The sequence below is a fragment of the Gilliamella apis genome (assembly GCF_002142155.1).
Taxonomy (GTDB): domain Bacteria; phylum Pseudomonadota; class Gammaproteobacteria; order Enterobacterales; family Orbaceae; genus Gilliamella; species Gilliamella apis.
Genome location: NZ_NASD01000003.1, coordinates 57,170 through 114,840, shown reverse-complemented (window position 1 = coordinate 114,840; position 57,671 = coordinate 57,170). Strand labels below are relative to the sequence as shown.

The following is a 57,671-nucleotide window of genomic DNA, read 5'->3' as shown; positions in this document are numbered from 1 at the left end:
AAAAAGCGTAATTGATTCCCCGGTTTTCATTCTTAATACTCGAATAAGGTGATTGAAAGCATTATCATCTAAAGTGATCAAACTATTTTGATTAATTGTGTAAGGCTGAAAAATTCGCGTCATATAAACTATTATTTACTATTATTTGCAATAAATTATAGCGTAATTTATTAAGATTCGGTAATCTCTATTTTAAACAATATCTATATCTGGAATAGAATATGACCTTATCAATTAAAGATAGAGTATTCATTGAATCACTAACGGTTTATACCACAATCGGTGTTTATGATTGGGAAAAAACGATTAAACAAAAGTTAGTTCTTGATCTCGAAATGGCATGGGATAATCAACCTGCTGGACAAAGTGATGATGTGAAATTTTGTTTAGACTATTTTGTTGTGTCGCAATCAATAACGTCATTTATTGAACAAAATAAATTTGAATTGATTGAAACCGTAGCAGAACGTGTTGCAATGTTAGTCATTGAGAAATTCTCGGTACAATGGTTAAAAATAAAAGTGTCAAAACCTGATGCTATTGCTAATGCTGGTAACGTTGCGGTATTAATAGAACGCAGAGCCAAATAACTACAATTAGATATCCCTTAATGAGTAAAGCGAACAAAATAATATGTGATCAGTCACATCATAAAAAGAAAGGTTTTGATAATACTGAACCTTTTTCAATTAAATTAACTGATGCTTTGCGTTGGCGACTGCAACGTAAAGTGTTACCGCCGAAAGGCGGATATCAAGCATTCATCCAAAATTGGCTTAGCTCAATTGATATTAGCTTAAGCGGTGATAGAGTTTGGTGGATCGGACATTCTACTACCCTGATAAAGCTTGATGAACAATGGATATTAACCGATCCAGTGTTTTCTAACCGGGTTTCGCCGGTGCAATTTATTGGGCCAAAACGACGAACAAAACCAGCAATTACCATTGATAAATTACCTCCAATTAATGTAGTGGTAATCTCTCATAGCCATTATGATCATCTTGATTTTAATAGTATTCGCCAACTTATCATGCGGTATCCGCAACTTACTATTCTGGTTCCCTTAGGACTTAAAAGTAAATTATTAAAATGGGGGGCCAAGCAAGTTATTGAGTTAGATTGGTGGCAGTCAACTAATGTTAATGGAATTACCTTTACCTCTACACCGGCAAAGCATTGGAGTAATCGGGGAGCGTTTGATGTGAATAAAGCATTATGGTGTGGATGGGTTATGCAGACAGATATTGATAAACCATTATCAACTAAAACGGTCTACTTTATGGGGGATACCGGTTATTGCGCAAGTTTAAAGAAAATTGCTGATAAATTTAAGCAGATAGATCTTGCTTTGATACCAATTGGTGCTTATGCACCACGTTGGTTTATGCAATCGCAGCATATAGATCCACAACAAGCTGTAAAACTTTATGATGAATTAAATTGTCAGTCAGCCATTGCGATCCATTGGGGAGCTTTTGAATTGGCAGATGAACCATTAGATGAGCCACCAACATTATTAAACTCATTAAAGGGAGATAGATCTTTTCATATATTAAAAATAGGTGATAGCTTAGCTATCAATCAGCTTAATAATGAACTAAAATAATTAACAATAATAATTTAAACCACATTTTGATATTTGCGAGGGAAATATGATGAAATCAGTAATTATTGCATTAACTTGTCTAACGTTTAGTTTAGCTTTAACTGCTTGTGGCGGTAAAAATGATGAAGGTAAACAATATCATTGGTCAAAAGCTCATGGCGTTCTTGAAGATTGCCGTGGAGTAATGAATAAATCAGAGCAATGTCAAAAAAATTCTAATAATCAACAATATTTATTTCAAATTGATAGGTATTAACTTATATGAGTGCTTGGCTTATTTATGCATTATTATCGGCGATTACTGCAGCTTGTGTGGCAATCCTCGGTAAAATTGGTTTACAACATCTTGATGCTAATACTGCGACAGCAATTAGAGCTATAGTTATGGCTATTTTTCTAGTTGGTGTAGTTGTTGTTCAAGGAAAACTGAATTTAATTAATACTTTTTTTAATGATAAAAAAGCATTACTTATTATTGCATTGAGTGGCGTAGCTGGCGCATTATCGTGGCTATTTTACTTTATGGCAATAAAAGAAGGTAAAGTATCACAAGTCGCCCCAATTGATAAACTTAGTGTCGTTTTTGCGGTAATTTTTGCAACTATTATATTTGGCGAAAAAATTTCATTTCTTTCGGCTATAGGCGTTGCCATGATAGCTGCTGGGGCGGTATTGGTTGCACTATTTTAATAGTGTATTAAACGGTTCAACAGTTACCCATTCACCTTTAGTTACATTGCCTCTATCTTTTTCAAGCAAGATAAAGCAGTTAGCATGATTAAACGATTGTGTGAGATGGGAGCCTTGTTGCCCAGTTGAAACAACCTCCAACTCACCATTAGTTGAAATTTGCAATACACCACGTTGAAAATCTAATCTACCGATACTTTTTTTCAGATTTGCTGCTGTTTTTACTTTAAATGATAACTCAGCTTCGGTTAAATTTTGTCCAGAAAGGGCTAAAATTAATGGTTGAACTAATTGATAAAAAGTGACAAGAGATGAAACTGGATTACCCGGTAATCCGCAAAATAACGCATTACCTATATTGCCAAAGGCAAACGGTTTTCCAGGTTTTATGGCAATTTTCCAGAAGTTAACTTTACCCAGTTCTTCTAGTGCCATTTTAGTATAATCAGCATCCCCGACTGAAACACCACCACTACTAATCACTAAATCAGCCTGTTTAGATGCGATTTCGAGTGTTTGCTTAATTTTGCTCGGATCATCGACAATTATCCCTAAATCAATTATTTCACAGTTTAATTTGCTCAATAATAATTTGAGGGTGAATCGGTTACTATCATAAATAGCACTATTATTTGCTAATCGGCTACCAATTTCAGTTAATTCATTACCGGTGGAAAATATTGCAACTTTTAACTTTTGATAGACAGTTAACTCTGCAATCCCAAGTGTTGCTAAACTTGATAAAGTCGGAATAGTTAACCGAGTGCCTTTTTCGACAATAACTGCACCTTGTCTAGCATCTTCACCTATATAACGAATATTACTAGCTGGTTTTATTTGCTGTAAAAATTTAATTCCTGATTCAGTTTGTTCTGTCTCTTCTTGCATCACAACAGCACTAGCTTCGTTAGGAACCGGTGCACCAGTCATAATTCGTAAGCAACTACCTTTAGGCCAATTTAGTGATGAAATATCGTCACCTGCATAAATTACTCCTGCTAACGGTAATAACTTCGATTGATTGATATCAGATAATCTTAGCGCATAACCATCCATCGCCGAATTATTAAAGCTAGGTACATTAATTGGAGAAATAACCGGTTCAGCAGTGATTCGATCTAAGGCATCAAATAATGCTACTTTTTCTCCAGTCGGTTTATGATTATTTGTTGCTTCAAGTATATTTTTTTGGGCTTGTTCAAAGGTTAATAACATAAATGAAGCTCCTTGTAATCGATTTTCCGTGGTGTTAGACAAGTAGTTAATTGAGAGCAGATAATCTATTGAGTTATATAAATATATGATAATGATGCCGCAATATACGGCATCAACAAAGATTAAACATTAAATAAGAAATTCATAATATCGCCATCTTGCACGATATAATCTTTCCCTTCAGAGCGCATTTTACCTGCTTCTTTAGCACCTTGTTCACCACCATATTTAATGAAGTCATCAAAAGCAATGGTTTGTGCTCGAATAAAGCCTTTTTCAAAATCGGTATGAATTTTACCGGCAGCTTGCGGCGCAGTATCTCCAACAGAAATTGTCCATGCCCGAACTTCTTTAACACCAGCAGTAAAATAAGTTTGCAGATTAAGTAAACTATAACCGGCACGAATTACTCTATTTAGGCCAGGTTCAGTTAAACCAAGGTCTTGCATAAATTCATCGCGATCAGCGTCATCGAGTTCCGCAAGTTCAGCTTCAATTGCGGCACAGACAGGTACAACGACAGCTTTTTCTTGCTCAGCAATGGCTTTGACTTTTTCTAAATATGGATTGTTTTCAAAACCATCTTCATTAACATTAGCAATATACATTGTTGGTTTTAGGGTTAAAAAGCTTAGATATTTAATTGCATCTAACTCTTCTTTACTAAAATCGAGTAGTAATAGTTTTTTACCTTGTTCAAGATGAGGTAAACACTTATCTAAGATTTCCAGTTCGTACTTGGCGTCTTTATCGCCACCTTTAGCACGTTTTTGTAAACGGGTAATGGCTCTTTCACAAGCCTCAAGATCAGCTAACGCAAGTTCAGTATTAATGATTTCAATATCTTCCGCCGGATCGATTTTACCTGCAACGTGCACAATATTTTCATTTTCAAAACAACGAACAACGTGACCAATCGCTTCTGTTTCACGAATATTGGCTAAAAATTGATTACCTAGTCCTTCACCTTTAGATGCACCTTTAACTAGCCCCGCAATATCAACAAATTCCATTGTGGTTGGTAAGGTGCGTTGTGGTTTAACTATTTCCGCCAATTGATCTAAACGCGGATCAGGCATTGGCACTACACCTGTGTTTGGTTCAATCGTACAAAACGGAAAGTTAGCAGCCTCTATTCCAGCTTTGGTTAGTGCATTAAAAAGCGTTGATTTGCCTACATTTGGTAGTCCGACAATACCACATTTAAATCCCATACTGTTTATTACCTTGTGTTATAAAAATCTTAAAAATAGGGGGCAATTATATACTAAATTAGGCTAATTATGCTAATGTTGATACTGTTCTAAAATATTCAACAAAACTAGCGTGTTAAGTTTTGGAACTGAAAATTTGCTATTCTTATCTTTATAATTAACTATTAATTAACTGTTTGTCTAATTTTCCAATGATAAGCCGATTTGATACAATTGGTTTTTCTTCAGTCCATACATCTCTGCAGTAATTGCTGCTGCTTTTTTTAATGGTAACTCTTTAACTAATAATTTTAAGGTAGTCATGACTTTGACATCAATAGCATTATCAGTTTTGCTATGTCCTTCAACGATTAGAACAAATTCGCCTTTTTGACGAGTACTATCTTCTTGTAACCAGCGAATTAACTCATTTACCGGATAGCTGACAATGGTTTCCCATGTTTTAGTGAGTTCTTTGGCCAGAACAATATGTTTATCGCTACCCCAAACCGTCTGCATATCTTTTAAGGTATCTAAAAGTCGATGGGTAGATTCATAAAAAATCATTGTTCGACTCTCTTCGCATAAAGTAGACAAATAATCTTGGCGTGCTTTGGTTTTTGCCGGTAAAAAGCCCTCATAACAGAATTTGTCTGAAGGTAATCCAGCTACTGATAATGCGGCTATAGCCGCACATGCACCAGGGATGGGAACGACATTAATATTATTTTCTCGACAGGCTTTGACTAAGTGATAACCAGGATCATTTATCAGCGGTGTTCCTGCATCTGATATTAATGCAATTGATAACCCGGATTTTAATTTTTCGATCAAAACGTGTGCTTTTTCTTGTTCATTGTGATCGTGTAAAGCAAAAAGTTTAGCTTTAATACCTAAATGTTGTAATAGTAGTCCACTGTGTCTAGTATCTTCAGCCGCAATAAGATCAACACTTTTGAGTGTATTAATGGCTCTTAGGGTAATATCATCTAAATTGCCAATGGGTGTTGCAACAATATATAAAGTCATTCTATTTTGATCACTGTAAATTTTGTAGTAAGGCATTAAATATACTATACCAAACCTTGTTTTATTGTATATACTCATTATCATGAAATTAGTATTAATCATTATCGGCCAAAAATATGGCTGAAATGCTTTTTTGTGCTAATGATATTTATTCGGTCGTATAATCGGTTAGTTAGAATACGATAGTTATTTGGAAATACTGCGAATAATTAGCCATCAAATGAGATGAATTTATAGCTTTTACTCAAGAATTGTACATTTTTGCCAGTGATTTTATTGATTTACTTTACAAGTAATTAATATAATAGCTTTTTGTTGTAAAAACGATAAAATGTGCATAACAAAATAATATAAATTAATGAAAGGTGTTATTGTGAAAAAAATTCTCACATTAAGTTGTTTAAGTTTGATGATCTCCGCATGTACACAAACTAATCCAGCTGAAATTGAAGATATTTCTAACTCTTCCAGTCGTTCTAGCTCGTCGGTATATTCAAAACCACCGACAAATATTTCTACTGGTTCACGTTCTTCGTCACAAATTTATTCATCATCAACACCAGCATCTCACTCGACAGTAACATCCAATAGCAATAGAGATAGTCAAAGTGTGGTTACCTCTAATGAGCGCATTGTTTATAATCGTAACTACAATGATATTCCTAAAGGTGGTTATCAAGGCGATACCTATACTGTTAAACGAGGTGATACACTTTTTTATATTGCGTGGGTAACGGGTAATGATTATCGTGCCTTGGCTGCTAAAAATAACATTAAAGAACCATTCGCGGTAAATGTTGGTCAAGTGTTAGATGTCAGTGGTGGTACAACGGTGGTTGAAACTAAAAAAACCACTTCTACAGCGCAAGTTGTTGCAGCTGGTAATTATGGTTCAGCGACTAATACCACTACCAAAACTAAACCAGTTGTAACCACAGTTACAACAACTACAACCACAACCTCGGGTAAAGATAAACCAACCAATACGATTCAAACTACCGAAACGGTAACTGAACCTGTTGATACCACAGCCACAGAGCCAACCAAGTTACCAACCACATCTAACGTAGCTAATATTGTATGGCAATGGCCTGCACAAGGTAAAATCATTGAAAAATTTTCTAATGCTAGCAAAGGGATTGATATTTCAGGTACTTTAGGTACCAAAGTCGTTGCCGCTGCTAACGGTCGAGTGGTTTATTCAGGGAATGCCTTACCGGGCTATGGTAATTTAATTATTATAAAACATAACGATGACTATTTAACCGCGTATGCACATAACCAAACTATTTTAGTTAAAGAACAACAAAATGTTCGTGCTGGTGAACAAATTGCAACGATGGGAGCAACAGGAACTTCATCAGTAAGATTACATTTTGAAATTCGTTATAAAGCACAATCAGTCGATCCATTAAAATACTTATCAACAAATTAATCAGTATTTTAAAGTGATATAGAGGCTTATAACCAATTAATAAGTAATAACACACTAATTAATCATGTGTTTTAGTGCAAACCAAATTGATTTAACCATTTTATTTTACGTAACTAAGGAGTTATATTCATGGCAGTAAAAAAATTAGTTCTTATTCGTCACGGAGAAAGCGTGTGGAATCAAGAAAACCGTTTTTGTGGTTGGACTGATGTTGATTTATCTGACAAAGGTAATAAAGAAGCTGCAGAAGCAGGTCAATTGCTAAAACAAGAAGGTTTCGAATTTGATTATGCATATACTTCTGTTTTAAAACGTGCAATTCACACATTATGGCACGTTTTAGATGCAGTTGATCAAGCATGGTTACCGGTTGAAAAAAGCTGGAAATTAAATGAACGTCATTATGGTGCGCTACAAGGTCTAAATAAAGCTGAAACTGCTGCTAAATATGGTGATGAGCAAGTTAAATTATGGCGTCGTGGTTTTGCAATTACTCCTCCAGCACTTGAAAAATCAGATGAGCGTTTCCCTGGTCATGATTCACGTTATAGCAAATTACCTGAATCAGAATTACCTTTAACTGAAAGCTTAGCTTTAACGATTAAACGTGTACTTCCTTATTGGGAATCAACTATTGCTCCACGTGTTGCTAAAGGTGAACGTGTAATTATCGCAGCTCACGGTAACTCACTTCGTGCGCTAGTTAAACATTTAGATAACATCAGTGATGATGATATTATCGATCTAAACATCCCAACTGGTGTACCATTAGTTTATGAATTCGATGACAACATGAAAGTTGTTAAACACTATTACTTAGGTAATGCTGATGAAATCGCCGCTAAACAAGCAGCGGTAGCTAACCAAGGTAAAGCAAAATAGTATTAATCAATCAAAAAGGTAAGTAGAATAACTTACCTTTTATTTCCTAATATAGGAAATAAATATTTAACTTTTTGAGACGCTGATTTTGTCAAAAATTTATTATATTTATGGCGTAATGAACGCTGGAAAATCTACCGAATTACTGCAAATCGACCATAATTACTTAAGTAATAATATGCAAACACTATTGCTTAAATCTTCGGTCGATACTCGAGATTCTGCTGTTGAGATCGTATCTCGACTTGGCTTACGTAAAAAAGCATTACAACTTGACGATAACACAGTGGATGGCATAATTGAGCATATCAAACAAAATAATTACGCATGTATTTTAATTGATGAAAGTCAGTTTTTATCATCTAATACCATCTGGAAATTATCTGATGTTTGTGATGAATATGGTGTTCCTATGATGTTTTTTGGATTAAAAACAGACTATATGGGGCATTTATTTGAAGGTTCGAAAACCTTATTAGAAATTGCTGACAATTATAGGGAACTTAAAACTGTTTGTTGGTGTGGCAAAAAAGCTACCATGATCCTTTTAGAAGGTGAAAATGGGCAAATAGTCAAATTTGGAAATTCTATACATCTTGGTGACAGTGAGTATCATTCTGTTTGTCGAAAACACTGGAAAGCAGGACAAGTAAGACCAAATCATTAAATTTACTTGTGCATTTTTATAGATATTATACTATCGGAAAATAATACTCATATTATGATGTGCAAAAATATAAATTATTATAAGGAATTAATCTCATGAAAATTAAACATACATCATTAGCTATTTTACTCGGCTTAGTTTCATATTCCGCCAGTGCAAAAGATTTTTTAGTCACTGATGATGAAAAAAGCCTTCAAAAAGGCAATTGGTATATTACAAACAAAGATGTTAGTCCTGATGCACCTCCTTTTACTGTTCAAAATCTAATTCTCAAAGGTGGTAAACAAGAAGGTTCTGAACTATTAACTGTTAAAAGTGAAGGCTTAACGATTAGCTTAAGTCCAACACGTGGTTTAGGTATCGTAAAAGTTGAAGGAGATGGGATTCGTTTAGGTTGGGATTCACCAGTTAAAGAGGTTGTTAATCCTAAATATATGAATTTAGAAAGCCGTGGTGGTCTTGGTTGGCTAGATGGCTTTAACGAAATGATGGTTCGCTGTGGCTTTGAATGGACCGGTCACGCTGTACAAGCTGATGGTATGATGTATACACTTCATGGTCGTGCACAAAATACTCCTGTATCGAAATTATATGTTGAAGTTGAAGATCAAGCTCCTTATACGATTACTATCAAAGGGCTAATTAAAGAAAATACTTTCAAAAAGAGCAATTTTGAAACTTGGGTTGCTATCCAACATGTTCCTGGTAGCAAAGAATTTACCGTACATGACATCCTAACTAATTTGAGCGATTATGATCGTGATTATCAAATTATTTATCACAGTAATTTTGGTACGCCAATTTTAGAAGAAGGAGCTAAATTTGTTGCTCCAGTTAAAGAAATCTCACCTTTCAATGAATACGCTGCAACTGGTCTTAAAAATTGGCAAACTTATCTAGGACCAACTAAAGACTTTGATGAAATGGTGTATAACATTTTCCCTTATTCAGATGCAAATAATCAAACTCAAGTTATGTTGACCAACAATGCAAGTGATAAAGGGGTTGGGATTGCTTTTAATACTCAACAATTACCTGTGCTAACACTATGGAAAAATACTGATACAGTTAAACAAGGTTATGTGACTGGTATTGAACCAGGAACAAGTTTTGCTTATCCAGTTACAATTGAACGTGAACAAAAACGCGTACGTAAATTAGAAGCCGGAAAAAGCACAGAATTTGTTTTAACTTATAGCCTATTGTCAAACAAAGAAGACGTAGCAAACTATGATGCTAAAATAAAAGCCATCCAAGGAAGTCAAAAAACCAAAGTTGTTGAAGAACCTATGGCAAAAGAGTAAGTCATTCATAAATACCGCTAACATTTTGGTTAGCGGTATTCACTTCTCTCTATCTGAAAAGATATTTTAACCATCCCATCGATTTATAATATTGTTATCTAGACTATGTTATTTTAAGCTACACTAATCAACAAGCGTTTAGATTCAATTAAATAACAGGAATAAATATGGCTGCGAAAAGGATAGTAATTGGCATAAGTGGTGCTACAGGCTTTGCTTATGGAATTAAAGCTTTAGAACTATTAAAACCAATGGATATTCAAACTCATTTAGTGGTATCAAAAGCGGCAAAAATCACCGGTCATTATGAACATTCGCAATCACAATTAACTCAATTGCAATCGTTAGCAGATGTTGTATATGCGATCGATAATATTGGCGCTGCAATTGCGAGTGGCTCATTTAAAACCATGGGAATGTTAGTTGCACCATGTTCAATGCGAACACTTTCAGCTATAGCAAATAGTTTATCAGATAATTTACTTACTCGAGCGGCAGATGTGGTATTGAAAGAGCGGCGTCGATTAGTTTTAATGACGCGAGAAGCGCCATTACATTTAGGTCATATTAAAAATATGGAAGCGGTGACTTTAATGGGAGGAATTATTTTTCCGCCAGTTCCTGCGTTATATCAACACATTGAAAGTGTGGATGATATTATTACCCATAGTGTTGCTAGAGCGCTTGATCTGTTTGATATTAATGTACCTTGTTTACCTCGCTGGGGTGAAGATATGCATCTTAATCAAAAACCTGAATAAACAGTAATATCATGAAAAAAAGCGAGTCTAAAATCGCGCAATTTATCCAGCAACAACATGTAGTAAATTTATGTGCGATATTAGCTAATAACCAGCCATGGGCATGTAATGCATTCTATGTATTTGATAAAGAGAACTGGTGTATATATTTCTTATCAGAATTAAAAACCAAACATGCACAAGCAATGCTACACAATCCAAATGTTGCCGGTACTATAAGTGTTAATCCAAAATCGATAACCAAAATTCAAGGTATTCAATTTAGCGCTATAGCTGAACAACTCATTGATAATAAAGCTAGCAATGCTTATAAGCTTTATTATTCCGCCTTTCCTTTTGCAAGAGTCATGAAAGCGCCGATTTGGTCACTACAATTACAAGAAATTAAGATGACCAATAATCTACTTGGTTTTGCACATAAAAGCTATTGGCAACGAGACGCAAAACTGAAAGATCACTAATTTGATAAATGGAATGTTAGGTTTTAGTCTAATCATTATCTAATCACAAACTAAAACCCGATAATAACTTAAATTGAAACTGAATGATCACAGTTTAGGTGGTATATTTTCCTCATATTCAGTATCTCCACCGCAAATTGTATCCCAATTGGCTTTTGAACCAGTATAAATGTGTATACGCTTTTCAGCATTAATTGGCTCATTAATCAATCCAATACGTAATCGGTAAGTACTATTATCATTATCGCGACTAGAAAATAGATGTGAACCACAATTACTACAAAAATGACGGTTGACGCCTAAGCTAGAAAAAACCTTTATATTTTCTTCCCCTTTGATAAAAGTTAAATCTTCCTTGTTAATGAGTGCGGCAGAATTAAACGCTGAACTAGTTTGTTTACGACAACGTGAACAGTGACAAAAAACAATCGCTTTGATATCACTATTTAGTTGATAGACAATTTCGCCACATAAGCAGTTACCTGTCATCATGATTAATTTCCTTATATTATTTATATCTGTATTATTACCACATTTTACATGCAAATTTAAAATAAGCTATAGATAGCTAAATGATCAGCATAATTCAACAAAAGCACAAAAAATTTGAGGAAAGGGGTTTTTAAAGCCCAAAAATCCCCCTAAAGTTTCTTCGAAATAGGTTTTAAAACTAAAATTAGCTTGCTATAAACATAAGAGTTTATTTTGGCAAATAAGTTTGGTGTATTTAATTTAGCGACATTCGCAACGTGCTGACAACTGAGAGAGGTTAGCATGGCAAACAGGGATGTTTGCCAAGGCGGTGCTTTGTCAGGAACAAATCACAGCCGGTGCGTTAACAGCGAACGAAGGCGGAAGGTAGTCACATCGTGACCACTTGCGTGGTCGCCGCGGGAGATTGTAAAGAGGGTTCGCGGCAACCCTCTTAACTCGGACGTAATCACCGTATAGAAATAACCACAAAACAACAAACGTCCGAAACTCAAACAACCAAAAAAATTGAGGAACGGGGTTTTTAAAGCCAAAATCCATCCAATAAATTGCTAACGTTAGTTATAACATCAGCTATTACTGATAATAAACGTTTATTTTTATAAATTAGTTTAGTGCTTCTTATTTAGCGACATTCGCAATGTGCTGACAACTGAGTGAGGTTAGCATGGCAAACAGGGATGTTTGGCAAGGCGGTGCTTTGTCAGGAACAAATCACAGCCGGTGCGTTAAGAGCGAACGAAGGCGGAAGGCAGTCACATAGTGACCACTTGCGTGGTCGCCGCGGGAGATTGTAAAGAGGGTTGGCGCCAACCCTCTTAACTCGGACGTAATCACCGTATAGAAACAACCGCAAAACAACAAACGTCCGAAACTAAAACAACCAAAAAAAATTTGAGGAAAGGGGTTTTTGAAGCCAAAATCCCGCCAATAAATCGCTAACGTTAGTTATAACATCAGCTAGTTCCAATAATAAAAGTTTATTTTGGCAAATAAGTTTAGTGCTTCCTATTTAGCGACATTGGCAATGTGCTGACAACTGAGAGAGGTTAGCATGGCAAACATGGATGTTTGCCAAGGAGCGTTAAGACCGAACGCAGGCGGAAGGCAGTCACATCGTGACCACTTGCGTGGTCGCCGCGGGAGATTGTAAAGAGGGTTGGCGCCAACCCTCTTAACTCGGACGTATTCACCGTATAGAAATAACCACAAAACAACAAAACGTCCGAAACTCAGCGAACCCAAAAAATTGACGAACGGGGTTTTTAAAGCCAAAATCCCCCTAAAGTTTCCCCGAAATCGGTTTTAAGCAAGTAATTAAGACATAATATTACATTCACCTTTACAAAAGTTAACAATAAAACCGCCAAAAAAAGTTGCATGGTTTTTTGCAATCACTATACTTTTATAGCATATTTATACGAATGGATAAATTTTGTGCCATTAGGCTTAAAATTTTAAATAAATCATAAAATTGGATTGACAAGGACATCTGATATGGATTATAATTTTCAACACACAACACACAACACACAACCTGCCCAACCTATAATTTCACCTCTCTAAAGTTAAGCTCATATCGTTTATTATTTCACAGTAGTTTATTATTTCGACAATTTCCAAAATTTCTTAGTTTAGCCTGTTTATCTCGGCCGATGGTTTTGGTATTAACCGTAGTTGTTTTACAGTCTATCTCTTTTGCTAATTATGCATTAACCACAAAAACGACCAATATTATTTATGGCTCAGCCCCATATTTAACCTTTGATGGTGGTCGTACCCGGATAACCAATACCGAAGCGCTACTCGGGATATCCCTTTCTGATGGTAGAAGATTTACTCCCACAACCAATAATTCCAGTTCAACTAATCCTATCGCTTTACCTGTTACTGGTCAGAGTTTTGCAGATATTGGCATGTTAGTACCGACGGATACTAATTCTATTGCATTAAGTTCACTTATTGGCACACCGTATAATTATTGGGGTGATGATGATGGCGATGGTCAGGGTACTAATGATATAACCGCTACCGGTAGTTTAAGTTTATCTATTGTCAATAGATGGAATCTACCTGTTGCCCGTAATGAAGTGCTTGATATTTGTGGAGGAGCGCCATATAAATTAACCTTATCTAATAGTGGAGGTACATTAAAAACACGTTATGGGGTGCCTAATGAAAGTCGTTTTACGGCAGGTTATGCCACTTATTATATTAATCCTAAGGAAACGACGCCAAAGATTTGTGGTGCAAGACCTGGTTCCGTGTGGACTGATAGAGGTCTTTCTGCTGCCGTTTGGGACTGGACGTATGGTTTTCTACCACAGTCAGTTACACCATCGTCTTATGGTTTAAACTTCCCGACTACTGGTGCTCATAATTTGTTTTTTTGGTTACATATTGGTGGTGTTGGTCGGTCCTTATCTTGGGCGCCGGTTAAGCATAGTGGTATTACGGCGACGATGACCGATGAACTTATCTTATCTGATGGACGCCAATACGTTCGAGTCATCCTAACGGGTCCTGTTGCTACAGAATCGCAATGGCAATCAGAAAATCCACGTAGAATTGACAAACCATCTTTACCGCAGACATTTGAGTTAGTCGGTCGTGATAGCAGTGGTAATGCGGTGGTCAAATATGGATTTGTGTTAAAGCAGTGGTTTGTTAATCGTGGTAGTTATGTAAGTACCTCTTCTAGTGTGGAATCTTGGTGTAATAAGATTGGATACCGTCTTCCAAAGGTCAGGGATTTAACTAATGCGACTTGTCAACCAAGAAGGGGGGAGAGTCAAGATGTGTGTCAAGGTGTAGAAAGTGCAACGCCTTCGTCACCTGATAATAAGGTCCGTCGTCACATTGGTACAGGATTGTTATCGGAATGGGGGTCGATGTTCGATTACACGTACACTGGTGCTAACTTCTTCAAAGGTTACTTTTGGGCGACAGCTGATTACAATTTTGTAATTACCCAGGGTTCTGATCTAAGTGGTGACAATGCCACTGGTATTATTTGGTTCTTGCCGACGTTGAATAAAAGCTTCCGCGGACTTTGTGTCTATCCTTAGCTATTATTTCTTAGTTCTTAGGTATTGAAGCTGAGGATAAGAAAAATAATGTTAGGACATTAAACAATCATTGCCCTGCCAAGGCAATGGCATTGACGTTAACGAAGTGGGTGTTAAAAAACGATTTTGTAGTGCGACATTCGCAATGTGCTGACAACTGAGAGAGGTTAGCATGGCAAACAGGGATGTTTGGCAAGGCGGTGCTTTGTCAGGAACAAATCACAGCCGGTGCGTTAAAAGCGAACGAAGGCGGAAGGCAGTCACATCGTGACCACTTGCGTAGTCGCCGCGGGAGATTGTAAAGAGGGTTCGCGGCAACCCTCTTAACTCGGACGTAATCACCGTATAGAAATAACCACAAAACAACAAACGTCCGAAACTCAAACAACCAAAAAAATTTGAGGAACAGGGTTTTTAAAGCCTAAAAATCCCCCTAAAGTTTCTCCGAAATAGGTTTTAAGCAAGTAATTAAAACATAATATTACATTCACCTTTACAAAAGTTAACAATTAAACCATCAAAAAAAGTTGCATGGTTTTTTCCAATCACTATAATTTTCGTACTATATTTATATAAATGGATAAATTTTGCGCCAATAGGTGCAAAATCGTAAATTAATCATTAATTTAATTGACAGGAATGTCGAATATGTATTATAATTTTAAACACCAAACACCAAACACCAAACCTGCCCAACCTATAATTTAACGTTAGTAAAGTTAAGCTCGCATCGTTTATTATTTAACCGCAGTTTATTTTTCCAACAAATTCAGCAAAATTTTTCAAAATTTCTTGGTTTAGTCTGTTTATCTCGGCCGATGGTTTTGGTATTAACCATGGTTGTTTTACAGTCTATCTCTTTTGCTAATTATGCATTAACCACTACAACGACCAATATTATTTATGGCTCAGCACCTTATTTAACCTTTGATGGTGGTCGTACCCGGGTAACCAATACCGAAGCGCTACTCAGGATATCCCTTTCTGATGGTAGAACATTTACTCCCACAACCAATGATTCAAGTGACAATCCTATCGAGTTACCTGTTGAGGGTCAGAGTTTTGCGGATATTGGTATGTTAGTACCAACGGATACTGATTCTATTGCATTAAGTTCACTTATTGGCACACCGTATAATTATTGGGGGGATGATGATGGCGATGGTCAGGGAGTTAATGGTGTCACCGCTACCGGTAGTTTAAAATTAACTATTGTTGATAACGACAATAATTCTGTTGCCCGTAATGAAGTGCCGACTATTTGTAAAGCGCCATATAAATTAACCTTATCTAATGATGAAGGTACATTAAAAACACGTTATGGGGTACCTAATGAAAGTCGTTTTACGGAAGGTAATGCCACTTATTATATTAATCCTAAGGCAGCGCCGGTGATCTGTTTTGCTAAACCTAGCTTGCACAACGTTTCACATAACACTCCTGGTCCTGTTAATATATGGAACCTTGATAAGGGTTTTCTAATACAGTCAGTTACGCCGTCGTCTTATGGTTCAAACTTCCCGACTACTGGAGCTAATAAGTTATATTTTGATTTAATTATTGGGGGTAGTAATGCTCAGGCCTTATCTTGGGCGCCGGTTTCTCATGGTGGTATTACGGCGACGATGACCTATTCAACAAGTAACGAAGTTCGAGTCACCCTAACAGGTCCTGCCGTTACAGACCCTAATCAATGGGAATCAGAAAATCCAGATAGAATCGCCAGACTATCTTTGCCACAGGTATTTGAGTTAGTCGGTCGTGATAGCAGTGGTAATGCGGTGGTCAAATATGGATTTGAGTTAAAGCAGTGGTTTGCTAATCGTGGTGATTATACAAGTAACCTTTCTAGTCTATCATCTTGGTGTAATAAGATTGGAGGATACCGTGTCCCAAATGTCAAGGATTTAACTAATGCGTTTTGTCGGGGAAATAATACAGAAGACGCTTGTAACGATCTAGTAGAGGCAACGCCTTCGTCACCTGATGTGTTTTTCAGTCGTTACATTGGTGCCGGATTTTTCACGGAATGGGGGAGTATGCTCTATTACCTTGATACTAACTTCTACTTCGTTAGCTATTGGGCGAGTGATAAGACGAATAACAACCAATATTCTTTTTATGTTCACTCGGATTGGGGTACTATGTATTCCTACCCTACCATAGCAGTAGAGAATACCAAACTCTTCGGAGTCTGTGTCTATCCTTAGCTATTATTTCTTAGTTCTTAGGTATTGAAGCTGAGGATAAGAAAAATAATGTTAGGGCGATAAAAAGCGATTTTGTGGTGCGACATTCGCAATGTGCTGACAACTGAGTGAGGTTAGCATGGCAAACAGGGATGTTTGGCAAGGAGCGTTAAAAGCGAACGAAGGCGGAAGGCAGTCACATCGTGACCACTTGCGTGGTCGCCGCGGGAGATTGTAAAGAGGGTTCGCGCCAACCCTCTTAACTCGGACGTAATCACCGTATAGAAACAACCGCAAAACAACAAACGTCCGAAACTCAGCGAACCAAAAAAATTGAGGAAAGGGGTTTTTAAAACGCAAAATACCTTCTAAAAACGATTATAAAATTGTCAAAATCAAAAACCTAATCTGCAAATTATTAATATTAAAAATGGTGATTTTTTTAAGAGGGGGATAAAGGGGCTATTATTTCTAATAAACAGCAAATAACCGATGCTGTTTTCGGGCTAGCAGTATTCTTCTTTACAAAAGTTAACAATTAAACCGCCAAAAAAAGTTGCATGGTTTTTTCCAATCACTATACTTTTATAGCATATTTATACGAATGGATAAATTTTATGCCATTAGGCTTAAAATTTTAAATAAATCATAAAATTGGATTGACAAGGACATCTGATATGGATTATAATTTTCAACACACAACACACAACACACAACCTGCCCAACCTATAATTTCACCTTTCTAAAGTTAAGCTCATACCGTTTATTATTTCACTGCAGTTTATTATTTCAGCAATTTCCGAAATTTCCAAAGTTTCCGCAAAATTTTTCAAAATTTCTTGGTTTAGTCTGTTTATCTCGGCCGATGGTTTTGGTATTAACCATGGTTGTTTTACAGTCTATCTCTTTTGCTAATTATGCATTAACCACTACAACGACCAATATTATTTATGGCTCAGCACCTTATTTAACCTTTGATGGTGGTCGTACCCGGGTAACCAATACCGAAGCGCTACTCGGGATATCCCTTTCAGATGGAAGAACATTTACTCCGACAACCAATAATTCGAGTTCAACTAATCCTATCGAGTTACCTGTTGAGGGTCAGAGTTTTGCTGATATTGGTATGTTAGTACCAACGGATACTGATTCTATTGCATTAAGTTCACTTATTGGCACACCGTATAATTATTGGGGGGATGATGATGGTGATGGTCAGGGCGTTAATGGTGTCACCGCTACCGGTAGTTTATATTTATCTATTGCTGATAAAGACAATAATCCTGTTGCCCGTAATGAAGTGCTAACTATTTGTAAAGCACCATATAAATTAACCTTATCTAATGATGAAGGTACATTAAAAACACGTTATGGTGTGCCTAATGAAAGTCGTTTTACGGAAGGTAATGCCACTTATTATATTAATCCTAAGGAAACACAGATTTGTTTTGCAAAACCTATGCTCCATCTCGCGTTTTATGGTGCTCCATATTCTGATCTGTTTACTCCTGGCATTTTAGAAGACCGGAATAAGGGTTTTATAACACAGTCATTCACGCCATCGTCTTATGGTTCAAACTTTCCGACTACTGGTGCTCATAATTTGTATTTTGATTTAAAGATTTTTGGTACTAATCAGGTCTTATCTTGGGCTCCGGTTTCTCATGGTGGTATTACGGCGACGATGACCAATTCAACAAGTACCAGCGTTCGAGTCACCCTAACGGGTCCTGTTGCTACAGAATCGCAACAGCAATCAGAAAATCCAGGTAGAATCGACAAACCATCTTTACCTCAGGTATTTGAGTTAGTCGGTCGTGATAGCAGTGGTAATGCGGTGGTCAAATATGGATTTGAGTTAAAGCAGTGGTTTGTTCATCGTGGTCTTGATAGCCGTGGTGATTATGGACATAACTATTATAGTGCATCATCTTGGTGTAATAAGATTGGAGGATACCGTATGGCTAAGGTCAAGGATTTAACTAATGCGTCTTGTCAGGGCGTTAACTCTAATACATCGTTTTGTCAAAATTATGGAAATGAAATAGTAGCTGCAACGCCTTCGTCACCTCAGAATTCTTACAAGCTTTACATTGGTGCAGGATTTATGTCGGAATGGTCGAATGTAGCGTTTTACACTGGTTTCGACTTAACATGGCAGTGGTTTTATTATTGGACAAATGATAAGCCTGAGTTGATAAATAACAAAGCTTTTACTATTAATGTGATGGGTAGCGTGGGTGTCATGGATTTGAATGTGACCTACGAAATGGTCGGAATCTGTACCTATCCTTAGCTATTATTTCTTAGTTCTTAGGTATTGAAGCTGAGGATAAGAAAAATAACGTTAGGACGATAAAAAGCAATTTTGTGGCGCGACATTCGCAATGTGCTGACAACTGAGAGAGGTTAGCATGGCAAACAGGGATGTTTGCCAAGGCGGTGCTTTGTCAGGAACAAATCACAGCCGGTGCGTTAAGAGCGAACGAAGGCGGAAGGCAGTCACATCGTGACCACTTGCGTGGTCGCCGCGGGAGATTGTAAAGAGGGTTGGCGCCAACCCTCTTAACTCGGACGTAATCACCGTATAGAACTAGCCACCAAACAACAAAACGTCCGAAACTCATCAAACCCAAAAAATTGAGGAACGGGGTTTTTAAAGCCTAAAAATCCCCCTAAAGTTTCTTCGAAATAGGTTTTAAGGGCGTAATTAAGACATAATATTACATTAAACTTTACAAAAATTAACAATTTAACTTTTAAAAAAAGTTGCTTAGATTTTTCTCGTCACTATACTTTCATTATATGTTAAATATAATAATCGATGGATATTTAGTCGAACAGTACTAAAAAAGCCAAATAAAACAGATAATTACTTGACAGGATTGTCGCCATGCATTATAATGTAAAACACCAAACACCAAACACCAAATCTGCCAAACCTATAATTTAAAATCAGCTTATTTCAACTACCAAAGTTTAGTATCTCTTTATCGTTTATTTTTTCAAAAAATATTAAAACGAACCTCTAACGTTAATCAATGTAAAGTTATTCCGAAAACAAATAAATCAAAGTTGTGTTCAATTCGACATAAATTTCATGTTGTAAATGTTTTTTCAGATAGTAACGATCTGAAAACGACAGTTTTTTATGATGTCTCGTCATTGAAAAGATCTAAAAAATCTAGTTTTATTTTTGATAATTTATTATTAAAGATAGTTATTTCATTATTTATAACTAGCTTTTCTCAGTTTGCATATAGTTTATCTACTCATACATCTTTGACAATTAAAGGGTCATTACCATATATTGAATATAATAATACTCGCATAAAAGATATCTCTGAATTATTAAGTATTAAAGTAGGGAATACTGTTTATATAAGCGATGAAGCTGGAAATATGTACAAAAAAAATCCTGATGGTGATTTAGTTTCCGTAACAAATATATCTTTATCAAAGCCAGGAGATACATTTGCAAGTGTAAAATCAATAGTAGTACCAGATAACAACAATTACTCATTCAACATAATTGATAATAGCTTAATTGCAGATGATGATGGAGATAATGATTTCATTTTGAATGGTAATATTATAGGACAATGGAAAGACAGTAAGAATAATCTAATATTGGGGGATTTGAACGAATTACCTACTCATTGTTTTGGCCCTTATACATTAACTTTAAAAGCAGATAATGCACAATTGAGTACTAAATATGGTGATCCATCATCAAAAATATATGGTAGCGGAATAGCAAAATATATTATATATCCACATGATGAACAACCATCTATATGCAATGCAATGCCAGGAAGTATGGCTAATAATACTGGTATATTTTCAGGACCAACAAATATTTGGGATTCGAATAAAGGGTTTTTAGTTCAATCTGCTCTTGGTCGAGATTACGCTCAAAATTTTCCAACTTTAGCAGGTGATAGCCTCTATTTTTATCTATTGATCGATGGAGCAAAAGAAGTACTGACATGGCCTACAGTAAAAGTTGGTGATATTACTGCGACGATGAAAAATGAAGGAACAAATCGTGTATTAGTAACTATAACTGGTCCTATACCAACATCTAATAATGATGGAGCTATAGCAAAGAAACCATCAATATTACCAGCCAAATTTACTTTATCTGGAATGAATAGCAAAGGTGATATTGTTGCTAAATATGGGTTTGTTCTACAAAAATGGTTTGTTGTGCGTGATAAAAATATAATTTCACATAATAGTCGAGAACATACAAATTGGTGTTTAGCATTAGATGGAGTACCGGGTAGAACTGAAGATGTAAATGCTGATGAATACCGATTGCCTGATCCAGTAGATCTTACTTCTGCATCAGGAACCTTTACTTATGATAATTTTGTATACAATATTACAGGTTTAAATTTTCCTAATAAAAACTCTTTCTCTGATGGAGGTCGTTATTGGCGTCATATTGGTGGAGGATTATTTAGTGAATGGGGTAATTTAGTGGATTATGGTTTAAATATTAATCCAAATACATATTATTGGACAGGAAAACGTGTAAAACAACAAAGTCTTACAGATTGGGTTTATAATATTGTCCGTCCTTTAGATGGAAATATATCCGCAGAAATAGGTGATACTAGGGGATATCCGACATTATGTTTTACTCCTGATTGGATTGATTGGCTATAAATTATCTATAAGTAAAAATCTATTAAAAAAGATGTTATTTAGTATTAGGAATTATTTTATATCTACTTTAGATAATAAATTAATCAACTAAATCGCTAACGCTAGTTATAACATCAACTAGTTCCAATAATTAAAGTGTATTTTGCCAAATAAGTATGGTGTATTTAATTTAGCGACATTGGCAATGTGCTGACAACTGAGTGAGGTTAGCATGGCAAACAGGGATGTTTGGCAAGGTGCGTTAAGAGCAAACGAAGGCGGAAGGCAGTCACGTAGTGACCAGTTGCGTAGTCGCCGCGGGAGATTGTAAAGAGGGTTGGCGCCAACCCTCTTAACTCGGACGTATTCACCGTATAGAAATAACCACCAAACAACAAACGTCCGAAACTCAAAGAATAAAAAATCTGAGGAACGGGGTTTTTGAAACGCAAAATACCTTCTAAAAACGACTATAAAATTGTCAAAATCAAAAGCCTAATCTGCAAATTATTAATATTAAAAATAGTGATTTTTAAAGAGGGGATAAAGGGGCTATTATTTCTAATAAACAGCAAATAACCGATGCTGTTTTCGGGCTAGCAGTATTCTTCTTTACAAAAGTTAACAATAAAACCGTCAAAAAAAGTTGCATGGTTTTTTGCAATCACTATACTTTTATAGCATATTTATACGAATGGATAAATTTTATGCCATCAGGCTTAAAATTTTAAATAAATCATAAAATTGGATTGACAAGGATATCTGATATGGATTATAATTTTCAACACACAACACACAACACACAACCTGCCCAACCTATAATTTCACCTCTCTAAAGTTAAGCTCATACCGTTTATTATTTCACCGCAGTTTATTATTTCGACAATTTCGACAATTTCGACAATTTCGACAATTTCGACAATTTCCGAAATTCCGGCAAAATTTTTCAAAATTTCTTGGTTTAGCCTGTTTATCTCAGCCGATGGTTTTCATATTAACCGTGGTTGTTTTACAGTCTATCTCTTTTGCTAATTATGCATTAACCACTACAACGACCAATATTATTTATGGCTCAGCACCTTATTTAACCTTTGATGGAGGTCGTACCCGGGTAACAAATACCGAATCGCTACTCGGGATATCGCTATCTGATGGTAGAGCATTTACTCCGACAACCAATAATTCAAGTTCAACTAATCCTATCGAATTACCTGTTGTTGGTCAGAGTTTTAATGATATTGGTATGTTAGTACCAAGGAATACTAATTCTATTGCATTAAGTTCACTTATTGGCACACCGTATAATTATTGGGGGGATGATGATGGAGATGGTCAGGGCGTTAATGGCGTCACCGCTACCGGTAGTTTAAATTTATCCATTGTCGATAAAAATAGTCAAGCTGTTGCCCATAATGAAGTGCTGACTATTTGTAGAGCGCCATATAAATTAACCTTATCTAATGGTGAAGGTAGATTAACAACACGTTATGGGGTACCTAATGAAAGTCGTTTTAGTGCAGGTAATGCCACTTATTATATTAATCCTAAGGCATCGCCAGTGATTTGTTATGCAAGACCTGACCTAGGCGACTACACTGCAATGCAAGGTCTTTCTGTTGCCGTTTGGGAATTTGGTAAGGGTTTTATACCACAGTCAGTTACGCCGTCGTCTTATGGTTTAAACTTCCCGACTACTGGTGCTCATAATTTGTTTTTTGATTTAGATATTAGTGGTGTTAGTCAGGCCTTATCTTGGGCGCCGGTTTCTCATGGTGGTATTACGGCAACGATGACCGATTCAACAAGTACCAGCGTTCGAGTCACCCTAACAGGTCCTGTTGCTACAGAATCGCAATGGGAATCAGATAATCCAGGTAGAATCGCCAGATCCTCTTTACCTCAGGTATTTGAGTTAGTCGGTCGTGATAGCAGTGGTAATGCGGTGGTCAAATATGGATTTGAGTTAAAGCAGTGGTTTGTTAATCGTGGAGAGGAATATTGGAACTCTTCTTATACCTTTTCTAGTGCATCATCTTGGTGTAATAGGATTGGATACCGTCTCGTAAAGGTCATGGATTTAACTAATGCGTCTTGTCCTGAGGATGATTCAGGATATGTATGTCGAAATTATGGAAATCAAGTAAATGCATTAACGGCAACGCCTTCGTCACCTGATCATATGATGCGGCGTCACATTGGTGCAGGATTTTTCACGGAATGGGGGACGATGGTCCGTTATACTGGTGCCAACTTCGAACCATATAACTATTGGGCGAATGATAAGACGAGTGATAACCGATATTATTTTGCGGTTGATTCGGGTTTTGGTGACGTGTCGTTTGATGGCGTCACCTACAAAGCGGTACTCTGTGTCTATCCTTAGCTATTATTTCTTAGTTCTTAGGTATTGAAGCTGAGGATAAGAAAAATAATGTTAGGACGATAAAAACGATTTTGTGGCGCGACATTGGCAATGTGCTGACAACTGAGTGAGGTTAGCATGGCAAACAGGGATGTTTGCCAAGGCGGTGCTTTGTCAGGAACAAATCACAGCCGGTGCGTTAAGACCGAACGAAGGCGGAAGGCAGTCACATCGTGACCACTTGCGTGGTCGCCGCGGGAGATTGTAAAGAGGGTTCGCGGCAACCCTCTTAACTCGGACGTAATCACCGTATAGAAACAACCCCCAAAACAACAAACGTCCGAAACTCAAACAACCAAAAAAATTTTGAGGAAAGGGGTTTTTAAAACAAAAAATGGCACTAATAATTAGTGCCAATAATCAAATATTACGAAAATTTGCTATTTTTACAGATTAAAAATGGACTATATTTTAAGCGTTAACATTTTTCAACAAAATAGCGCATTATGCGGTTATCAGTAGTTAGTTCTGGGTGGAATGAACATAGCAAAATATTATCTTGTTCCGCCATTACACAATGATTATCAACAAAAGCGAGTTGTTTTACTTGTTTACCTGCTGTGGCAATATAGGGGGCACGAATAAATACCGCTGGAATTTGCTGACCGATAGGTGCAATATCTAACTCTGTTTCGAAGCTATTTATTTGCCGTCCAAAGCCATTTCGTTCAACAATAATATCTATTAGTCCCAGTTGTTCAACCTCATTATGGCTGGTTTCAGTTCCGCAAAGAACTAACCCAGCGCAGGTGCCAAAAATACCTTTACCTTGTTTAGCAAATGCTTGGATTGGCTCAAATAAATCATTTTGTCTAATTAAACGACTGATTGCTGTTGATTCACCACCGGGAATAATTAAGCCATCAAGTTGACGCAATTGTTCGGGTTGTTTAACTGCAATAGGGCACACAAAATCAATGCTAGCAAGCATGTTTAAATGTTCAGTGACGGCACCTTGTAAGTTAAGCACCCCAATGATTTTGTTAGCTTTTAAGTTGGCAATTGTTGTCATTACCAGCCTCGATCTTGCATTCTTTCTGATTCGGTTAATTTACTGATTTCAATCCCTTTCATGGCTTCACCCAATCCTTTGGATAATTCAGCTAATCTTGGATAATCATCAAAATAAGTAGTTGCTTGAACAATCGCTTTAGCAAATTTTTCTGGATTTTGTGATTTAAAAATACCTGACCCAACAAATACACCATCCGCACCAAGTTGCATCATTAATGCAGCATCAGCTGGTGTGGCTACACCACCGGCAGCAAAGTTTACGACTGGTAATTTACCAAGTTGTTTAATTTGTAATATTAATTCATATGGCGCGCCAATTTCTTTGGCCAATGTCATAAGTTCATCCTTTGATTTGCCAACGACTAAACGAATTTGTTCATTGACCCGACGCATATGTCTAACCGCTTCAACAATATTGCCTGTTCCGGGTTCACCTTTGGTGCGTAACATAGAGGCACCTTCACCAATTCGGCGTAATGCTTCACCCAAATCACGACAGCCACAGACAAAAGGCACAGTAAATTCATCTTTCAATAAGTGATATTGTTCATCAGCAGGCGTTAGCACTTCGCTTTCATCAATATAATCCACTCCCATTGATTCTAAAATACGTGCTTCAACGATATGGCCAATTCTTGCTTTCGCCATAACAGGAATTGTTACTGCTTTCATTACTTCTTCAACAATGGTCGGATCGGCCATTCTTGCGACGCCACCAGCAGCACGAATATCGGAAGGAACACGTTCTAAAGCCATAACTGCTACGGCACCAGCTTGTTCAGCGATTTTGGCTTGTTCGGCATTGATGACATCCATTATCACGCCGCCTTTTTGCATTTGTGCCATTCCACGTTTTACTGTTTGTGTACCGGTATGTTGTTTCATTGCTACTCCTGATTAATTAATGTTAGTTGTCTAATGTCAGGACTATTATTCAAAATTAAAGCACTGCAATAAACAGCCAATTGGACTATAATTAACCCATCCAATTTTGCTTTTAAGGTAATAAGTTCTAGGAAACTTTAAAAATAAAAGATGTGGAATAGACAAAAATTAAGCCCTTTTAATGGTGCATTATTTAAAAAAGTCACGCAATTGATTGAGAACTATATCGAACAAGGCGTGTTAATAGCCGGTGAGCGATTACCATCGGAGCGTAATTTAGCCAAGGATCTACAAGTTAATCGTTCAACAATTGTGCATGCGCTAGATATCTTAACTGAACGAGGGATATTAGTGCGAAAGCAGGGTAGTGGGACTTTTGTTAATGAACAAAAGTGGGGGCTGCAAGCTTATTCGACCATTAATTGGCGATTGCCTGCCAATTTTTATCATCATCGTCAAAATGTATATCAACAAAAAGTGACACAGGTTCGGCAGCAAATGGAGCATGTTTGTGATTTAGCTAATGGTGATTTGCCCACTAATATGATCCCCAAATTAATATTACCCAATATTACTTCCCATGAAATGGTTGCTTACGAAAAGAAGAGCGACATGTTGCAATTAGGGCTTCCTTCGCTTAAGCAGCAAATTGCTTATTATATGAAGAAACAATTTGCTATGTTGGTTGATACTGAACAAATTCTTATTACCTCGGGTACTCAACAATCTCTTTTTTTAATTACCCAAGGATTATTAAAACCTGGCGATGCGATAGGTATTGAATCACCATCATACTTTTATTCATTACCATTATTTCAAGCAGCAGGATTGCGTTTATACGGTATTGAATGTGATGATGAGGGTATTACTTTAGAGAGTCTACAGAAAGTCACCTTAGAGCGACAAATAAAATGGTTATTTCTAAATCCTATCTTTCAAAATCCAGTTGGTTGTGTGATGAGTAATCAGCGCAAGAAGCAGGTACTGGCATTTTGTCGAAAGCAATGTATTGGTATTGTTGAAGATGATGCCTATAGTGGCTTAGCTTTTGATGAAAAAACCAATATTTTACCGATTAAAAAATTCGATGTAAGTAATCAAGTGGTCTATTTAGGATCTTTATCCAAATATATCGGCCGTAATATACGTATTGGTTGGATGATAGCACCAACTGAAATTATCGAAAAATTAGCCAATATCCGCCATCACATTGACTCTGGGTTAAGTATTTTACCGCAACTATTAGCCGAGGAATATTTAAGTCACCATTATCAAACACATCAAAAATGGCTCCGCCAACAGTTGCAGAATAAAGCTAACCAATTAATGGATTGGCTGGATGATTATTTTAATGGTGATGTTATTTACCGAGTCCCAACCGGAGGTTTTCATTTATATGCTCATTTACCAGTTAATAATGCTGCACAAGAACTGACAATATTAAATAAGTTGTTGTCAAAACATATCATTGTTTCGCAAGGTACTGACTTTGGTGATAAGTTGGGGGCTATCCGATTAAGTTATGGACATTTTGAAAAAAATTTGCTTTGATCACACATACTAAAATCTGCATTAACTTATTGATTATGGAAAGTTCTAAAACCGCATTATTATCTACCAATAAATTATTGCTTATTGCTGGCACTGGCTGGCTTTTTGATGCAATGGATGTTGGATTATTATCTTTTATATTAGCTGCTTTAAAGCAAGATTGGGGATTAACACCGTCACAACTTGGTTGGATTGGTAGTGTTAATTCAATTGGTATGGCCGTTGGTGCCTTTTTATTTGGTATTTATGCTGATAAAAAAGGGCGCAAATCAGCTTTTCTATTCACTTTATTAATGTTTAGTATTGCCAGTGGCTTAAGTGCTTTTGCTTGGGGATTAGGTAGTTTATTAGTGTTACGATTCTTCATTGGTATGGGGCTAGGCGGTGAATTACCCGTTGCCTCGACGCTAGTGAGTGAAAGTGTTGAGCCTGAAGTACGCGGACGCATTGTGGTATTACTTGAAAGTTTTTGGGCGATAGGTTGGATTTTAGCTGCGCTAATTGCTTATTTTCTAATTCCTCTGCCTGCAGTTGGTTGGCGTGGCGCAATGATCTTATGTGCAATACCGGCTTTTTACGCGCTTTACTTACGCTTTAATTTACCTGATTCACAATCGTATCAACAGCAAAATAGCTATGTTCAAAAGCAAAATAGCTATGCTCAAAAAGAGCCCGTTGTCAAAAAAATACAATCACTATTATCAAACTCATTCCGACGTCAAACGATAATGTTATGGATAGTGTGGTTTTGTGTAGTATTTTCATACTATGGCATGTTTTTATGGTTACCAAGCGTAATGATGCTTAAAGGCTTTGATATGGTAAAAAGCTTTGGTTATATTCTCATGATGACCTTAGCCCAATTACCTGGCTATTTCACAGTTGCGTGGTTGATTGAACGAGTCGGGCGTAAATGGGTGTTAATAGCATATTTATTGGGTACTTTAATCAGTGCTTATTTATTTGGTATTGCTGACTCAATTAACCAATTGCTGATCAGTGGCGCGTTATTATCATTTTTCAATTTAGGGGCATGGGGAGCAATGTATGCCTATACTCCAGAACAATATAGCAGCAATATTCGTGCTACCGGTGCTGGCATGGCGGCATCTATTGGCCGAATTGGTGGTATATTAGGTCCATTAATGGTTGGATTTTTAATGGCTAACCAAGTTGGTGTAAGCATGATATTTACGCTATTTAGTTTATCAATTCTGGTTGCTATCTTAGCAATATTATTGCTGGGCAAAGAGACCAAACAGACTCGTCTTGCATAACTTATTAACCCCTTTTTTGGTTGTTTTAGTTTCGGACGTTTTATTGTTTTATGGCTAGTTCTGTATGGCGATTACGTCCGAGTTAAGAGGGTTGGCGCAAACCCTCTTTACTAACTCCTGCGGCGACCACGCAAGTGGTCACGATGTGACAGCCTTCCGCCTGCGTTCGCTATTGATGCACCGGTTGTGATTTGCTCCAGACAAACTTGTCAAACATCCCTGTTTGCCGTGCTAATCTCACTCAGTTATCAGCACATTGCTAATCTCGCTAAATTAAATACAGCAAACGCTTGGCAAGCAATAAACTTTGATGGTTGATGTGAGCTGATTTTAGTTTTATAAGCAATTTCAGAGAACTGTGGGGGTTTTAGGCTTTAAAAACCACGTTCCTCAAATTTTTTTATTTTTATTATCAAAATATTACTAATTTTATCAGCTATTTTTTATCATTTTATTTACATTAAATTGTCTAAAAGCTAGGTAGAATAAGGTTTAAATCGCTGATTATCTATGATAGATTAATTTTTCCATTCACATTAAGCAGGTAGGCTGATCTTGAATCTTTCACCCAAAGCTTTCCATTATTTAGGCGTCGTTGCAACGATTGCATCATTAGGTATGTATGTGTCATATATTCCGCAAATTATCGACAATCTTCATGGTTTCAAAACCAATCCAACTCAACCATTAGCTGCAGCAATTAACTGTTCGTTATGGGTTTGTTATGGATTATTACAACCTAAAAAAGATTGGCCGATTGCTATAGCTAATTCCCCTGGTGTTTTGTTTGGATTAATTGCATTTTTTACGGCATTGTAAATTTATTGTTATACTTCTTTGTATTATTTCAATACAGCATAATTTAAACCTTATGCTGTATTTTTTTATCAAATTGTTAGATGATTTCTGTTGACAAATATATAGGGTTTAGTTTCAAAAATGGATTATTCTGTTGCCGATTAAATTTTAACCTTGCTATTAAGTTTTTATTTATCAATGTGTTGCAAGGTTATCAACAGGTTTGTTAAATACTTATCAAATAATTAAGTGAATAATTCACAATTTAGTTTTAACTAAAAAACTAAGTTTTAATTTGCATTATCAGATTCAATTATTGTCATCTATTTGCGATTCGATTATATTGGAGATCCGGCTGTTTATTAAACAGAGTTTATTTTTTAATACTCTTTCACATTGAGTGATGATGTTATTAGTTTAGATGTCGACTTAATCGTATGAGCGTTAAAGATATAAAATAAGGAAATCAAAATGGCTAACATTAATCTTTCTGACGATTTGATAAAAGATTTTATCTATTCTATGTACCGTAAAGAAGTATTATTAAATTTAAAAGGGGTTGTTTTGACTGATGAGGATCGTAAACAACTTCATGAAAAAAGAGATTTTGTTAATCGATTGTCTGAAGCTGAATTAGCCGATATTCGCTGTTGGGTTTTAGATAAATTGAGAGTACTTGAAAGCCAGCATAAGCAAGATTAATCGGTTAGAATCTTGCGCTAACTTCATTAATAAATTGATAAAATTTATTTATCATATCGCTTATAACGATATGGACAGTTTTATCAATCGTTTTACAATGCAACAAAACTTATTATTTATAATTTATAGGAAAGGGTATGAAAAAGTTAGTCGTGGTTTTATTGTTAGGTCTGCCAATGGTTGCCGCAGCTTCTAATTGTGAAGAAATTAGTACCAGTATCGCTGAGAAAATCAAAAACAATGGTGTTGATGAAAACAGTTTTCAATTAAATTTAGTTCCATCCGAGCAAGCTGAGCAAGGCGTTGCAGGTAAAATTGTCGGATCGTGTGATCGTGGTCAACAAAAGATAGTATATGTTCGTTCACAAGATAATTCGCTAACAACTGAAGCAAAACAACAAGAGTCTTCAATTTCTAATCAGCAAGCCGAACAAGCTGAATTAGAGAAATCTTCTCAACAAGAAAAAGTAGCACCATCTTCAGAAGATAATCAACAAGTTGAGTCGAAGACAGAATAGTTACTGATTATTAGCTATAGTTATAGAAGATCTATCGGTTAATTAATAAATAAAGAACATTTGAATAAATAGTAACGGTTAATAAACTACTATCTTTATAAAAATTGTTATTTATTTGCTGAACTATTATTCATCTGTATTTATCCGGGGTGCCCTAGGCTGAGATTATACCCGTTGAACCTGATTCGGTTAGTACCGGCGAAGGGAGTATAAAATACGTTTTTCTACAAGTCTGTTGTACTCCTTAATTACTAATTTTTATAAAAAGAAGTCATCATGCCGTTATTCTATTCGCTCTTCTGCCTTCGTTCGCTCTTAACGCACTGCTGTGATTTGTTCCTGACAAAAACAACCTTCTCAAACATCCCTATTTGCCATGCTAATCTTACTCAGTTGTCACACATTGCTAATATCACTAAACAAGACTTGCCAAACTGATTCGCAAGAAATAACCATAGATATAACAGTCTGGTTAACAAATATGCTAGAAACGAATTCCAACAAACAATGCCAAATGAAATTGCGTTGATTGATCAGCTTAGTAAATTTAGAGGATAGTCGCATTGAACATTTAACAAAATTATTTAGGCAAGCAACTAAACTTGAAATTGGTTTCTGGCAAATGGGTTTAGATAAACGTTTTAAATAACAAACATACTTTACCACTATGGGTAAAGTATGCTGAATTTGAACTATATTTAAACAATTTTTAAACTAAAGTAGTTTTGAATAATTTTGTTTAGTGGCATCGTCCCAAACGCTTGCTTGTACTTGACCAATATGTTGTTGCTGTAAAAGTAACATGGTTAATCGTGATTGGCCAATTCCACCACCAATTGTTTGTAAAAAATCACCATTAGCTAATGCTTTATGCCATGCATATTGGAGGCGATCTTCATTATTAGTCAGTTTTAATTGCCGTTTTAAGGTTTCTGGATCGACACGGATCCCCATTGATGAGATTTCAAAACCACTATTTAACACAGGATTCCAAACTAAAATGTCGCCATTTAAGCCTTTTGAACCCATTTCATTATCACTACTCCAATCATCATAATCAGGAGCACGAACATCATGTTTTTCATTATTTGATAATTCACCACCAATACCAATTAAAAATACAGCGCCTAACTCTTTGGTAATTGCATTTTCACGCTCTTTTGGTGATAAATTTGGATAACGTTTTAACAGCTGTTCACTATCCATAAAGGTAATTGTTTCGGGTAAAAAACGTGATAGATGATATTTTTCAGAGACTGCTTTTTCAGTCGCTTTAATCGCACTATAAATTTTTTCAACCGTTTGTTTTAAATAAGCTAAATTGCGATCTTCGGGACGAATCACTTTTTCCCAATCCCATTGATCAACATAAACAGAGTGAATAGGCGAGAGTTTATCTTCATCCGGGCGCAGAGCTTTCATATTTGTATAAATGCCTTCACCAACAGGAAAATTGTGCTGACTTAACGTTTTACGTTTCCATTTAGCTAGTGAATGAACAACTTCGAATTGTGCATTAGGAATACTTTTAATATTAACTTGAACGGCTTTTTCGGTACCTGACAAATTATCTTGAACGCCATCACCAATTTGACTCAATATTGGTGCTTGAACTTCAATTAGTGATAGATTATTTGCTAATTGCTCGGCAAAAAATTGTTTAACAAAATTGATTCGTTGTTGCTGCTCTTTAAATGATATTGTCATGTTTAGTCTCGAAATATAAAAAATTTGTGTTGCTAAATTAAACTAGAAAGCAGAAATATGCAAGTCTAGTTAACAGGCTTAAACGAAGGCGGAAGGCAGTCACATCGTGACCACTTGCGTGGTCGCCGCGGGAGATTGTAAAGAGGGTTCGCGCCAACCCTCTTAACTCGGACGTATTCACCGTATAGAACTAGCCACCAAACAACAAAACGTCCGAAACTCAAACAACCAAAAAAATTTGAGAAATGGGGTTTTTAAAACCAAAATCCCGTCCAAGCTTCTCCGAAATTGGTTTTAAAACTAAAATTAGCTTGCTATAAACATAAAAGTTTATTTTGGCAAATAAGTTTGGTGTATTTAATTTAGCGACATTCGCAATGTGCTGACAACTGAGTGAGGTTAGCATGGCAAACAGGGATGTTTGCCAAGGAGCGTTAAGAGCGAACGAAGGCGGAAGGTAGTCACATCGTGACCACTTGCGTGGTCGCCGCGGGAGATTGTAAAGAGGGTTCGCGGCAACCCTCTTAACTCGGACGTAATCACCGTATAGAAATAACCACAAAACAACAAACGTCCGAAACTAAAACAACCAAAAAAATTTGAGGAGAGGGGTTTTTAAAGCCAAAAATCCCGTCCAAGTTTCTCCGAAATTGGTTTTAAAACTAAAATTAGCTTGCTATAAACATAAACGTTTATTTTGGCAAATAAGTATGGTGTATTTAATTTAGCGACATTCGCAATGTGCTGACAACTGAGTGAGGTTAGCATGGCAAACAGGGATGTTTGCCAAGGCGGTGCTTTGTCAGGAACAAATCACAGCCGGTGCGTTAAGACCGAACGAAGGCGGAAGGCAGTCACATCGTGACCACTTGCGTGGTCGCCGCGGGAGATTGTAAAGAGGGTTGGCGCCAACCCTCTTAACTCGGACGTAATCACCGTATAAAAATAACCGCAAAACAACAAAACGTCCGAAACTCAAACAACTAAAAAATAAAGAACTAAAAAATTTTGAGGAGAGGGGTTTTTAAAGCCTAAAAATCCCCCTAAAGTTTCTTCGAAATAGGTTTTAAGGGCGTAATTAAAACGTAATATTACATTAATCTTTACAAAAGTTAACAATAAAACCGTCAAAAAAAGTTGCATGGTTTTTTGCAATCACTATACTTTTATAGCATATTTATACGAATGGATAAATTTTATGCCGTTAGGCTTAAAATTTTAAATAAATCATAAAATTGGATTGACAAGGATATCTGATATGGATTATAATTTTCAACACACAACACACAACACACAACCTGCCCAACCTATAATTTCACCTTTCTAAAGTTAAGCTCACACCGTTTATTATTTAACCGCAGTTTATTATTTCAGCAATTTCCAAAATTTCCGCAATTCCGGCAAAATTTTTCAAAATTTCTTGGTTTCGCCTGTTTATCTCGGCCGATGGTTTTGGTATTAACTATGGTTGTTTTACAATCTATCTCTTTTGCTAATTATGCATTAACCACTACAACGACCAATATTATTTATGGCTCAGCCCCTTATTTAACCTTTGATGGAGGTCGTACCCGGGTAACCAATACCGAAGCGCTACTCAGGATATCCCTTTCTGATGGTAGAACATTTACTCCCACAACCACTAATTCAAGAGACAATCCTATCATTTTACCTGTTGATGGTCAGAGTTTTAATGATATTGGTATGTTAGTACCAACGGATACTGATTCTATTGCATTAAGTTCACTTATTGGCACACCGTATAATTATTGGGGAGATGATGATGGCGATGGTCAGGGGATTGATGGTATCACCGCTACCGGTAGTTTAAAATTAACTATTGTTGATAACGACAATAATTCTGTTAACCGTAGTGAAGTACTGACAATTTGTAAAGCGCCATATAAATTAACCTTATCAAATAGTGAAGGTACATTAAAAACACGTTATGGGGTACCTAATGAAAGTCGTTTTACGGAAGGTAATGCCACTTATTATATTAATCCTAAGGCAGCGCCAGTGATTTGTTTTGCAAGACCTGACCTAGCAGTATGGGAATATTCTTCTACTGACGTTTGGGTCCTTGCTAAGGGTTTTCTACCACAATCATTTACGCCATCGTCTTATGGTTTAAACTTCCCGACTACTGGTGCTCATAATTTGTATTTTGATTTAGATATTGGTGGTGTTAGTCAAGCCTTATCTTGGGCTCCGGTTTCTCATGGTGGTATTACTGCAACGATGACCGATTCAACAAGTACCAGCGTTCGAGTCACCCTAACTGGTCCTGTTGCTACAGAATCGCAATGGCAATCAGAAAATCCAGGTCAAATCGCCAGAATATCTTTACCTCAGGTATTTGAGTTAGTCGGTCGTGATAGCAGTGGTAATGCGGTGGTCAAATATGGATTTGAGTTAAAGCAGTGGTTTGTCAATCGTGGAACTAAATTTTATACTAATGAAAGTGTATCGTCTTGGTGTAATAAGATTGGAGGATATCGTCTTCCTAAGGTCAAGGATTTAACTAATGCGTCTTGTCAGATATTTGGTGGAGATTCTGGCTGCCTAAGTGCAACGCCTTCGTCACCTGGTAATTATGTCCGTCGTCACATTGGTGCAGGATTTGTCTCGGAATGGGGGCGGATGTTCTATTACGCTAATGCCAACTTCCGCATACGCTACTCAAACGGCGACTACTACACGCAGACCTACTGGACGCAAGATAGAGTCACGGGTGGTCTTTTTTTTCTAGTTTTTTTTGGGGATGGTGATCTATATAAGAGTGTTTACGTCTACTCAGCATTTAGCGGAGTCTGTGTCTATCCTTAGCTATTATTTCTTAGTTCTTAGGTATTAAAGCTGAGGATAAGAAAAATAACGTTAGGGCGATAAAAAGCGATTTTGTGGCGCGACATTGGCAACGTGCTGACAACTGAGTGAGGTTAGCATGGCAAACAGGGATGTTTGCCAAGGCTGTGTTTTGTCAGGAACAAATCACAGCCGGTGCGTTAAGAGCGAACGAAGGCGGAAGGCAGTCACATCGTGACCACTTGCGTGGTCGCCGCGGGAGATTGTAAAGAGGGTTGGCGCCAACCCTCTTAACTCGGACGTATTCACCGCATAGAAATAACCACAAAACAACAAAACGTCCGAAACTAAAACAACTAAAAAATTTTGAGGAACGGGGTTTTTAAGCTCTAAAAATCCCCTAAAGTTTCTCCGAAATTGGTTTTAAAACTAAAATTAGCTCGCTATAAACATAAACGTTTATTTTGGCAAATAAGTTTGGTGTATTTAATTTAGCGACATTCGCAATGTGCTGACAACTGAGTGAGGTTAGCATGACAAACAGGGATGTTTGGCAAGGAGCGTTAAGAGCGAACGAAGGCGGAAGGCAGTCACATCGTGACCACTTGCGTGGTCGCCGCGGGAGATTGTAAAGAGGGTTGGCGGCAACCCTCTTAACTCGGACGTAATCGCCGTATAGAAACAACCACAAAACAACAAAACGTCCGAAACTCAAACAACTAAAAAATAAAGAACTAAAAATTTTGAGGAACGGGGTTTTTAAAGCCTAAAATCCCGTCCAAGTTTCCCCGAAATTGGTTTTAAAACTAAAATTAGCTCGCTATAAACATAAGAGTTTATTTTGGCAAATAAGTTTGGTGTATTTAATTTAGCGACATTCGCAATGTGCTGACAACTGAGAGAGGTTAGCATGGCAAACAGGGATGTTTGCCAAGGCTGTGTTTTGTCAGGAACAAATCACAGCCGGTGCGTTAAGACCGAACGAAGGCGGAAGGCAGTCACATCGTGACCACTTGCGTGGTCGCCGCGGGAGATTGTAAAGAGGGTTGGCGGCAACCCTCTTAACTCGGACGTAATCACCGTATAGAAATAACCACAAAACCGAAAACGTCCGAAACTCAAACAATCCAAAAAATAAAGAACCAAAAAAATTTGAGGAACGGGGTTTTTGAAACTTATAATACCTACTTATTGCTAACCCTTTTTTTTAACTTAAAATAAAATAATTAAAAAATCAACACCTTGAAAAATGGCTCAAAAAAAAGGTTTTTATTGGTAAAAATGGACTTTGCCTTTTTGCCAACAACATTTATAGTATATCGGGTTCTAGTTTACTGCCGTGTAGGTAGTTTAGAAAGATAGCATTTAGAAAATCGCCGTCATCTTTATGTTTACTGCCGTGTAGGTAGTTTAGAAATATCATTTGCGATTCTATTTGTGCCAGCAATCGTTTACTGCCGTGTAGGTAGTTTAGAAAAACATATAAAGGTTGGGAAAATGCCATTAATTGTTTACTGCCGTGTAGGTAGTTTAGAAAACTTGAGCGCATCGGCGCACAATTTAATAACAGTTTACTGCCGTGTAGGTAGTTTAGAAAATTTCACTAATTGAATTAATGGCTGTTTTAAAGTTCACTACCGTGTAGGTAGATTGAAATATTAATTATTTCTAAAAAGATTAGGAAAAATTTTTCAAAAAGCTAAAAATCCAAATTAGTTATAGCTTTGTTAAATAAAAAAAAACCCAGTAATTGGTTGTCCAACTATTGGGGGTCACTTCAAGGAACGGTTTTTTATTATTGGTTAGATAATTTTACAATTATCCTTGGTATTTTTTCATGACAATTGATGCATTAGTACCGCCGAAACCAAAGCTATTAGACATTACTGTGGTTAATTCACGTTCGGTTGGCTCGGTAATAATATTCATGCCTACTGCTTCATCTGCAAGTTCGTCAATATTGATACTTGGTGTAATAAAGCCGTGTTCAAGCATAAGTAGTGAATAAATCAATTCTTGTGCACCGGTGGCACTTAATGAGTGACCAGTCATGGATTTAGTTGAAGAGATAGCCGGGATATTATCACCAAATACTTGTTTGATTGCCCATAACTCTTTGACATCACCAACTGGCGTTGAGGTACCATGAGTATTGATATAATCAACTGGTCCATCAAGATCTTGAATAGCAAGTTGCATACAGCGCATTGCCCCTTCACCAGATGGTGCAACCATGTCATAACCATCTGATGTTGCCCCATAACCAACAAGTTCACCATAGATATGTGCACCACGGGCAAGAGCATGTTCAAGTTCTTCAACTACTACCATTCCGGCACCGCCTGCGATTACAAAACCATCACGGTTTTTATCATAGGCACGAGATGCTTTTTCTGGTGTGTCGTTATATTTAGTTGATAAGGCTCCCATAGCATCAAATTCGCATGACATTTCCCAACATAGTTCTTCACCACCACCAGCAAACACGACATCTTGTTTACCAAGTTGAATAAGTTCAGCTGCATGACCAATGCAGTGTACTGATGTTGCACATGCTGAAGTCATTGAGTAGCTAACACCTTTAATTTTAAATGGTGTCGCTAAACATGCAGAAATTGCCGATGACATCGATTTTGTTACTGCATAAGGGCCAACACCTCTTAAACCTTTTTCTTTCATGCCGGCAACAACATTATATTGAGTTTTGGTTGAGCCACCATAACCAGCGATAAGACCTGTGCGTGGATTAGATACTTGCTCTGGGGTTAATTTTGCATCTTCGATTGCTTGTTGTAGCGCAAGATATCCATAAATAGACGCATCGTTCATAAAACGGACAACTTTTCGATCGATTAATCCAGTTGTATCTAATTTGACATTACCACAAACATGACTACGCATTCCGCTATCTTTCATTTCTTGCGAAAAAGTAATACCACTTCGGCCTACTCTTAACGATTCTAAAACTTCTTTGGTATTATTCCCAATGCTTGAAAGAATACCTAATCCTGTAATTACTACACGTTTCATCTAATGCTCTACTCCTAAGTTAACTGGCTTCATATGAAAAATTGGTCTGATTATAGCGTACACTTGTAAGCTGAACAATACCCCCAGATTGATTTTATTTGTTAAGTTAATAAATAAAATTGGCATGACAGGTCAATAAATCAATTAATATGATTATATTTACATTCTATTAATAATATCTTGATTAAATCAGTCTTAATCGCGAGTTTATTGAACAAATATTTTTTAAATTCGATCTGATTATTAACTTGCTTATACCAATAAAATCACTATAATACTGTAAATATATACAGTTATTGGTGATGATTATGATTCAAGAGAAAATGATCTCAAAGCTTGAGATTTTAGCCGAATCTGCAAAATATGATGTTTCATGTGCTTCAAGTGGTACTTCACGCAGTAATAAAAGTAAAGGTATTGGTAGTGCTTCTCGCTGTGGTATTTGCCATTCATTTACTGCTGATGGTCGATGCGTTTCGCTGTTAAAAATCATGTTAACTAATTATTGCATGTTTGACTGTGCTTATTGTATCAATCGCCAGAGTAATGATATTCCTCGTGCAGGATTTACGCCGAAAGAGTTAGCGGAACTGACGATTGAATTTTATCGTCGCAATTATATTGAAGGGCTGTTTTTAAGTTCGGGTATTGTCCGTAGTGCTGATCATACGATGGAAAAAATGATTCGTGTGGTCAAAATATTACGGCAAGAATATAACTTTAATGGTTATATTCATATGAAGGCGATTCCAGGTGCCAGCAATGAATTAATTCGTGAAGCAGGTTTACTCGTTGATCGAATGAGTGTCAATTTAGAGATCCCTACCGAGCGTAATTTAAAATTATTGGCGCCAGATAAAGATCATCAAACCATTTATCAACCAATGCGACATATCCAGCAAAATTTGCTAGAAAATATTGAAGATCGTAAAAAAATCAAATCAACACCAAAATTTGTTCCGGCAGGGCAAAGTACTCAGGTGATTATTGGTGCGACAGATGAAACCGATAATCAAATTTTACAGCTCACCGCCAAGCTATATAAGCGACCAAGTATGAAACGGGTTTACTATTCGGGATTTATTCCAGTAAATAGTTATGATAAGCGATTACCGGTTTTGCAAGAAGTACCAAGAGTAAGAGAAAATCGTTTATATCAGGCAGATTGGTTACTTCGTTTTTATGATTTTAGTGTCGATGAAATTGTAAATGATGAACATCCAGATCTTGATTTGACTGTTGATCCCAAATTATCTTGGGCAATTCGTAATCCGCAATTTTTTCCGGTTGATATCAATCGGGAGAGTTACCAAAAAATCTTACGCGTGCCAGGTATTGGCGTTAAATCAGCAAAATTAATTGTTATGGCAAGGCGACATCGCAAACTAAATAAAGAGGCGCTCAAACGTATTGGTGTGGTGCTAAAACGAGCGCAGTTTTTTATTATTTGTCATGAAATGAATACATTTAAAGTACTGGATTCGTCTGCTGAATATATACGCCTAAGTTTACAAGATACGCCTCGGCTTGAAGTAAAACAACAATCTATTCCACAACAACTGGTTATGGGATGGTAATTTATGCTGGCGTTTTATTATGATAAATCTTTCGAAGGACTAATGTGTGCGGTATTTGATGCATTTAAACTAAAAAAAATGCCTGAATGTCTATTAGTTGAAGGTGAGGATATGCCACTTTTGGTTACCGATTTTCATCAAGTCGAATATCGCAACAGTAAATATGAGCGTGTTTATACTGCACTGCAAAAAAAATTATCGCAGATTGCACTAAATCAACTCTTGTTTACATGGCTATCAGAATTACCTGAAAGTGATTTAATTATTTTTCGCTATATTTGTAAAGTATTTAAGTCAACCAATTCGATTGAAACTGATTTTGCTGATGCGGATGTGTTAGCTGTTTATGATATAGCTAAAAAGGTAAATAAAGAAAAACATCATATTCAGCAATTTGTTCGCTTTAATAGCATTCAAAATCCAGCCAACAGTTGTGATAATAATGACAAAATTTACTTTGCGGTTATAGAGCCTATATATAACGCTTTACCGTTAACCACTCGATTTTTTAAAGATCGTTATGCCGATCAAAAATGGGCAATTTATGATGAAAAACGCCAATATGGTTATTTTTATGATTTAGATAAGATTGAGCAAATCTGCTTGAACGATAACGATCCTCTGATCATTAATAAGCAAATTAACCAAGATTATCTAACTGATGATGAAAAATTATTTCAAACTATGTGGAATCGTTATTGTCATGCCTTGACCATTAAAGAACGAATCAATCCAAAATTACAAAGGCAAAATATGCCTAGACGGTTTTGGCACCATTTACCCGAAATGCAAGGCAAATAAAAAACGCCGAATAAATCGGCGTTAATTAATTATAAATAGTAAAATTTATTGGGCATCAATTTCATCAAGAATGCCGTTAATGCTTTGTTGGCGTTGTTGTTCTTTTTGCTCATCAACTTTACCGCCAGAAGCATTAAAGTCATTGCGCTGGAAGTAAGCATTACGCATAAAGTTGTATGGATCATCACTATTTTTAATTAAATCTTCATACTCAATGGCCACAGCTCGAGCTTCAATGCCATCAAATACACCGCGAACGAGTGCCCATTGCCAATCGATCCAAACAAGTGGTGGATATAAAGTATCAATCAGATCACCACCTTCTTGACGAAGTGTTGCCGAACCATAGAAAGGTAACACAACATAAGGGCCATAAGGAACATCATAATGACCTAATGTATCACCAAAACCACGTTTAGGACCTTTTTGTAATTGAGGATCTGCTACACTTGCAACATCAAATAAACCGGCAACACCAAAAACGGTATTAATAAAGAATCTTGCTAAATGTTTACCGGCTTCATGCCCTTCACCTTGTAAAGCACTATTTACCATTGATGCTGGTTCAGAAAGGTTAGATGAAAAATTAACTACCCCTTTACGAACTGGTGTTGGTACATAATCTTTCCACACTACGGCAGCAGGGCGCAAAATATAAGGGTCAAGCGCATAGTAGTTAACATTAAACATGGTTTTATTAAAACCCGATAACGGGTCACTATAACTATTTGTTTCAGGCTGATAGGTCGCACAACCTGTCAACGCTAAAACCGAGAACATCATACCTATAATTTTTTTTCTCATAATGCTACCGAATACAAGTGATAAAATGTCGAATGTAAGGATTGTATCATGTTTGCTTAAAATAGAAAATTTTTCATTATTTGATTGATATTGCATTGATAAATTTATTAGAATAAACGCCTTTGATGACCTCATAGTTAAATGGATATAACAAGCCCCTCCTAAGGGCTAGTTGTAGGTTCGATTCCTACTGGGGTCAATTTTATTTTTAAATTCAAACTAATAAAATTTATCAGTGATGCAGTAATCTCCTTAAAGTTTTACTAAATAAATATTTTATTAAATGCCTTTTTTAACCCGCTCCCATTCAGTTTTTAAAACATTTTGCGTGTTTTTTGTTAACTCTTTTTGATAAGAATATAATCTACTATCGAAATGAGATCTTTTTGTTATATCAAGGCTATTTAATGGGGGAATTTCCTCTTCGAGATCAGCAAAAAATTCGATGATTTTTTGACAAGAAGTTAGAATTTTGTTTGATCAATTAACAAAAAATATTTTTAGGTGAAACGAGTGTAGTGTGATTTTAGGCTGTTCGCATTAATTAGTTATTTTGATATTAAAATAACTAATTATTGACATAGGGTTATCCCGGTTTTATCTCAACAGTTTTTAAGGTGAATTAAATTTTTCTCGAGGCTTGAAGGATAAAACTTTGAATTGGTACGCCCGGGTGGACTCGAACCACTGACCCCCACCATGTCAAGGTGATGCTCTAACCAACTGAGCTACGGGCGTACATTTGAAACATGCAAATATTAGCTGGCAAATTGTTTTGTTTCAAGTAAAAAAATCAAAAATAGCTGTTTTTTTAATCTTTTGCGTTTGTTTGTTGGAAAAACAGTCAATATTGTTAATCCAATAATATCCAGATTCTTGTTTTTTGCCATTTTTACTCAACGATGTTAGTTTTTGAAGAAGTTCTTTTTATTACGATTTGTAAATAAATGTAAATTCACGGTGGTTTGTTCATATCAAATTCGATATACTCCATAAAAAATAGATAAGGTATTACTGGTTCAGGTTAGTATGTCATTTAGAGATCAGATTGAGGACGTGTTACACAATGTTTTTGGTTACAAATCGTTTAGAAATCAGCAAAGAGATATAATTGAATCAGTTATTGCCGGACGAGATACATTAACCATTATTCCAACTGGTGGTGGCAAATCACTTTGTTACCAGATTCCGGCTGTATTATTGCCCGGTACAGCATTGGTTATTTCGCCACTTATTTCGTTAATGAAGGATCAAGTCGATCAATTATTAGTTAATGGGATTCCAGCCGCTTTTTTAAATGCAACTCAAGCTCCAGAAGAGCAACAAAATATTATTGAAAAATATTTAAATCATTCAATTAAATTATTATATATTTCACCTGAGCGACTGGCTGTGTCGTCCTTTTCTTCACTAATTACTGCTCATCCTCCTTCATTAATAGCTATTGATGAGGCGCATTGTATTTCACAATGGGGGCATGATTTTAGACCTGACTATCGTCAATTAAGCCATTTATCATTGCGTTTCCCTGAAGTGCCTATTATAGCGTTAACAGCAACTGCCGATAAATTGACTCAAGCTGATGTGATTAATCAACTTAATTTAATCGATCCTTTGGTGGTGGTGCGTAGTTTTGATCGGCCAAATATACGTTATACGGTAGTTGAAAAATTTAATCTTACTGAGCAAGTTGTCTCTTTTATTGAAACGCAAAAGGGGAATAGTGGTATTGTTTACTGTTCAAGTCGCTCCAAAGTAGAGGATATGACAACCAGACTTGCTACAAGGGGATTTTCTGTCGTTGCTTATCATGCTGGTTTAACCACTGCTGAACGTCAACAAGCACAGGAGAGTTTTTTGAAAGATAATGTGCAAATTATTGTTGCAACCGTCGCTTTTGGTATGGGAATTAACAAACCTAATGTTCGTTTTGTAGTGCATGCTGATTGCCCTAGAACGATTGAGGCATATTATCAAGAAACTGGTCGAGCTGGCCGGGATGGCGTTCCGGCAGAGGCACTTTTATTATTTAATAGTAAAGATCTAAATTGGTACCATCGACAAATCGCCGATAAACCAGAGAATAAACATAAGCAAGTTGAGCTACATAAGATACAAGCTATGGAGTCATTTGCCCAAAGTATGACTTGTCGGCGCACGGTATTACTTAACTATTTTGGCGAAAATAGAACCGAACCTTGCAACAACTGTGATATCTGTCTTTATCCTCCTGAGCATTATGATGGATTAATTGATGCACAAAAAATTCTTTCGTGTATATACCGAGTTGAACAGCGTTATGGTGCTCAATATGTTGTCGATGTATTACGAGGATCTTCGCGCTCGCAAATTAAAGAAAATGGCCATGACAAATTATCGGTTTATGGTATAGGTAAAGCGCATTCTTCTGACTATTGGCTTAGTGTAATTAGACAATTAATTTATTTGGGATATGTCAGTCAAAATATTTCTACCTTCACTACGTTACAATTGACCGAACAAGCACGTGCGATACTTAAAGGTCAAGTAGCCTTATCTTTAGCAAAACCACGTTTAGAAATCGTGAAGAAAAGTCGTTTAAATCGTTATGCTAGAGCGATTAATTTAACTACGATATTATCTTATGAAGAACGAATATTATTCAACAATCTTAAGCGGTTGCGCAAAGAAATTGCTGATATGGAAGATATTGCCCCCTATATTGTATTTAGTGATGCAACCTTGCTTGAAATGGTGCAAACTAAACCAGAAAGTAAGAAACAACTGATTAATGTTACCGGTGTTGGCAAAATTAAATTAGAAAAATATGGTAATCTTTTCTTAGACGAAATTAATGATTTTATGATAAAAAACATATAACAATGTTTAAAATTTTATCTATAATAGCTATTTTTTAAATCATTTTAATTATTTTTTATAATTTAATTTATTAAAAATGGAGTTTTTATGCCCACTATGAATGATATGCCACAGATGTTGGCATTAGTTTTATTGCTTATTATTTTATATCTAGGTGATGTTGTTTCAACACGGACTAAAGCTTGGATACCTTCAGTTTTTATTTGTGCTGTCCTGTTTTTATTAGGTTATTGGACATTCTTCCCAACTGATATTGTTGCTCGAGCAGGTATCCCAAATGTAGTAGCTGTTATGTTTATGTATTTATTGATTGTGAACATGGGAACTTTGTTATCAATAAATGAGTTGATGTTGCAATGGAAGACGATACTTATATCGCTTTCAGGAATTGTGGGTATTATTGTTGTTGCTATTATGGTTGGATATCTATTTTTTGACCTCAACACCATTATTGTCGCTATTCCACCATTAGTCGGTGGTATTGTTTCAGCCATTATTATGGCTAAAGGGGCAACTGATGCAGGATTGCCAGATCTGGCTGTATTTGCAATTATAATCTATGTAATGCAAGGTTTTATTGGTTATCCATTAACTTCAATTATGCTGAAAAAAGAAGGTCGCCGAGTATTGAAAAAATATCATGAAGGGACTTGGGTCGTTGAAAAGGATGTTAGTACTATGGATAAACAAGCTGCAACTACCGATGAAAATCCGATGCCAAGTCTGTTTGCTAAAATTCCAGCAAGTTATAATTCTTCGTACTTTATCTTTTTACGTATTGCAATAGTGGGCTTTTTAGCTTACTCAGTATCGGAAGTATTGAAACCTGTCGTTAGTATTAGTCCATTTGTCTTATGTCTATTATTTGGTGTTGTTGCTGCTTCTTTAGGTTTTTTAGAACGTCACCCTTTAAAGAAAGCCGGTGGTTTTGGGCTTGCGGTTATGGGGTTAATGTTATTTATTTTTGATACTTTGAGCCGAGCAACTCCGGATATGTTAATTAGACTTATCACACCTTTAATTATTTTTATTCTTTCTGCTGTTGTTGGGATGTTTATTTTTTCGGTTATTGTCGGTAAAGTTTTAAAAGTAAGTAAAGAAATGGCTTTTTCGATCGCTTTAACAGCACTATATGGCTTTCCGGCTGATTATATTATCACTAACGAGGTTATTAATAATTTAACCAAAGATCCAAAAGAGAAAGAGGTATTAACTAGCCATATGTTACCACCGATGTTAATTGGAGGATTTATTTCAGTAACGATGGTATCGGTTGTATTAGCGGGCATCATGGTTAATATGATTGTTGGTCCGTTAACGCCAATCAAATAGTTGGAAATTTAATTATCAGATTCAACTTGTAGATTTGTGCAAATATGTGCACTATTAAAAGAATACATATGAAATATATAAAAGGTAGTAACAATGATTAATCAAACTATTAAAGATTCAATAAAACAGAACATTAACGACATGATTACGTTTCGTCGTGATTTACATCGCCATCCAGAATTACCGTGGGAAGAATTTAGAACCACTGATAGAATTGCTGAAGAACTTGATAAAATTGGTATTACTTATCGACGCACTAAGCCGACAGGTATTATTGCTGAGATCCAAGGCGGTAAACCAGGCAAAACGATTTTACTTAGGGCAGATATTGATGCTTTACCGGTTAAGGAATTAAGTACCAATATTGATTATCAATCCACTATTGATGGCAAAATGCATGCTTGTGGACATGATACTCATACCGCTATGCTGCTCACTGCTGCTAAAACGTTATATTCTATTCGGGAACAGTTAAAAGGTAATGTGCGATTAGTATTTCAGCCGGCTGAAGAAATTGCACAAGGGGCAAAAGGGATGATCGAACAAGGCGTACTTGAAGGTGTTGATAGCGCTTTTGGTATGCATATATGGTCACAAATGCCAGTTGGTAAAGTATCTTGTGTTGTTGGTTCAAGCTTTGCTTCAGCAGATCTATTAACGGTTAAATTTAAAGGTCGTGGTGGTCATGGTTCAATGCCACATGATACTGTGGATGCGGTTATGGTTGCATCTGCATTTGTTATGAATGTTCAATCAATTGTTTCTCGTGAAATATCGCCTCTCGATCCTGCGGTTGTGACTATAGGTCGAATGGATGTGGGTACGCGTTTTAACGTAATTGCTGAAAATGCGGTATTAGAAGGTACTGTGAGATGTTTTAATGTTGCAGTGCGTGAAAAAATAGAAGCTGCAATTAGACGTTATGCCAACCAAGTAGCAGCTATGTATAGAGCGACTGCTGAAGTCGAGTATATCTATGGGACCTTACCAGTTATAAACGATAAAGAAAGCGCACTATTAGCACAAAAAGTCATTGTTGAATCATTTGGTGAAGATGCATTGTATTTTGAAGCACCAACAACCGGTGGTGAAGATTTTAGTTATTATACTGAAAACATTCCTGGTGCTTTTGCTTTAGTCGGATCTGGTAATCCTGAAAAAGATACTCAATGGCCACATCACCATGGCTGTTTTAATGTTGATGAAGATGGTATGGCGTTAGGTGCAGAATTTTATGCACAATATGCATGGGCCTATTTAAATCAAGATTAGCCATTCATAATTAATCATCAATTGATTATTTTCTTTACTTATCAACCTTCGATTTACTGTTTGAAGGTTGATAAATCATTTTTCAATAAATTAACTCCCCAAAACAGCCTAATAATTTGAAAATTTGTGCAAAGGGGATTTTATTGCTCAAAAATCTAACTCTAATATCGAATCGGTTATCGGCATCTTAAAGACTAAATTGACACTTTATGGTATGATTAGCAAAATTTATTAGTAAAAGTAATGGTGATTATGAGTTATCAAGTCTTAGCACGTAAGTGGCGACCAAAATCATTTTCTGAAGTAGTAGGGCAACAGCATGTTTTAAAAATTTTATCTAATGCTCTTTCTCTTGGTCGAGTACATCACGCTTATCTGTTCTCTGGTACTCGAGGTGTAGGTAAAACTTCGATTGCTCGATTGTTAGCCAAAGGCTTAAATTGTGAAAGTGGTATAACGGCAACGCCTTGTGGTGTTTGTGATAATTGTCGTGAGATTGAACAGGGTCGATTTGTTGACTTACTCGAAATTGATGCAGCCTCACGTACTAAAGTCGAAGATACGCGGGAAATTTTAGATAATATTCAATATTTGCCAAGCAAAGGCCGTTTTAAAGTTTACTTAATCGATGAAGTACATATGCTCTCTCGTAGTAGCTTCAATGCTTTATTAAAAACATTGGAAGAGCCACCAGAACACGTTAAATTTTTATTAGCAACAACTGATCCGCAAAAATTACCTATCACTATTTTATCTCGCTGTCTGCATCTGCACTTAAATGTGCTTGATACATCATTAATTGCTGAGCAACTAAAACATATTTTGCAATTAGAACAAATTGAAAGTGAACCGCGAGCAATACAGCTGTTAGCTAAAGCAGCAAATGGTAGTATGCGCGATGCATTAAGTTTAACCGATCAAGCAATAGCGCTTGGTAATGGTAAAATTGATGCTGCGTCAGTAGCCTCCATGCTTGGTACTTTAGATAAAGCAATTCCTTTTTCATTAATTAATGCTCTTTATCAAAATGATGGTAATACTTTGATGCAACAGATTGAAGCGGCTGCTTTGCAAGGTGCAGATTGGGATAATTTATTAGCCGAATCTATTGCTTTGTTACATCAAATTGCCTTATTACAAGTTGTGCCGACAGCATTGGGTGATTATACAGATAATGAAGAACAGTTACGCTTCTTAGCTCAATATATGGCGCCTAATGATGTGCAACTGTTTTATCAAATTTTATTAATGGGTCGGAAAGAACTTGCTTTTGCACCAGATAAAAAAATGGGTGTTGAAATGAGTTTTTTACGCGCTTTAGCATTTATGCCTAAAAATGTCGATGCGATTATGCCACCAGCTGCAACAGCGACTACACCGACAAAAAAAGCTGAATCGCCTATTAGAACACAACCAGCTCAAGTTGTGACAACTTCATCACAAAACGTAAATGAGGCAGCGCCTGTACAGCAAACTGTTAAGTCAGCTATTGAGAATCAGCAATTAAATGACAGTACAATAGTAAGACCAGCTACTAGTGATGAAAATACTGTTTCACAACCAGAAATATCACTTCCTGATGATGCATCATCAATCACTAAAAATATTTTAGAGATGCGAATGCAGTTAATGAAAGAGGAACAAAAGCCAAAAAAGCCTGAATTGGTTGATTATCATCAACCATCTAATTCTTTAATTAACAGTAAACGGGATGACGTTCAGCAGCTTGCCAATCTAGGTAATGATAGTGAAAAAAATGATGAGGAAGTGGAACAAGAAGAGATAACTGCTGAAAATTATCAATGGCAGGCTTGTGGCATAGTTGAAACGAAAAATGAACCAGCACTTGATGCAAAAACATTATGCGATTCTTTCAAAGTTGATAAAACGCCAGAAATGGTTAAAAAATTAATTGTCGAAATGGCTGAAAAAGACGCTTGGTGTGCTGAAATTGAACAATTAGAACTTGCGCCATTAATTAAACAAATTGCGATTAATTCCCACCCTGAATTAATTGATGATAATCATATTATTTTGCATACGCGATCGGCTGTGGAGCATCTAGCTAAATCGTCAGCAAATTGTATTAAGTTGCGAACTGCGCTGTCAAATTATCGTCAAAAAACACTCAATCTAGAGGTGGTGATTGATGATAATAAGGCTAATAAGACACCGTTAGAATTGCGTGAGGATTTATATCAACAAAAGCTTGAACAAGCTAAATTGACGATTCATCAAGATCCTAAAGTTGAGACGATTTGTCAATATTTTGATGCCAAGATTGATGAATCGAGTATTCGTCCTGTATAATTACAGAATAAATGTTTTTTAATGAGGAATAATTATGTTTCCAGGTGGAAAAGGCGGTTTGGGTAATTTGATGAAACAAGCCCAGCAAATGCAAGCAAAAATGCAGCAAGCTCAGGAAGAAATTGCTAAATTAGAAGTTACCGGTGAGTCAGGTGCTGGTATCGTTAAAGTAACTGTAAATGGTGCGCATAGTTGTAAACGTGTGGAAATTGATCCATCTTTATTAACTGAAGATGATAAAGAAATGTTAGAAGATTTGATTGCGGCTGCTTACAATGATGCAACTCGTCGTTTAGAAGAAGCGCAAAAAGAAAGAATGGCTCAAGTAACAGGCGGCATGCAATTACCTCCAGGCTTTAAAATGCCATTTTAAGTTGAAAAATTAATCAGATATCGTCTTATACGTTTTGCCGACTAAGTCGGCAAAATTTCTTTTTATCTCCTGTCTATTTATACAGTTTTTCTTTATTAATTTTTTCCTATCAGGTAAACTAACTGATAATTACATTCAATTCACTTTCAATGTTGATTATATCAATTTGATTAATCTAGAATCTTAAAGATTGTTTAATTTAAGGTTATTTTAAGCAAACTTACTTAATCAACATTAAATTTATTAAGGATATATTGTGATAGGTCGTTTACGTGGAATCATTATTGAGAAACAACCACCTAAAGTATTAATTGAAGTTGGTGGTGTTGGCTATGAAGTTTTTATGCCAATGACCTGTTTTTATGAGTTACCCGACAATGGCAAAGAAGTGATTGTGTTAACTCATTTTGCTGTTCGGGAAGATGCTCAAGTGCTTTATGGTTTTAATCATGAACAAGAACGAGAGTTATTTCGTGAATTAATTAAAGTTAATGGCGTTGGCCCAAAATTAGCGCTGGCGATTTTATCTGGGATGTCAGCAGCGCAATTTATTAATGCTGTTGAACAAGGTGAAATTAAAACATTGGTCAAATTACCGGGGGTAGGGACTAAAACCGCTGAACGATTAATTGTTGAAATGAAAGATCGTGTTAAACGCTTTGGTGAAGAACTATCAAATGTTAACCCGGCTATTGATATTGGTGATATTAAAAAATCATCCAACCAAATTGAAAGTGAAGCAGTTTCAGCGCTTATTGCTTTGGGTTATAAACCACAAGAAGCCAGCCGTATTATTAGTAAAGTCATTAGACCAGAAATGGATTGTGAAATGCTAATACGTGAAGCATTAAAGTCAGTATTGTAAAGTAGGTATTGATAATGATTGAAGCGGATCGTTTAATTGCTCCACAGGCACAAAAAGAAGAAGAGTCTTTAGATCGAGCCATTCGTCCTAAGTATTTGGATGAATATATTGGCCAACCTCAAGTTCGTGAGCAGATGAAAATTTTTATTCAAGCTGCTAAACAGCGTAGTGACGCACTTGATCATGTTTTAATATTTGGTCCTCCAGGTCTAGGTAAAACTACATTGGCAAATATTGTTGCTAATGAAATGAATGTTAATTTACGTACCACATCAGGCCCAGTATTGGAAAAAGCGGGTGATTTAGCTGCTATGCTAACCAATTTAGAACCTAATGATGTGCTATTTATTGATGAAATTCATCGATTATCGCCAGTTGTTGAAGAAATATTATATCCGGCAATGGAAGATTATCAACTTGATATTATGATTGGTGAAGGGCCAGCAGCACGTTCAATTAAAATAGATCTGCCACCTTTTACCCTTATTGGCGCAACGACTCGAGCGGGTTCATTAACATCACCATTACGTGATCGTTTTGGTATTGTGCAACGACTTGAGTTTTATCGTGTAGAAGATTTGGAATATATTGTTAGCCGTAGTGCAAAATTTTTAGGTATGGATCTTTCTAAAGAAGGTGCTTACCTAATTGCCAAGCGTTCGCGAGGTACGCCACGGATTGCTAACCGTTTGTTACGGCGGGTTAGGGATTATGCTGATGTCAAATCTAAAGGCGTTATTGATGAACGAATTGCCACTCAAGCATTAGATATGTTAGATGTCGATAATGAAGGCTTTGATTATATGGATCGTAAGTTACTTCTGGCTATTATCGAGAAATTTATGGGTGGGCCGGTAGGATTAGATAATATTGCAGCTGCAATAGGTGAAGAGCGTGAAACTATTGAGGATGTGTTAGAACCATTTTTGATTCAACAAGGTTATATCCAAAGAACGCCGAGAGGCCGAATTGCCACACCTCATGCTTATCGACATTTTGGTATTGTTCAAGATGATTAACTAGACCAGCTGACTTTCAGTTTAAATTGCCGAATATTTGATAAAACACCGCCGATTGGCGGTGTTTTGCTTTTGTAGTATAAATTAACCGAGTTCTTTTTCAGTAAAAATACCACTGAATAAATCAGTACTAAGATAACGTTCACCTGAAGATGGTAAGATAACCACGATGGTTTTATTGGCATTTTCTGGTAGTCGCGCCAAGCGGTCAGCAGCAAATACTGCCGCACCGGATGAAATTCCCGCTAAGATGCCTTCTTTTTCCATTATTATACGCGCAGTATCGATAGCATCTTCATTGCTTACTTTTTCGACCAAATCAATCAAACTTAAATCTAAATTATCAGGAATGAATCCTGCACCAATACCTTGTATTTTATGTGGTCCTGGTTTGATTGGCTCACCCGCAAGGGCTTGGCTAATAACAGGTGAGGTACTTGGTTCAACCGCTACTGCAGTGATGTTTTTACCTTGTGTTTTTTTAATGTACTTAGTTACACCAGTAAAAGTCCCACCAGTGCCGACACCAGCAACAAAAATATCGACTTGTCCATCTGTGTCAAGCCAGATTTCTGGTCCGGTAGTTTTTTCATGAATTTCTGGATTAGCGGCATTACTGAATTGTTGTAGCATAATATTGTGTTTAGGATTACTGGCAACGATCTCTTCTGCTTTTTCGATTGCGCCTTTCATTCCTTTAGCTGCATCGGTTAGCACAAGATTAGCACCTAAAGCTTTTAAAAGTTTACGGCGTTCAATGCTCATGCTTTCAGGCATGGTTAAAGTTAATTTATATCCACGAGCAGCTGCAACCGCAGCAAGTGCGATACCAGTATTACCACTGGTTGGTTCGATAAGTTCAACATCAGGGTTTAATAAACCACGTTTCTCAGCATCCCAAATCATATTTGATGCAATGCGACACTTAATACTGAAACTAGGGTTACGAGATTCTACTTTGGCTAATATATTTCCTCGTCCGAAATGTTTTAATCGAACTAAAGGTGTATGGCCAATGGTCTGTGAATTATCATCAAATATTTTACTCATGTTTGAATCCTTTTTTATTGCCTAATGATAAATAGTATCACTTTGTTAAGATTAATATCATTATAAATATAACTATAAAAGATGAAACTAATTAATAATTATAACAATATGCATTTTGGTAATAAGCAATAGATTAAAAGAGCAAATACTTGAACATTATCATGATGAATAACGGATTAGCTTAAATTGGCATGTATATCTATCGCCAAATTACAGTAAGTCTACTAAATTTATGTTGTACATATAAAAAAGGTAATATAAATTAATATTTTGATAAAGAGTAATAATTAGCTAAAAGATAATTTCTTATCCGTATAGTAAACTTTTTAGAAAAAGTAATATTTTAAGCGCAATACATTGATAAAAATAATTCAACTTAATCGAAGACCTCATTTTCCATATCTAACTCAATTTTTTTAATCGCTTGTTCACAACGATATATTCGATTATCTAATGCTGCTATTTTTGTATAATCAATAGCCTCAGGTGATAGTTCTAATTCGTATTTCATCTCTTGCAATCGACGCAGATAATCTAAATGTCTGGAATGTTTTTCCGCAACGGTTTCTTTAATCACGTAACTGGTTGGTTGCTTACGTAAATGTACAGTAGCAAGTTCTCGACTTAGAGCAGTGATTTGGTCAATAAGTTTTTCTGATAAAAATTCAATTTGACTTAGTTTTTCGGTTAAAGCGGCATCACAGAGGGATTGATAAGTAAGCTTAATCTTATCGATATAAAATTGAAAATCGACTTCAATCTTACTGCTATTAAACAGATGTTCATCAAAATAGTGTTCTTGATAAGCAGGTTGATCAGCTAGGTTGATCTGTTGCTCAAGTTGATTGATCTGCTCTTTTAATTTTTCCAAAAAGTTCTGCATAAATATATCTTCATTGTTGGTTAGATGTATCATCATCTTGTCCAAAATAATTGCCTAAATGAATTTTAGATAGATTCATCAATTTCATTAATGCTTCAAACGTTAATTTTTCATTAGGATTGCGATTTGGACTGATTACTTTTTTTTCGATTAGTTGTAATTTAATACGGTTATAATCATCAACCAAATTTAGTGGTAATGGTGATTGAGCTCGATAGCCTAACCATAATATTCCTTGAATGGGTAAGCTCAAGGCAAATAAAATGGTAACAATAGTTACCGCTAATTGTGCCGGCAAATAATATTGCCAAACAATTAGGCCAATAATAATGGGTGGTAAGATTTTTTTCGTGGTTTTTATGTGGTTAATAATTTTTAGTTCCGGAAATGAATATGAAAGCGCCTTATCTTTGGGGCAAAGATCCATATATGTTTGACCTGCCTTAAATTTTTTAACTAAATTCATCTGATTTGGATTCCTCGACATTCACATTTTAATGTCTTAAAATAGTGTCATTCAAATTGGGGGCTCTCTTTATTTTATCTTAAAAACCAAGATATCAGAAGTCGCCTTGTATATCACATTGATTATTTAATCATGTGTAGAGTTACCAATTTTGATTGGTATAAATCTTTTTATTCAATTTATAGGAATTACTATGTCATCAAGTAATAACGCTCTTGTTCTGAATTGTGGAAGTTCATCTTTAAAATTTGCAATCATAAACCCTGAAAATGGTGATGAATTTTTATCTGGCTTAGCTGAATGTTTTCACCTTCCTGATGCTCGTATTAAATGGAAATTAGATGGTGAAAAGAAAGAAGCTTCTTTAGGTGCTGGTGCAGCGCATAGCGAAGCAATTAGATTTATTGTAAACAGTATTTTTCCACAAAAACCAGAATTATTAGATAGTATCAAATCAATTGGGCACCGTATTGTTCATGGTGGTGAGAAATATACCCAATCAGTTGTAATTGATGATTCAGTATTAAAAGGGATTGAAGAAGCAGCAGCTTTCGCACCTTTACATAATCCAGCTCATTTAATTGGTATTCGTGAAGCTTATGTTGCTTTTCCTCATTTAAAAGATAAAAACGTCGCAGTATTTGATACCGCATTCCATACTACAATGCCTAAAGAAGCATATTTATATGCAATTCCTAATGAATTATATACTAAACATGGTATTCGTCGTTATGGTGCTCATGGTACAAGCCACTATTATGTTAGCCGTGAAGCTGCTAAATTATTAAATAAACCTGTAGAAGAAACTAACGTGATTACTTGTCACTTAGGTAATGGTGCCTCTATTACTGCAGTTAAAAATGGTAAATGTGTTGAAACTTCAATGGGATTAACGCCACTTGAAGGTCTCGTTATGGGTACTCGTAGTGGTGATATTGATCCTGCTATTATGTTCTTCTTACATGACAACTTAAAAATGTCTGTTGCTGACATTAACAATTTATTAAACAAAAAATCCGGTTTACTAGGTTTAACTGGTGTTAGCAGTGACTGTCGTTATGTAACCGAAAATTACGAAAAAGATGAAAATGCAAAAAATGCCTTAGATGTTTTTGTTCATCGTTTAGTTAAATACATTGGTGGTTATGCAATGTTATTAGACGGTCGTCTTGATGCAATCGTGTTTACTGGTGGTATCGGTGAAAATGCAGAGGAAGTTCGTCGTATGGCTTTACAAAAATTAAGCTTACTTGGTTTTGAACTTGATCAAGAACGCAACTTAGCGGCTCGTTTTGGTAAAGGCGGTACCATTACTAAAGATGGCTCAGCAATCGCGATGGTAATTCCAACCAATGAAGAACTTGTCATTGCTCAAGATGCTGCACGTTTAACAGCTTAAAAGTTTTTAAAACCGCCTATAAGGCGGTTTGTTTTTTGGATTTAATAAAGAATTAAGAGGAAACAAATTATGTCTCGTACCATTATGCTGATTCCAACAGGTACTAACGTTGGTTTAACAGGTGTAAGTCTAGGTGTTATTCGAGCGATGGAGCGTCAAGGTATTAATTTAAATGTATTTAAACCAGTTGCGCAACCAAGAGCAGGTGGTGATGCTCCTGATAATACAACTACTTTAGTTAGCACAAACACATCCATTCCTACTTTAAAACCGTTAAAAATGAGTCATGTTGAGAACCTATTAGGTTTAAATCAACAAGATGTATTAATGGAAGAAATTGTCGCTCTGTATGCTGAAAATACCAAAGGTGCTGATGTTGTTTTAGTTGAAGGTATTGTACCAACAACTGATTATCCATTTGCTAATGAGTTAAATAATAACATTGCTAAAACACTTGGCGCTGAAATTATTTTTGTTGTAAATATGGGTAAAGATAATCCTGAACAGCTTAAAGATCGTATTGAGATTGCCCGTTCTAATTTTGGTGGCATTAAAAATGATAAGATTATTGGCGTCATTGTTAATAAAGTAAATGCACCGGTTGAAGAGCAAAATCTTGCTCGTCCAGATGTGGTTGAAATTTATCATACCCCTAAATTTGACGGTAAAAAAATCACAATTAAAGATTTAAATGAACACAGTCCTTTACCTGTACTTGGCTGTATTCCTTGGAATATTGATTTGAGTGCTTGCCGAGCAATCGATATTGCTAAACATTTTGATGCAAAAATCATTAATGAAGGTGCAATTAAAAATCGCCGAATTAAACACGTTTCTTTCTGTTCTCGTAGCGTCCAAAATATCATCAATCACCTGCAACCAAATGCGCTTTTAGTAACTTCAGCCGATCGTTCAGATGTATTGGTTACTATTAGTTTAGCCGCGATGAATGGTGTTGCTATTGGTGGGGTATTACTAACTGGTGGATACGAGATTGATGAAAAAGTGTATAAGTTATGTCAACCAGCATTTGATACTGGTTTACCGGTATTTACGGTTAAAACAAATACATTCCAAACTTCAATTAACTTACAACAATTTAATCTAGAAATCCCTGTTGATGACAAAGAGCGTATGGATAATACTCAAAACTTTGTTGCTGACCATATTGATGCAAATTGGATTAAATCATTAAATGAAGTTGTAAATTCTGCACGACGTTTATCTCCACCAGCATTCCGTTATCAATTAACTGAACTTGCTCGTAATGCGAAAAAAGTCGTGGTATTACCAGAAGGCGACGAACCAAGAACCATCAAAGCTGCTGCAATTTGTGCCGAGCGTAACATTGCAAAATGTGTGCTGATTGGTAATCCAGATGAAGTTCGTAAAGTGGCAGCATCACAAGGTGTTACCTTAGGTGCTGGTGTAGAAATTGTTGACCCTGATAGTATTCGTGAAAAATATGTACCACGTTTAGTTGAATTGCGTAAAAACAAAGGTATGACTGAAGTCATTGCTCGTGAGCAATTAGCGGATAATGTAGTACTTGGTACAATGATGCTTGAAGCAAACGAAGTTGATGGTTTAGTTTCAGGTGCGGTACACACTACGGCTAATACAATTCGTCCACCATTACAATTAATCAAAACTGCACCAGGAAGCTCACTTGTATCATCGGTGTTCTTTATGTTAATGCCTGATCAAGTTTATATTTATGGTGACTGTGCAATCAATCCAGATCCAAATGCACAAGAGCTTGCGGAAATTGCTATTCAATCTGCTGATACTGCAATTGCCTTTGGTATTGAACCACGTGTTGCAATGATCTCTTATTCAACCGGAAGTTCTGGTCAAGGTGCCGATGTTGAGAAAGTGAAAGAAGCAACTCGTATAGCACAAGAAAAACGCCCTGATCTAATGATTGATGGACCGTTACAATATGATGCGGCAGTGATGCCAGATGTGGCTAAATCTAAAGCTCCAAATTCACAAGTAGCGGGTAAAGCGACAGTGTTTATCTTCCCAGATTTAAATACTGGTAATACCACTTACAAAGCGGTACAGCGATCAGCTGATCTTGTCTCAATTGGTCCTATGTTGCAAGGTATGCGTAAACCTGTGAACGATCTATCACGTGGCGCTTTAGTTGACGATATCGTTTATACTATTGCATTAACAGCGATTCAATCCGCTCAAGAACAAAATGCTAGCAAATAGTTAAAATCTATGTTTTAATTTATGAGAGGTTTTTCTATAACCTCTCAATTTTCCTGTCTCACAAGTCTTATCTTTTTTATA

Annotated in this window: 45 protein-coding genes, 2 tRNA genes, 1 CRISPR repeat array and 1 riboswitch (1 of these 49 cut by a window edge); of the genes, 33 read left to right on the top strand and 14 right to left on the bottom strand. The window is 36.3% G+C overall.

Features of this window, described 5'->3' with window-relative positions; genetic code table 11:
- Positions 1–123, bottom strand: partial view of a 16S rRNA (uracil(1498)-N(3))-methyltransferase gene (gene rsmE, locus B6C84_RS02605; protein ID WP_065614209.1) — the start only. Its footprint begins 603 nt before the window's first position; the window shows 123 of its 726 coding nt (coding positions 1–123); the start codon lies at positions 121–123; its stop codon lies off the left edge, out of view.
- A 98-nt stretch (positions 124–221) separates the two neighbouring features.
- Here rsmE and folB point away from each other — a divergent pair, with 98 nt between their 5' ends.
- Genes folB through B6C84_RS02585 form a run of 4 tightly spaced genes read left to right on the top strand, consistent with a single transcriptional unit; the run spans position 222 to position 2,299 of the window.
- Complete coding sequence (folB, locus tag B6C84_RS02600) at positions 222–590, top strand: dihydroneopterin aldolase (RefSeq protein WP_034902224.1); 369 nt, start codon at positions 222–224, stop codon at positions 588–590.
- Between the two features lie 20 nt (positions 591–610).
- Positions 611–1,609: an MBL fold metallo-hydrolase gene (locus B6C84_RS02595; RefSeq protein ID WP_086354263.1), complete on the top strand. Its 999-nt coding sequence runs from the start codon at positions 611–613 to the stop codon at positions 1,607–1,609.
- A gap of 49 nt (positions 1,610–1,658) precedes the next feature.
- Entirely contained in the window at positions 1,659–1,865 is a 207-nt protein-coding gene (locus B6C84_RS02590; protein ID WP_034902220.1) for a hypothetical protein, read from the top strand.
- Positions 1,866–1,870: 5 nt separating this feature from the next.
- Positions 1,871–2,299 carry an EamA family transporter gene (locus B6C84_RS02585; RefSeq protein WP_065614206.1) on the top strand — a complete coding sequence of 143 codons (429 nt, stop codon included), beginning with the start codon at positions 1,871–1,873 and terminating at the stop codon, positions 2,297–2,299.
- On the opposite strand, the gene moeA is transcribed toward B6C84_RS02585, so the two are convergent.
- The 3 genes from moeA to rsmI all read right to left on the bottom strand — a co-directional run bounded on the left by moeA (position 2,291) and on the right by rsmI (position 5,772).
- On the bottom strand, positions 2,291–3,514 hold the full coding sequence (gene moeA / locus B6C84_RS02580; protein ID WP_086354262.1) for a molybdopterin molybdotransferase MoeA: 1,224 nt from the start codon (positions 3,512–3,514) through the stop codon (positions 2,291–2,293). The two genes, B6C84_RS02585 and moeA, sit on opposite strands and share 9 nt — an antisense overlap.
- A gap of 122 nt (positions 3,515–3,636) precedes the next feature.
- Positions 3,637–4,728, bottom strand: a complete 1,092-nt coding sequence (gene ychF, locus B6C84_RS02575; protein WP_034902214.1) for a redox-regulated ATPase YchF — start codon at positions 4,726–4,728, stop codon at positions 3,637–3,639.
- Between the two features lie 180 nt (positions 4,729–4,908).
- Positions 4,909–5,772: a 16S rRNA (cytidine(1402)-2'-O)-methyltransferase gene (gene rsmI / locus B6C84_RS02570; RefSeq protein ID WP_086354261.1), complete on the bottom strand. Its 864-nt coding sequence runs from the start codon at positions 5,770–5,772 to the stop codon at positions 4,909–4,911.
- A gap of 337 nt (positions 5,773–6,109) precedes the next feature.
- On the opposite strand from rsmI, the gene nlpD reads away from it, so the two are divergent.
- From nlpD to B6C84_RS02540, 6 genes are all read left to right on the top strand, one after another.
- A complete protein-coding gene (gene nlpD / locus B6C84_RS02565; protein WP_217332110.1) occupies positions 6,110–7,171 on the top strand; it encodes a murein hydrolase activator NlpD in 1,062 nt (353 codons plus the stop codon).
- A 129-nt stretch (positions 7,172–7,300) separates the two neighbouring features.
- Positions 7,301–8,053, top strand: a complete 753-nt coding sequence (gene gpmA / locus B6C84_RS02560) for a 2,3-diphosphoglycerate-dependent phosphoglycerate mutase (protein WP_034902210.1) — start codon at positions 7,301–7,303, stop codon at positions 8,051–8,053.
- Positions 8,054–8,141: 88 nt separating this feature from the next.
- Entirely contained in the window at positions 8,142–8,720 is a 579-nt protein-coding gene (locus tag B6C84_RS02555) for a thymidine kinase (RefSeq protein ID WP_034902208.1), read from the top strand.
- Between the two features lie 95 nt (positions 8,721–8,815).
- Positions 8,816–10,024, top strand: coding sequence for an aldose 1-epimerase family protein (locus B6C84_RS02550; RefSeq protein WP_065651002.1), 1,209 nt, complete (start codon positions 8,816–8,818; stop codon positions 10,022–10,024).
- A gap of 167 nt (positions 10,025–10,191) precedes the next feature.
- A complete protein-coding gene (locus tag B6C84_RS02545) occupies positions 10,192–10,785 on the top strand; it encodes a UbiX family flavin prenyltransferase (protein ID WP_034902204.1) in 594 nt (197 codons plus the stop codon).
- An 11-nt stretch (positions 10,786–10,796) separates the two neighbouring features.
- The gene (locus tag B6C84_RS02540) at positions 10,797–11,246 is read left to right on the top strand and encodes a PNPOx family protein (protein WP_086354259.1); all 450 of its coding nucleotides are present in this window, start codon (positions 10,797–10,799) and stop codon (positions 11,244–11,246) included.
- A gap of 87 nt (positions 11,247–11,333) precedes the next feature.
- Here B6C84_RS02540 and B6C84_RS02535 read toward each other — a convergent pair whose 3' ends face one another.
- Positions 11,334–11,738 carry a GFA family protein gene (locus tag B6C84_RS02535; RefSeq protein ID WP_086354258.1) on the bottom strand — a complete coding sequence of 135 codons (405 nt, stop codon included), beginning with the start codon at positions 11,736–11,738 and terminating at the stop codon, positions 11,334–11,336.
- Positions 11,739–13,393: 1,655 nt separating this feature from the next.
- Here B6C84_RS02535 and B6C84_RS02530 point away from each other — a divergent pair.
- The 5 genes from B6C84_RS02530 (at position 13,394) to B6C84_RS02510 (ending at position 24,031) form a co-directional block, all read left to right on the top strand.
- Positions 13,394–14,806, top strand: a complete 1,413-nt coding sequence (locus tag B6C84_RS02530; protein WP_086356619.1) for a hypothetical protein — start codon at positions 13,394–13,396, stop codon at positions 14,804–14,806.
- Positions 14,807–15,624: 818 nt separating this feature from the next.
- A complete protein-coding gene (locus B6C84_RS02525) occupies positions 15,625–17,016 on the top strand; it encodes a hypothetical protein (RefSeq protein WP_133052270.1) in 1,392 nt (463 codons plus the stop codon).
- An 844-nt stretch (positions 17,017–17,860) separates the two neighbouring features.
- The gene (locus B6C84_RS02520; RefSeq protein ID WP_133052320.1) at positions 17,861–19,291 is read left to right on the top strand and encodes a hypothetical protein; all 1,431 of its coding nucleotides are present in this window, start codon (positions 17,861–17,863) and stop codon (positions 19,289–19,291) included.
- A gap of 1,106 nt (positions 19,292–20,397) precedes the next feature.
- Positions 20,398–21,669 (top strand): hypothetical protein, encoded by a 1,272-nt coding sequence (locus B6C84_RS02515; RefSeq protein ID WP_133052321.1) that lies wholly within the window; start codon positions 20,398–20,400, stop codon positions 21,667–21,669.
- 961 nt (positions 21,670–22,630) lie between these two features.
- The gene (locus B6C84_RS02510) at positions 22,631–24,031 is read left to right on the top strand and encodes a hypothetical protein (protein WP_086354419.1); all 1,401 of its coding nucleotides are present in this window, start codon (positions 22,631–22,633) and stop codon (positions 24,029–24,031) included.
- 457 nt (positions 24,032–24,488) lie between these two features.
- On the opposite strand, the gene pdxT is transcribed toward B6C84_RS02510, so the two are convergent.
- Both pdxT and pdxS read right to left on the bottom strand, forming a co-directional pair.
- A complete protein-coding gene (gene pdxT, locus B6C84_RS02505; protein WP_086354420.1) occupies positions 24,489–25,082 on the bottom strand; it encodes a pyridoxal 5'-phosphate synthase glutaminase subunit PdxT in 594 nt (197 codons plus the stop codon).
- Entirely contained in the window at positions 25,082–25,969 is an 888-nt protein-coding gene (gene pdxS, locus B6C84_RS02500) for a pyridoxal 5'-phosphate synthase lyase subunit PdxS (protein ID WP_065650742.1), read from the bottom strand. Before pdxS ends, pdxT begins: the two co-directional genes overlap by 1 nt.
- Before the next feature lie 150 nt (positions 25,970–26,119).
- Here pdxS and B6C84_RS02495 point away from each other — a divergent pair, with 150 nt between their 5' ends.
- The 5 genes from B6C84_RS02495 to B6C84_RS02475 all read left to right on the top strand — a co-directional run bounded on the left by B6C84_RS02495 (position 26,120) and on the right by B6C84_RS02475 (position 30,815).
- A complete protein-coding gene (locus B6C84_RS02495; protein ID WP_086354421.1) occupies positions 26,120–27,520 on the top strand; it encodes an aminotransferase-like domain-containing protein in 1,401 nt (466 codons plus the stop codon).
- A 35-nt stretch (positions 27,521–27,555) separates the two neighbouring features.
- Positions 27,556–28,797: an MFS transporter gene (locus tag B6C84_RS02490; protein ID WP_086354422.1), complete on the top strand. Its 1,242-nt coding sequence runs from the start codon at positions 27,556–27,558 to the stop codon at positions 28,795–28,797.
- A 555-nt stretch (positions 28,798–29,352) separates the two neighbouring features.
- Entirely contained in the window at positions 29,353–29,616 is a 264-nt protein-coding gene (locus B6C84_RS02485) for a SemiSWEET family transporter (RefSeq protein WP_034903376.1), read from the top strand.
- Positions 29,617–30,066: 450 nt separating this feature from the next.
- Positions 30,067–30,297 carry a hypothetical protein gene (locus tag B6C84_RS02480; RefSeq protein ID WP_065578946.1) on the top strand — a complete coding sequence of 77 codons (231 nt, stop codon included), beginning with the start codon at positions 30,067–30,069 and terminating at the stop codon, positions 30,295–30,297.
- 137 nt (positions 30,298–30,434) lie between these two features.
- Positions 30,435–30,815, top strand: a complete 381-nt coding sequence (locus B6C84_RS02475) for a DUF1161 domain-containing protein (protein WP_086354426.1) — start codon at positions 30,435–30,437, stop codon at positions 30,813–30,815.
- A 135-nt stretch (positions 30,816–30,950) separates the two neighbouring features.
- Positions 30,951–31,040, top strand: a riboswitch (TPP riboswitch).
- 489 nt (positions 31,041–31,529) lie between these two features.
- On the opposite strand, the gene asnA is transcribed toward B6C84_RS02475, so the two are convergent.
- A complete protein-coding gene (gene asnA, locus B6C84_RS02470) occupies positions 31,530–32,522 on the bottom strand; it encodes an aspartate--ammonia ligase (RefSeq protein WP_034903383.1) in 993 nt (330 codons plus the stop codon).
- Between the two features lie 1,446 nt (positions 32,523–33,968).
- Here asnA and B6C84_RS02465 point away from each other — a divergent pair.
- Positions 33,969–35,351: a hypothetical protein gene (locus tag B6C84_RS02465; RefSeq protein WP_133052317.1), complete on the top strand. Its 1,383-nt coding sequence runs from the start codon at positions 33,969–33,971 to the stop codon at positions 35,349–35,351.
- 1,308 nt (positions 35,352–36,659) lie between these two features.
- Positions 36,660–36,927: a CRISPR direct-repeat array (repeat unit 28 nt; unit sequence GTTTACTGCCGTGTAGGTAGTTTAGAAA).
- A gap of 221 nt (positions 36,928–37,148) precedes the next feature.
- Here B6C84_RS02465 and fabB read toward each other — a convergent pair.
- Entirely contained in the window at positions 37,149–38,360 is a 1,212-nt protein-coding gene (gene fabB / locus B6C84_RS02460; protein ID WP_065578940.1) for a beta-ketoacyl-ACP synthase I, read from the bottom strand.
- Between the two features lie 311 nt (positions 38,361–38,671).
- On the opposite strand from fabB, the gene B6C84_RS02455 reads away from it, so the two are divergent.
- Entirely contained in the window at positions 38,672–39,937 is a 1,266-nt protein-coding gene (locus tag B6C84_RS02455) for a putative DNA modification/repair radical SAM protein (RefSeq protein WP_086320247.1), read from the top strand.
- 3 nt (positions 39,938–39,940) lie between these two features.
- Positions 39,941–40,738: a TIGR03915 family putative DNA repair protein gene (locus tag B6C84_RS02450; RefSeq protein ID WP_086320220.1), complete on the top strand. Its 798-nt coding sequence runs from the start codon at positions 39,941–39,943 to the stop codon at positions 40,736–40,738.
- Between the two features lie 45 nt (positions 40,739–40,783).
- Here the strand turns inward: B6C84_RS02450 and B6C84_RS02445 are convergent, their stop codons facing one another.
- Positions 40,784–41,542 carry an MlaA family lipoprotein gene (locus B6C84_RS02445; protein WP_086320248.1) on the bottom strand — a complete coding sequence of 253 codons (759 nt, stop codon included), beginning with the start codon at positions 41,540–41,542 and terminating at the stop codon, positions 40,784–40,786.
- Between the two features lie 127 nt (positions 41,543–41,669).
- Between B6C84_RS02445 and B6C84_RS02440 the strand changes: the two genes are divergently transcribed.
- Positions 41,670–41,741: transfer RNA gene (locus B6C84_RS02440), tRNA-Arg, on the top strand.
- 462 nt (positions 41,742–42,203) lie between these two features.
- Here B6C84_RS02440 and B6C84_RS02435 read toward each other — a convergent pair.
- A tRNA-Val gene (locus tag B6C84_RS02435) sits at positions 42,204–42,280 on the bottom strand.
- Positions 42,281–42,571: 291 nt separating this feature from the next.
- Here B6C84_RS02435 and recQ point away from each other — a divergent pair.
- The 7 genes from recQ to ruvB all read left to right on the top strand — a co-directional run bounded on the left by recQ (position 42,572) and on the right by ruvB (position 51,572).
- A complete protein-coding gene (recQ, locus tag B6C84_RS02430; protein ID WP_086354060.1) occupies positions 42,572–44,401 on the top strand; it encodes a DNA helicase RecQ in 1,830 nt (609 codons plus the stop codon).
- A gap of 105 nt (positions 44,402–44,506) precedes the next feature.
- On the top strand, positions 44,507–45,733 hold the full coding sequence (locus tag B6C84_RS02425; protein WP_086320249.1) for a hypothetical protein: 1,227 nt from the start codon (positions 44,507–44,509) through the stop codon (positions 45,731–45,733).
- Positions 45,734–45,826: 93 nt separating this feature from the next.
- Positions 45,827–47,005, top strand: coding sequence for a M20 family metallopeptidase (locus B6C84_RS02420; RefSeq protein ID WP_065578934.1), 1,179 nt, complete (start codon positions 45,827–45,829; stop codon positions 47,003–47,005).
- A gap of 252 nt (positions 47,006–47,257) precedes the next feature.
- Positions 47,258–49,315, top strand: a complete 2,058-nt coding sequence (gene dnaX / locus B6C84_RS02415; RefSeq protein ID WP_086320222.1) for a DNA polymerase III subunit gamma/tau — start codon at positions 47,258–47,260, stop codon at positions 49,313–49,315.
- A 34-nt stretch (positions 49,316–49,349) separates the two neighbouring features.
- On the top strand, positions 49,350–49,688 hold the full coding sequence (locus B6C84_RS02410; RefSeq protein WP_065578932.1) for a YbaB/EbfC family nucleoid-associated protein: 339 nt from the start codon (positions 49,350–49,352) through the stop codon (positions 49,686–49,688).
- 256 nt (positions 49,689–49,944) lie between these two features.
- A complete protein-coding gene (gene ruvA, locus B6C84_RS02405) occupies positions 49,945–50,553 on the top strand; it encodes a Holliday junction branch migration protein RuvA (RefSeq protein ID WP_065612868.1) in 609 nt (202 codons plus the stop codon).
- Between the two features lie 14 nt (positions 50,554–50,567).
- Positions 50,568–51,572 (top strand): Holliday junction branch migration DNA helicase RuvB, encoded by a 1,005-nt coding sequence (gene ruvB, locus B6C84_RS02400; RefSeq protein WP_065612869.1) that lies wholly within the window; start codon positions 50,568–50,570, stop codon positions 51,570–51,572.
- An 84-nt stretch (positions 51,573–51,656) separates the two neighbouring features.
- On the opposite strand, the gene cysK is transcribed toward ruvB, so the two are convergent.
- The 3 genes from cysK to yfbV form a co-directional block, all read right to left on the bottom strand.
- Positions 51,657–52,622 (bottom strand): cysteine synthase A, encoded by a 966-nt coding sequence (gene cysK, locus B6C84_RS02395; RefSeq protein ID WP_065651249.1) that lies wholly within the window; start codon positions 52,620–52,622, stop codon positions 51,657–51,659.
- 376 nt (positions 52,623–52,998) lie between these two features.
- Positions 52,999–53,505 carry a primosomal replication protein PriC gene (gene priC, locus B6C84_RS02390; protein ID WP_165601670.1) on the bottom strand — a complete coding sequence of 169 codons (507 nt, stop codon included), beginning with the start codon at positions 53,503–53,505 and terminating at the stop codon, positions 52,999–53,001.
- Positions 53,506–53,515: 10 nt separating this feature from the next.
- Entirely contained in the window at positions 53,516–53,971 is a 456-nt protein-coding gene (gene yfbV, locus B6C84_RS02385; RefSeq protein ID WP_165754889.1) for a terminus macrodomain insulation protein YfbV, read from the bottom strand.
- A gap of 193 nt (positions 53,972–54,164) precedes the next feature.
- On the opposite strand from yfbV, the gene B6C84_RS02380 reads away from it, so the two are divergent.
- The gene (locus B6C84_RS02380) at positions 54,165–55,370 is read left to right on the top strand and encodes an acetate kinase (RefSeq protein WP_086320224.1); all 1,206 of its coding nucleotides are present in this window, start codon (positions 54,165–54,167) and stop codon (positions 55,368–55,370) included.
- Between the two features lie 69 nt (positions 55,371–55,439).
- Entirely contained in the window at positions 55,440–57,590 is a 2,151-nt protein-coding gene (pta, locus tag B6C84_RS02375; RefSeq protein WP_086320225.1) for a phosphate acetyltransferase, read from the top strand.
- The last annotated feature ends 81 nt before the right edge of the window (positions 57,591–57,671 follow it).

Bases quoted from the DNA above. Each gene is read 5' to 3' on its own strand.
- ychF (WP_034902214.1), bottom strand. From the start codon at position 4,728: ATGGGATTTAAATGTGGTATTGTCGGACTACCAAATGTAGGCAAATCA.
- B6C84_RS02420 (WP_065578934.1), top strand. From the start codon at position 45,827: ATGATTAATCAAACTATTAAAGATTCAATAAAACAGAACATTAACGAC.
- recQ (WP_086354060.1), top strand. From the start codon at position 42,572: ATGTCATTTAGAGATCAGATTGAGGACGTGTTACACAATGTTTTTGGT.
- B6C84_RS02465 (WP_133052317.1), top strand. From the start codon at position 33,969: ATGGTTTTGGTATTAACTATGGTTGTTTTACAATCTATCTCTTTTGCT.
- B6C84_RS02590 (WP_034902220.1), top strand. From the start codon at position 1,659: ATGAAATCAGTAATTATTGCATTAACTTGTCTAACGTTTAGTTTAGCT.
- B6C84_RS02510 (WP_086354419.1), top strand. From the start codon at position 22,631: ATGGTTTTCATATTAACCGTGGTTGTTTTACAGTCTATCTCTTTTGCT.
- moeA (WP_086354262.1), bottom strand. From the start codon at position 3,514: ATGTTATTAACCTTTGAACAAGCCCAAAAAAATATACTTGAAGCAACA.
- B6C84_RS02445 (WP_086320248.1), bottom strand. From the start codon at position 41,542: ATGAGAAAAAAAATTATAGGTATGATGTTCTCGGTTTTAGCGTTGACA.
- pta (WP_086320225.1), top strand. From the start codon at position 55,440: ATGTCTCGTACCATTATGCTGATTCCAACAGGTACTAACGTTGGTTTA.
- folB (WP_034902224.1), top strand. From the start codon at position 222: ATGACCTTATCAATTAAAGATAGAGTATTCATTGAATCACTAACGGTT.
- B6C84_RS02530 (WP_086356619.1), top strand. From the start codon at position 13,394: ATGGTTTTGGTATTAACCGTAGTTGTTTTACAGTCTATCTCTTTTGCT.
- yfbV (WP_165754889.1), bottom strand. From the start codon at position 53,971: ATGAATTTAGTTAAAAAATTTAAGGCAGGTCAAACATATATGGATCTT.
- B6C84_RS02585 (WP_065614206.1), top strand. From the start codon at position 1,871: ATGAGTGCTTGGCTTATTTATGCATTATTATCGGCGATTACTGCAGCT.
- B6C84_RS02425 (WP_086320249.1), top strand. From the start codon at position 44,507: ATGCCACAGATGTTGGCATTAGTTTTATTGCTTATTATTTTATATCTA.
- B6C84_RS02480 (WP_065578946.1), top strand. From the start codon at position 30,067: ATGGCTAACATTAATCTTTCTGACGATTTGATAAAAGATTTTATCTAT.
- B6C84_RS02410 (WP_065578932.1), top strand. From the start codon at position 49,350: ATGTTTCCAGGTGGAAAAGGCGGTTTGGGTAATTTGATGAAACAAGCC.
- rsmI (WP_086354261.1), bottom strand. From the start codon at position 5,772: ATGCCTTACTACAAAATTTACAGTGATCAAAATAGAATGACTTTATAT.
- pdxS (WP_065650742.1), bottom strand. From the start codon at position 25,969: ATGAAACAACATACCGGTACACAAACAGTAAAACGTGGAATGGCACAA.
- pdxT (WP_086354420.1), bottom strand. From the start codon at position 25,082: ATGACAACAATTGCCAACTTAAAAGCTAACAAAATCATTGGGGTGCTT.
- B6C84_RS02545 (WP_034902204.1), top strand. From the start codon at position 10,192: ATGGCTGCGAAAAGGATAGTAATTGGCATAAGTGGTGCTACAGGCTTT.
- B6C84_RS02475 (WP_086354426.1), top strand. From the start codon at position 30,435: ATGAAAAAGTTAGTCGTGGTTTTATTGTTAGGTCTGCCAATGGTTGCC.
- B6C84_RS02515 (WP_133052321.1), top strand. From the start codon at position 20,398: ATGTACAAAAAAAATCCTGATGGTGATTTAGTTTCCGTAACAAATATA.
- B6C84_RS02525 (WP_133052270.1), top strand. From the start codon at position 15,625: ATGGTTTTGGTATTAACCATGGTTGTTTTACAGTCTATCTCTTTTGCT.
- B6C84_RS02595 (WP_086354263.1), top strand. From the start codon at position 611: ATGAGTAAAGCGAACAAAATAATATGTGATCAGTCACATCATAAAAAG.
- B6C84_RS02535 (WP_086354258.1), bottom strand. From the start codon at position 11,738: ATGATGACAGGTAACTGCTTATGTGGCGAAATTGTCTATCAACTAAAT.
- B6C84_RS02550 (WP_065651002.1), top strand. From the start codon at position 8,816: ATGAAAATTAAACATACATCATTAGCTATTTTACTCGGCTTAGTTTCA.
- cysK (WP_065651249.1), bottom strand. From the start codon at position 52,622: ATGAGTAAAATATTTGATGATAATTCACAGACCATTGGCCATACACCT.
- B6C84_RS02380 (WP_086320224.1), top strand. From the start codon at position 54,165: ATGTCATCAAGTAATAACGCTCTTGTTCTGAATTGTGGAAGTTCATCT.
- B6C84_RS02490 (WP_086354422.1), top strand. From the start codon at position 27,556: ATGGAAAGTTCTAAAACCGCATTATTATCTACCAATAAATTATTGCTT.
- fabB (WP_065578940.1), bottom strand. From the start codon at position 38,360: ATGAAACGTGTAGTAATTACAGGATTAGGTATTCTTTCAAGCATTGGG.
- ruvB (WP_065612869.1), top strand. From the start codon at position 50,568: ATGATTGAAGCGGATCGTTTAATTGCTCCACAGGCACAAAAAGAAGAA.
- B6C84_RS02540 (WP_086354259.1), top strand. From the start codon at position 10,797: ATGAAAAAAAGCGAGTCTAAAATCGCGCAATTTATCCAGCAACAACAT.
- B6C84_RS02450 (WP_086320220.1), top strand. From the start codon at position 39,941: ATGCTGGCGTTTTATTATGATAAATCTTTCGAAGGACTAATGTGTGCG.
- B6C84_RS02520 (WP_133052320.1), top strand. From the start codon at position 17,861: ATGGTTTTGGTATTAACCATGGTTGTTTTACAGTCTATCTCTTTTGCT.
- priC (WP_165601670.1), bottom strand. From the start codon at position 53,505: ATGCAGAACTTTTTGGAAAAATTAAAAGAGCAGATCAATCAACTTGAG.
- dnaX (WP_086320222.1), top strand. From the start codon at position 47,258: ATGAGTTATCAAGTCTTAGCACGTAAGTGGCGACCAAAATCATTTTCT.
- B6C84_RS02495 (WP_086354421.1), top strand. From the start codon at position 26,120: ATGTGGAATAGACAAAAATTAAGCCCTTTTAATGGTGCATTATTTAAA.
- asnA (WP_034903383.1), bottom strand. From the start codon at position 32,522: ATGACAATATCATTTAAAGAGCAGCAACAACGAATCAATTTTGTTAAA.
- gpmA (WP_034902210.1), top strand. From the start codon at position 7,301: ATGGCAGTAAAAAAATTAGTTCTTATTCGTCACGGAGAAAGCGTGTGG.